Below are 56,101 nucleotides of genomic sequence, written 5' to 3' on the forward strand. Positions count from 1 at the left end.
ATGCGCTTCGTGGCGCAGGCCGAGAAGCTGGGCTCCGTGCCCGCGGAGGCGACCGTCGATGCCGAGGTGGCCATTGGGGGCCTGCCCGAAGGCGGCTTCGGACTGGCGGTGAAGCTGGTCGCGAAGATGCCGGGACTGGAGCGCGACACGGCCGAGGCGATCCTCAAGCGCGCCCATGAGGTCTGCCCCTATTCCAACGCCACCCGCGGCAATATCGAGGTCGCGCTGGAGCTGGCCTGAGGCTCCGCGGAGCAACCGCAAGGCCCCGCGCACAGCCGCGGGGCTTTCGCATGTCAACCCAGCGGCAAAAGTGCCGCCGGATCGTCTCAGTCGATCCTCGGTCCCGGCGCGTCGCGCAGCCGTCCCATCACGTGCGAGTCGATCAATACGCCGTCGCGCAGGGCATCGCCGCGCCGGGTGCCCTCGATCTCGAAGCCGTGCCGCTGGTAAAGATGGATCGCCGCGCGGTTGTCTGTGTTCACGTCAAGCTCCAGCCGCCGCAGGCCGAGCCAGTTGTCGGCAATGTCGAGAAGGCTCTTCAGGATCGCCGTGCCGTAGCCGCGCCCCACGTGAACGTCATGCACGATGAGGAAAATCTCGCCGACGTGAGAGCGCCGCCGCTGGCCCGGCATGAGCCCACCCTCGGCGACAATTTTCTGCACGCCGCTCCCGTCCTCGATCAGCCCGACGAGGAAATGGTTCGCGCCGCTGGCGGCGAGCCGCCGCTCGACCCTGCTCTGCGTGTCATGGGGCATCCGGAGGGTGCCGTGCCGGACCCCCGGAAGGTTGCCCATCTCGGCAAGCGCACCGGCGTCGCGGGGTTCGGCGGCGCGGATGATGAGGGTCGGGATCTCGGTCATTCAGGCATCCTCTTACAGCGGCCGCAGGCGGCGCACCCGCTCAGCTGTGCTCTTCCTCCGCCGTCGCCGCCAGGGCGCGGTTGTACGCCTTCAGCGCATCGACGTGGAAGAGCGCGCCCTGCAGCACCGGCGCGTCGTCAGGACCGCTGCGGGTCACCACCGGCAGGTAGGCCACGCCCGACTTGTCGAAGAGCGGCAGCGCCGCCTCCAGTGTCGCCTGCGCGTTGAGGTAGAGCCCCTGCTCGATCATCCGCAGGCAAGCCTCCTCGTCCGCCGCGCCTTCGTCGGAGGGCTTGCGCATCACCCCCTGCACCCGGAACATCGCCAGCAGATAGGCCTGCGGACCGGCGGCCAACTGGACGTTGCGCCTGGCCAGCTGCGACAGGAAGAAGCTGCGATCGACGAGCCGCGAGGCCACCGCCGTGGACATCGACACCGAGACCATCACCGCCAGCCCCGTCTGCCAGTCGCCGGTCAGTTCGAAGACGATCAGCGTGGTCGAGATCGGCGCACCCAGCACCGCCGCCGCCACCGCCCCCATCCCCGCGAGCGCGTAGAGCGTGAAGACCGAGCTCTGCTCGGGGAAGAGACCGGTGGCGATATGGCCGAAGGTGAGCCCTGTGAGCGCGCCCACCATCAGCGAGGGCGAGAACACCCCGCCGCCCATGCGCCCGGCCATGGTGATCGACACCGCCGCCACCTTCACCGCGGCGAAGAGGAAGGCCTGGCTCAGTGTCAGCTGCCCCGAGAGCGCCCGCGAAGTCGTCTCATAGCCCACGCCGATGATGTGCGGGAAGGCGATGGCGATGGCACCGAGCAGCAGCCCCGCCACCGCCGGGCGCAGCCAATGCGGCAGGCCAAGGCGGGTCTGGATCGCCGTCCCCACGCTGTCGGACCAGAACAGCGCCTTGATCATCAGCACCGCCACCAGGCCGCAGACGAGCCCCATGAGGAAGAAGGCGGGCAACTCGAGGTAGAACTCCACCGTGGTCGTGCCCGGCAGCACGAATTCGGTAACGTCGCCAAAGTAGATCCGGTTGATCACCGTGCCCGCGGCGCTGGCCACCACGATCGGCGCGAAGGCATGGAAGGCAAAATGCCGGAGCACCACCTCGAGCCCGAAGAGCGCCCCGGCGATGGGCGCATTGAAGCTGGCAGAGACGGCAGCGGCCACAGCGCAGCCGAGCAGGTCGCGCCCGGTGATGCCGTCGACGCGCAGCAGGTTCGACACCGAAGAGGCGATCATCGCGGCGATATGCACCACCGGCCCCTCGCGCCCCGTCGAGCCGCCGGTCGAAAGGGTGATCCACGAGCAGAGCGCCGAGGCGATGCCCGCCTTCTTCTCGACCCGCCCGTCGTTGAGTGCCGCGCCCTCGATCACGTCCGAAACGCTGCGCACCCGCCCGTCGGGGGTGAACTTCTGCAAGATGAGCCCGACCGTCGCCCCGCCCGCCACAGGGATCAGCAGCACGTAGACCCAGGGCAGCGTCTCGGCGAAGCTGGCCAGAAGGTTCACATCCTCGGTGCCGTAGACAAAGGCCTGCAGACGGTGGATGGCCAGCCGGAACACCAGCGCGGCAAAGCCCGCGGCGGCCCCGACCAGCAAAGCGATCACCCAGAAGGTGACCTGCCCCGGCCCCTTGTGGCGCAGCGTGTCCCATCCTCGGCCGCAAAGCGCGCGCGTCTCGCGCCACTGATCGGATAACTGGTACGGCATTCCTCGGTCCCATGGCTTTCGCAGGGCGCGCAGCGCGGCTAAGGTCGCCCCGATTTTCCACGGAGGTTTCCTATGCCCGTCGCCGCAGCCCTGGAGGCTCTCGATGCCTTCCTAGGCGAACGATTCACCCGCTCCAAGTCCGAACTGGAGCAGCATGGCCGTTCCGAGTCCTATTTCCCGCTGACCCCGCCCGATGGCGTCGCCTACCCCGAAACCGCCGAGCAGGTGCAGCGCATCGTGCAGATCTGCGCCGAGCACGGCTGCCCGGTCATCGGCTGGGGCGCGGGCAGCTCGCTCGAAGGTCACGGCCAGGCGGTGAAGGGCGGCGTCGTGGTCGATTTCACCCGCATGAACAAAGTGCTGGAGATTCGTCCCGCCGACATGGACGTGACCATCCAGCCCGGCGTCACGCGCGAGGCGCTGAACGAGGAGCTGCGCGCCACCGGCCTGTTCTTCCCGGTCGATCCCGGCGCCAACGCAACGCTTGGCGGCATGGCGATGACCCGCGCCTCGGGCACCACCACGGTGCGCTACGGCTCGATGCGGGACAACGTGCTGGGGCTGAAGGTCGTGCTCGCCGACGGGCGCACCATCGAGACCGGCACCCGCGCCCGCAAGTCGGCGGCGGGCTATGACCTCACCGCGCTCTTTGTCGGCTCGGAGGGCACGCTCGGCCTCGTGACCGAGCTGACGCTGCGCCTGCACGGCATCCCCGAGGCGGTTTCGGCCGGCATCTGCGCCTTCCCCGACATGGGCAGCGCGGTCACCGCGGTGATGGAGACGATCCAGATGGGGATTCCGATGGCCCGGATCGAATTCGTCGACGCCGCCACCGCCCGTGCCTTCTCGGCCTATTCGGGCATGGAGATGGCCGAGAGCCCGCACCTGCTGGTCGAGTTCAACGGCTCACCAGAGAGCGTGACCCAGGACGCCGAGCGCTTTGCCGAGATCGTCGCCGACAATGGCGGCAGCCCGTTCGAATGGTCGGCCCGCGAGGAGGAGCGCCGGGCGCTCTGGGCCCTGCGCCACAACGGCTATTACGCCATCCTCGCCTCGCGCAAGGGCGCGAGGGCGGTCGTCACCGACATCTGCGTGCCGATCTCGCGCCTCGCGCAGGCGGTCGAGGAGACGCAGGCCGACATCGCCGCAAGCAGCATCCCCGGCCCGATCCTCGGCCACGTCGGCGACGGCAACTTCCACGCCATCCTGCTGGTCGATCCCGAAAGACCAGAGGATCTGACCGAGGCGAAGCGCCTGTCGCACCGCATGGCCGAGCGCGCGTTGCGGCTCGGCGGCACCTGCACCGGCGAGCACGGCGTGGGCCACGGCAAGCTGGCCCACATGGAGCAGGAGCACGGCGAGGGCTGGCAGGTGATGGGCGAGATCAAGCGCGCGCTCGATCCGCAGAATATCATGAACCCCGGCAAGCTGGTGCCGCAGGGCTGAGATGCGACAGGCCGGGGGGTCACCGCCCCGGCCTCAGTGCACCCGGTGAGCGCGGGATCGAGTATCTGGGGAAAGATGAAAGCCCGGCCTGCGCCTTTCATCCTTCCCCGAATACTCCCGCCCGCGGCGGTTCCTCAGCCGCGCCAGAAGCGCAGGGTGAAGAGCACGAAGACCGCCATGATCTCGAGCCGGCCGACCAGCATGGCGAAGGACAGCATCCATTTCGCGGTGTCGTTGAGCGTCGCGAAGTTGCCCGCCGGGCCGATGATCTCGCCCAGCCCCGGCCCGACGTTCGCCAGCGCCGTCGCCGCGCCCGAGAGCGAGGTGACGAAATCGAGCCCGGTGAAGCCGAGCGCCAGCGAAAGCACCCCGAGCGAGACCACGAAGAAGACGAAGTAGGCCATCACCGAGTTCAGCACCTCGTCGGCGACCGGGCGGCCGTCGAAGCGCGGAGTGAACACGCCATGCGGCGCGCGGATTCGCTTCAGCTGCACGCGGATCGAGGCGAAGAGCAGCTGGTAGCGGAAGATCTTCACCGAGCAGGCCGTGGAGCCGGCGCAGCCGCCGATCAGCCCGATGAGGAAGAACAGGGTGACCAGGAACGAGCCCCATCCCATGTAGTCCACAGAGGCGTAACCGGTGCCCGAAATGATCGAGCTGATGTTGAACAGCGACTCGCGGATGGCCTGCTCGGGATGGTGCGGAAAGAGCGCGAGCAGCGTGACGCTCATCACCGCCACCAGCGCGAGGATGGTGCCGAAGAAGGCGCGCACCTGGCTGTCGCGCCACAGCGCGGTGTGATGGCCGTTCAGCATCTGCACGTAGCGCACGAAGGGCAGCGCGGCGGCGATCATGAAGAAGGCGGCGACATATTCCGCCGGCCCCTGGAAACCGCCGAAGGAGGAATCGTAATTGGCGAAGCCGCCGGTCGAGAGCGTGGTCAGCGCGTGCACCGTCGCATCGAAGGCATCCATGCCGCAGACCATGTAGGCGGCGGCGCAGGCCAGCGTCATGCCGACGTAGATGGTCGAGATCGACGAGGCGATCTCGGTGGCACGGGGCAGGATCTTGCCCATGGTCTCGAAGGCCTCGGAGCGGAAGATCTGCATCCCCCCCACCCTCAGCTCGGGCAGGAACACCATGGCGACGACGATGATCCCGATGCCGCCCAGCCATTGCAGGATGCCGCGCCAGAGGAGGATGCCCTTGGGCAGCCCGTCGAGCCCGGTGAAGACCGTCGAGCCGGTGGTGGTGATCCCTGACATGGCCTCGAAGAAGGCATCGACGATGCGCGCCTCGGTCGCCCCCAGCATGAAGGGGATGCCGCCGAACAGGGGCAACACCACCCAGGCCCCGACGGTCAGCAGGAAGGTCTGCTGCAACGTCAGTCCCTGCCGCCCGGCATTGGCGCAGGCAAGGCTCACCAATCCGCCGCAAAGCGTGGTGATCAGGGCACTTTCGAGAAAAACCGGCCATTGACCCCGGCCCTCGGCGATGTCCACGAGAAACGGAACCAGCATGCAGCCGCCGAGCGTGGTGACGAGAAGGCCAAGAACGTAGGCGACAGGGCGGACATCGAACATGGCAGAGCCATCGCCCGCCGCTGCCTGCCTGTCAAGCGCCGCGCGGCGGCAGCCTTTCAGTCCCCCAGGAGGTCGCGGAAGACATGCGGCAGAATCTGCTCGCGCGTCAGCCCCATCTCGGCGAGCCGTTCGTCACTCTGGCTTTCCAGCACGAGGATCTCGTACATCCGCTCGCGCCGGAGCGCATAGGCGTTGAGGCCCTGGCCGACGCCCGCGAAATAGGCATCGATCCTGGCGCGGAGTGAACCGCGACCCAGGCCGATGATGACATTTTCGGCGTAGCTGCTCGTGGCCATGCGACGACCTCCGTTGGCTTGCCTGCCCCGCTTCCCGAGGATGCACGAGAGCGTTCCGCAAATCATGAAGAGCGCCGCGAAAATTTCCGCAGTGCAGCAAAATGCCGCCGGAGTGACCGGCGGCATACGGGCAATGCCGAAGATTGCAGCAGCGCCCGGCGGGCGCCGTCCGCCTCAGCCGCGGTGGATCAGGCTGGGGAAGAGCGTCGGGTCGAGGCTGGTCTGCGCAAAGGTCGGCCCCTGCGTCAGCAGCGCCACGGCGTCATGCGAGTGCAGGCTTTCCTGGTGGCTGCAGAGCACGCGGAAGTCGCCGATCCGCGCGTCGCCGGCCATCGCCTCGGCGAAGAGCCGCGCGGCATCTTCAACGAAGATCGGGTTGGCCGCGTTGAGCTCGGCAAAGGCCTGCTCGTCCTCGCGCTTGACCATGACCTGCGTCTCGGTCGGCACCGCCGAGCGGCAGAGCCCGACAAGGTCCTCGAACCACAGGCAGTCGTCGCCGTCGTCCTGAAGCACCACGGACACGCGCGCCACCGAGCGCTGCGAGTGCGGCGTGGCGAGCTGGCCGCGGAACTGCCGGGCGTGCTCGGACAGCTCCAGCGAGCAGGGGCAGGTCGAGCTGTAGACGTAGTCGAGATGGGCGATGCGCTGACGCACCCCGTTCTGCTCGACCAGCTCCAGCGCAAGATCGTAGTACTGGTAGCCCGACAGGCCCGAGCGCAGGCTTTCCACCTGCATCGGGAAGGAAAAGCGCATCTGGATGCGCGCGTCGAAGCTTTCGAGGTCGGACTTGTAGTCGTCGAGCGCCGCCTCGACCACGCCGAAGCTGAAGCTCTTCTGGGCATGGGTGTAGAAGCTGCGCATGATGCGCGACATGTTGATGCCCTTCTTGTCGGCCTCGAGGCTGACCGTGCCGGTCACCGAGGTCTCGAGCGACAGGGACTGGCCATCCTTCAGCCGGTAGCTGAGCGGCAGACGGAAGTTCGAAATGCCGACGTGCTGGATGCGCACGTTCTCGCCACGGATGAGCGAGGCCGGACCGTTCTGCAGGTCCGGGAGCGAGGTCTTGTAAGCCTCGTCGACGATGAAGCCCTTGGGATACTGACGCGAGAAGATCGGATAATCCTGCCCCGCGCCGAGAAGCTTCAGAAGTGCGGGGTCGAGATCGGTAATTTCACTGTCGTCGGCTGCCTCGGTCCATTTGCGCAATACGGCAAGGGCCGCCTCTGCGTCATCACGGCTTGGGTTACGGTCAACTACCGGCGAATACACATTCATGTCCTGCCCTCCGAGGCGGGGGTTCGTTCCAACGTACTTAGGATGTTTTACCGAAAAAACCACCATTTACGACCCTTATACGGGCACACCTATTCGTATGGATCATCTATTGCGGGCAAAAATGTGGCCGGGCAATTGTTAATTGTCCCGGCCGCCCAAGTTTTACGCAACGTCAAGAGCTTGTTGAATATCTGCAACAAGATCGCCGGTGTCCTCGATGCCGACCGAAAGCCGGATCAAGCCGTCGCCGATGCCAAGCCCTTGACGTTGTTCAGGAGACAGTCGTTGGTGGGTTGTCGTCGCCGGGTGGGTCGCGATGGATTTCGCGTCGCCGAGGTTGTTCGAGATCAGGATGATCTTGAGCGCGTTGCAGAAGCGGAAGGCTGCCTCTTTTCCGCCTTGAATCTCGAAGGCGACCATCGTGCCCCCTGCCCCGAGCTGCCGTTCCGCCAGCGCGTTCTGCGCATGCGACGCGAGCCCCGGATAGCTGACGCGGATCACCTTCGGGTGGCCGGTAACCGCCTTGGCGATCGCCTCGGCCGAGGCGGTCTGGGCGCGCACGCGCAGGTCGATGGTCTCGAGGCCCTTGAGCATGACCCAGGCGGTGAACGGGCTCATCGAGCCGCCGGTGTGCTTCATGTAGGGCTCGATCACGCCGCGGATGATCTCGCGGCTGCCAAGGATCACGCCGCCCAGCGTCCGGCCCTGGCCGTCGATGTGCTTGGTCGCGGAATAGACCACCACGTCGGCGCCCTGCTCGATGGCGCGGCTGTAGACCGGGGTCGAGAAGACGTTGTCGACGACGACCTTGGCACCCTTGGCATGGGCGAGCTTGGCCACGGCCTCGATATCCACAAGTTCCAGGGTCGGGTTCGACATGCTCTCGAAGAACACCAGTTCGGCACCCGGCTCCAGCGCCGCTTCCCATTGCGCCAGATCGGCACCATCGACGAAGACCACCTCGACACCGAAGCGGCTCAGGATGGTCTCGAGCACGTAGAGGCAGGAGCCGAACAGCGCGCGCGCCGCGACGACACGGTCACCGGCCTTCAGCATGGCGGTCAGCGCGCCCGAGACGGCGGCCATGCCGGAGGCGGTGGCAAAGGCATCCTCGGCACCTTCCAGAAGCGCAATGCGTTCCTCGAACATGGCGACGGTGGGGTTCCCGTAGCGGGCGTAGATGAACTCGTCCGCCTCGGTCTTGATGAAGCGCGCCTCGGCCTGCTCGGCGGAATCATAGGCAAACCCCTGAGTGAGGAAGATCGCCTCGCTCAGCTCGCCCCACTGGCTGCGCTTGGTCCCGCCGTGAACCAGTTCGGTCCGCGATGCCTTCTTGAAATCTGCCATGATCTTCCACCTTTCTGTGCCCGGCCAATCCCTGTGCGCCGGAAATGAAAAAGCCCCGTCCGCGGTCAAGCGAAAGAGGCTCCTTCGTCCGACCTTTTAGCGGAATGTTTTACGTGGCCCGCAATCCGTCAACAAATCGCCACGGCGCGGAAATACGCCTCTGATGCCTTCCGGTCAAGCGCGACGACGCGCGGGTGCGCCGATGCCCGGACGCCGCCTTGGCACCGATGTGCCATGGGCATGCTTGTCTTTCCCCGCGCTCCCCGCTCATCATGCGCGGGCCACGGCACATTCGAAGCAGACACGGAACCGACATGGAAAGCGCGCTCTTTCAGGCCTCCATCTACCTTGCCGCCGCGGTCATCGCGGTGCCCATCGCAACGCGGCTGGGGCTTGGCTCGGTGCTGGGCTACCTGCTCGCCGGGATCATCATCGGGCCGGGGCTGCATCTGGTGTCGCATACCGACGACCTGCGCCATTTCGCCGAGTTCGGCGTGGTGATGATGCTGTTCATCATCGGGCTGGAACTGGAGCCGCGGGCGCTGTGGGACATGCGGCACCGGCTGATCGGGCTAGGCGGCCTGCAAGTGCTGCTGACCATGGCGGCGATCACCATCGTGGTCATCGGGCTCGGCACCGCCTGGGCCACCGCCGTGGCCGCGGGCATGGTCTTTGCCCTTTCCTCCACCGCCATCGTGCTGCAGACCCTTTCGGAAAAAGGGCTGATGCAGACGCCCGGCGGACGGTCCGCCTTTTCGGTGCTGCTGACGCAGGACATCGCGGTAATCCCGATGTTGATCCTGCTGCCGCTGCTCGGCGCGCCGATGATCGCGATGATCCGCACCGACGGCGCGATCGAGCGCCCCGTGCACGCGGTCAGCGAGCACGGGATGTCGCTCGTCGCGGGGCTGCCGGGCTGGGCGGTGGCGCTGGTCACGCTGGGGGCGGTGGCGCTGATCATCGTGGCAGGCATCTACGGCGCGCGCCCGCTCTTCCGCTTCATCAACGCCTCGCGCCTGCCCGAGATGTTCACCGCCGTGGCCCTGCTGATCGTCGTCGGCATCGCGTTTCTGATGGGGCTCGTCGGCCTGTCTCCGGCGCTGGGGACCTTCCTTGCCGGCGTGGTGCTGGCCAACTCGGAGTTCCGCCACCAGCTCGAAAGCGACATCGAGCCGTTCAAAGGGCTGCTTCTGGGGCTGTTCTTCATCACCGTCGGCGCAGGGCTCAATTTCGGGGACTTCCTGCGCGAACCGTTCCTGCTGCTCGGCATCACGCTGGGGCTGATCCTCGTCAAGGGCGCGATCCTCTACCTGCTGGGTGGCCTCTTCGACCTGCACGGGCGCGACCGGATGCTGTTCACCCTCTCGCTGGCGCAGGCAGGCGAGTTCGGCTTCGTGCTGATCTCCTTCGCGCTCCAGCAGAACGTGATGACCGAGGCGTTCGGCCAGCGGCTCTTGATGGTGGTGGCGCTGTCGATGCTGATCACCCCGGCGCTCTTCATCCTGTACGACAAGCTCTCGGCGAAACTCGACGACACCGCCGAGGCGCGCCCCGATGATAAGATCGACCGCGAAGGGCCGATCATCCTCGCCGGGATCGGACGCTTCGGACAGATCGTCAACCGGCTGGTGCAAAGCTCGGGTTTCAAGACCGTGGTGATCGACCACGACATGCAGACCATCGAGCTGATGCGCAAGTTCGGGGTGAAGGGCTTCTTCGGCGATCCCACCCGCCCCGAACTGCTGCATGCCGCGGGCATCTCAAAGGCCAAGGTGCTGGTCGCCGCGCTCGACGATCCCAAGGCCACCACCAAGCTCGTGCGCTTCGCCAAGCGCATCCGGCCCGAAATCTTCGTCATCGCCCGCGCGCGCGACCGCACCCATGTCTACGAGCTGTATCAGGCCGGGGCCGACAAGATCGTGCGTGAACTCTTCGACAGCTCGCTGCGCGCCGGACGCTACGTGCTCGAGGAAGTCGGGCTCACCGAATACGAGGCCGCCATCGCCGAAGAGACCTTCTACCACCACGACCGCGAAACCATGCGCGAACTGGCGACGCTCTGGGACCCCACCGTTCCGCCAGCGCAGAACCCTGCCTATGTGAAGCGCGCCCGAGAGCTGGAGAAGGACCTGGAAACGGCGCTGTTCAGCGCCCTTGAAGCGCAGCGCGACGACGTTGCCTGAAAGTATTCCACGGCATACAGATTTCGCAAATTTCCTCGTGTTTGCAGCAATGTAGCCCAAAAAAGAGGCAACTGATCCGCGCCTGCCGGAACCTCGCGGGAATGTCATTGGCCGCGACCATTTCGCGCATGCTGCGGGTGCAGCATTGAGCTAATCGGACCGCGCCGGAGGTGGACCAAGACCGAGCGCATGCGGCGCTGGCCACGTCCCGCCCTCCGGCCGACAGACGCGAATAGCCTCGACCATGCCCCAAACCTCCAAGCCTCCCCAGATCGTCATTGTCGGCGCCGGCACTGCCGGGCTGAACCTCGCCACCCGCCTCAGCCGCCGCCTCGGCCATGCCGGCAAGGCCGAGATCACCCTTGTCGACGAGAACCTCTCGCACATGTGGAAACCCTCGCTGCACGAGTTCGCCGCCGGCACCAAGGGGTTCGATGAAGAAATCAGCCTGCTCGAGCATTCGCACCGCAACGAGTACAACTTCCGCCTCGGCCGCTTCACCGGCATCGACCGCGAGAAGCGTCTGGTTCAATTGCAGGCGGTGAACGATCCCGCCAACCGTCCGCTCGCGCCGAAGCGGTCGCTGCCCTACGACATCCTGGTGCTGGCGATCGGCAGCCGCTCGAATGATTTCGGCACCCCCGGAGTCGCCGAGAACTGCATGATGCTCGACACGCCAGCGCAGGCCAAGCGACTCCAGGCCGAGCTGCTGAACCTCTTCCTGCGCTTCCAGACCGGCGCTCTGGGGGCAGCGGAGAAGCTTGAGCTGACAATCATCGGCGCCGGGGCTACCGGGGTCGAGCTGGCCGCCGAGCTGCGCGAGGCCGCCGGGCAGTTCGCCCGCAACGGCATCCACAAGGTGCGGAACGCCGATGCGGTGACCATCCGCCTGATCGAGGCCGCGCCGCGCGTCCTGAGCGCCCTGCCCGAGACCATCTCTGCCAAGGTCGCCCGCCACCTGCGTGAGCTGCATATCGACGTGATGACCGGCGCCAAGGTGGCGCGCATCGACCCCGGTTCCGTGACCTTGAGCGACGGCACGACGCTCAGTTCGAACCTGACGGTCTGGGCCGCCGGGGTGCGCGCGCCCGAGGTCATCGGCCAGCTCGACGGGTTCGAGACCGGCAGCCTCGGCCGGCTCAAGGTGCGCCCCTCCCTGCAGACCCTCGACGACGATCACATCTACGCGCTTGGCGACTGCGCCGATTGCCTCTGGCCCGCCAAGCAGACCTCGCTGCCGCCGCGCGCGCAGGTCGCCACGCAGCAGGCCGAGTTCATGGAGCGGCAGATCGTGGCGCAGGTCGCGGGAAAGCCGCTCAGGGAGTTCTCCTACGCCGACCACGGCTCGCTGGTGGCGATCAGCAACGAGGGCGCGGTGGGCTCGCTGATGGGCAAGGCGATCGGCACCATCACCATCGAGGGCTGGCTGGCACGGCGCGCCTACCGCTCGCTGCACTTCCTGCACCGCAAGTCGGTGCTCGGCCCGTGGCGCGCCACGTTGAGCGCCCTGCTCGGCGGTGCCTCGCGTCGCATCCGGCCCAAGCTGAAGCTGCACTGAAGCGCAGCCACGCACCGTCTGCGTCACGAAAAAGGGCTGCCCCACGGGCAGCCCTTTTGAATTCTTCGGGAGGTACGCGCGATCAGGCGGCGCGCAGGCCGAGCACTTCGTCCACCTGGCGGGCAGCGGCCACTTCATCACCACCGCTCACGGCGGCCACTTCACGGGTCAGGCGCTCGAGCGCGGCTTCGTAGAGCTGACGCTCGGAATAGCTTTGCTCGCGCTGGTCGTCGGCACGATGCAGGTCGCGCACCACTTCGGCGATGGCGATCAGGTCACCGGAATTGATCTTCTGTTCGTATTCCTGGGCACGGCGCGACCACATGGCGCGCTTGACCTTGGCCTTGCCCTTGAGGGTCTTCATTGCCTGGCTCACCACGTCCGGCGAGGACAGCGAGCGCATGCCGATCTCGGTCGCCTTGTGGGTCGGGACCCGAAGCGTCATCTTGTCCTTCTCGAAGGAGATCACGAAAAGCTCCAGCTTGAGGCCGGCGATTTCCTGCTCTTCGATCGACATGATCTGACCCACGCCATGGGCCGGGTAGACCACGTAGTCATTCGGGCGGAATTCGTTCTTCTTGGTCTTGGTCATCCAACAGCGTCCTTAGCAGAGAAACCTTGTGCACACGCGACAGAAAGACGCACGGGATGCGGAGCATTCCGTTCGCCTGGTTTTACGCGACTAGCTTAACCTCCGGGGTGCAGACCGGCCCGGTCATGTGTGCATGGTTTCAACATGAGTGGCGCAGAACATAGCACAAAATGAACGTCTTTCCTAGGAGCGCTCGGGCCGGAAAGATGTTTTTCTAAACCAATATGTTACGGGGTAAAACACGTCCCCGTGTACGGGTTTCGGCGCGGCGGCCACGAATCGCGCCGCGCGCCGAAGGGAATTTGCGTCTCTCAGTCGCCTTCGCCGGGCGCTTCCGAGAAGTACTTGGTGAGCTTGTCCGCCTCGCCGTCGCGCTCTTCGGCGCCGGGCATCGGATCTTTCTTGGTGATGATCACCGGCCAGAGCTCCGCATACTTGCGGTTGAACTCGACCCATTTCTCCATGTCCGGCTCGGTATCGGGGCGGATCGCGTCAGCCGGGCACTCCGGTTCGCAAACGCCGCAGTCGATGCATTCGTCGGGATGGATGACCAGCGTGTTCTCGCCCTCGTAGAAACAGTCCACCGGGCAGACTTCCACGCAGTCGGTGTATTTGCAGGCGATACAATTTTCGGTGACGACGTAGGTCATTGCGGTCTCTCACAGGCTGATGCCCGCCTAGCTAGACCAGCAAACAGGATCATTCAAGCGTCCGGCCGCGATCAAGATCGAGTTTCCTGCGGTCGCGCTTGGTCGGACGAGAATTGCCTTCGAGACGCTGCACCGGCGGAACATCGTCCCCGGATCCGGGCTGCGGAGGATCAAGGTCCTCGTAGAGCTGCTGCGCCTCGGGCGCCGGGCCGCGGCGCTCACCGAGCGCCACGACCTTGATCACACGCACCTGGCGCGCCTGGCTGAAGGTCAGCACGTCGCCCGGCCCCACGTTGAAGGCCGGTTTCGACACGTTCAAACCGTTGACCCGCAGACCCGCAGAGACCGCCTTGGCCGACAGGCCCCGCGTCTTGAAGAAGCGGGCCTGCCAGAGCCATTTGTCGATGCGGATCTTCTGGAGCGGATCAGCCAAGCGAGATGAGCCTCAGGACTTGCCCTTGAAGCCCATCAGTGCCGCGGCGAAGGGATTGTCCGGATCGATCCGGTCCTTCTTCTCGGGGCGGGATTCGAAGGTCTTCGGACCTTTCGGAGCACCGCCCTTGCCGCCGCCTTTCGGGCCGCCCTTGCCGCGCGGTTTGCCACCTGCCTTCGGGCCACCCTTGCCGCCGCGCGCCTGTCGACCGCCGTCACGGCCCCCTTCGCGTCCGCCGTCACGGCCGCCCTCGCGGGCCCCGTCACGCGCGCCGTCGCGGCCACCCTGACGGCCCCCGCGTGCGCCGCGGTTGCCACCCCAGGTGAAGGTATAGAACACTTCGATCTCGGGGCCTGCCAGCGCCGCATCGGGTGCCTCGCCCGGCAGCAGCTCGGTTTCCGAGGCTTCGGGAATGGTGTCGTCGATCTCCACCGCCTCGGGCGTCTCGGCGATCGGGGCCACGCCCTCGTCGTCGATCTGCTCGGAACCGGCCACCAGATCGGCGGCCTCGGGCGCGGCCGCCGGATCGGCCATTGCGGCGGGGGTCGCCTCTTCTTCCTGAGCGGCGTCGAAGACCGGCTGGTCCTCGCCGGGGATGCCCGTGGGTTCGGAGGTCTCGGTCACCACCTTGTCGGCGGCGCGCACCTTGCTGCGCTCGCCCTTCTCTGCCCGGTAGCCGAGGCCCTGCATCAGGTCCGAGAACTGCTCGAGCGTCATGCCGGTGATCGACAGCATGTCGGCCTTGGCCTCGAAGCCGCCGCGGCTGTCTTCGCTGCGCAGCATGTCCGCGAGGCGCTCGAGCATGTCGATGCGGATCGCGCGCTCGCCGGCCGGGCGGTAGCCCGACAGCGTGTAATGCGCCATCGGCACTTCGCGGATGTTCGGCACGGTCACCAGCCCCGGCGGCGGCGCCTCGGGGAAGGTGTCGAGACCATTGGCCAGCGACCACAGCACCAACCGCAGCCGAGTCGGCGCGGGCTTGAGCAGCAGCGGCATGAAGATCGTGTACTGGCCGAAGCGCACGCCGTGCTTGCGCAGTGCGGCGCGCGAGTCCTGGTCGAGTTGCTTCACCTCGTCGGCAACCTGGCCGCGCGGGATGACGCCCATCGATTCGATCAGGCGGAAGGCGAAGCCACGGGCCAGACCGGTCAGCGTCTCGTCGTTCTGCATGTTGAGCAGCGGCTCGAAGAGCGCGGCAATCTTGCGGTCGATGAAGTGTTGCAGGCGGCGTTCGACCTTCTGCGCCACATCGGGACCTGCCTCGTCATCGACGAAGACCGCAACGCGCGGCTTGAGCGCGTCGTCGCCCTTGACCAGCTTGCCCACAGCCTGGTCGCCCCACATGAGGCCACCCTGCTCGGTGAAGTCGATCTCGGTATCGGGCGCGTTGTAGAAGCGATCCGCCCGCAGGTGGAAATGCGGCGCAAGCGCCTGCAGCGACGCCGTCTTCAGCGTCTTAGCTTCCTGTCCCGTTGCGCCGGCATCCTGCCGGAAGCGGAACCCTTCGAGCCGACCAACGAATTCGCCTTCGACGGTCACTTCTCCGTTCTCGTTCACTTCGGCCAAGAGGGCCTCCTTCTGCTTCAACCGCCGCATGAGCACTGATGTGCGCCGGTCAACAAATCTTTGCGTGAGACGCGCGTGCAGCGCGTCGGACAGGGCATCTTCTACCGCGCGGGTTGCCTCGCGCCAATGGCTTTCGTCATCGACCCAACCTTTGCGTTGCGCCACGTAAGTCCAAGTGCGGATAAATGCCAGACGTTTCGACAACGCGTCGATGTCGCCATCGGTTCGATCGATACGTTTCACCTGCCGCGCCATGAAATCGCGCGGGATTTCGCCGCGCTCGTGCAAGTGCTGGTAGATCACCTGCAACAGCGCCGCGTGTTCATTATGGCTGATCCCGCGGAAATCGGGAATACGGCAAACGTCCCAGAGCAGCTTGACAGAGGCCGGATCCGAGGCGCGCGCGCGGACCTCCGCCTGCGAATTGAGCGATTTGAGCGACATCAGGTCGTCCGCCTCGCGCGCTCTGACCAGGTTGGGATCGTCGGGCGCGCGCTCAAGCGAGTCGATCAGCGCCTCGGGCGAGCCGAAATTCAGCTGCGGATTGCGCCAGTTGAGCTTTTTCAGCGGGGTGAAGCTGTGACTGGTGATCGCCTCGACCCATTCGTCGGGGATCTGCCCGGCCTCGCCGGTGGTGCCGAAGGTACCGTCGCGCATCCCCCGCCCCGCGCGCCCGGCGATCTGCGCCAGTTCGTTCGGCTGCAACTCGCGCATCCGCCGCCCGTCGAACTTGGTCAGCGAAGAGAACGCAACGTGGTCGACATCGAGGTTGAGTCCCATGCCGATGGCGTCCGTGGCGACCAGGTAGTCGACATCGCCGTTCTGGTAGAGCTCCACCTGCGCGTTGCGCGTGCGCGGCGAAAGCGCGCCCATCACCACAGCCGCGCCGCCCTTGGTGCGGCGGATCAGCTCGGCGATGGCATAAACATTGTCCACCGAGAAACCGACAATGGCGCTGCGCGGCGGCATCCGGCTGATCTTCTTCGAACCGGTGTACATCAGCTGGCTCATCCGGTCGCGCCGCATGAATTCGACACCCTTGACCAGCTGCGAGATCGGCCCGCGCATGGTGTCCGAGCCAAGGAACAACGTCTCGTGCAGGCCGCGCATCCGCAGCAGCCGGTCGGTGAAGACATGGCCGCGCTCGGGGTCGGCGCAAAGCTGGATCTCGTCGATCGCCACGAAATCGCAGCCCATGCCTTCGGGCATCGCCTCGACGGTGCAGATCCAGTACTGCGCGCGGGGCGGCACGATGCGCTCCTCGCCGGTGACCAGCGCCGCCACCGAGGGGCCGCGGGCCGCCACGACCTTGTCGTAGACCTCGCGCGCCAGAAGCCGCAGCGGCAGGCCGATCATGCCGGTCCTGTGCGCCAGCATCCGTTCGATGGCGTAATGGGTCTTGCCTGTGTTGGTCGGGCCGAGGACGGCCGCGATCCTAGCGCGTTGGGCCATGGGAGGGGGCCTTGTCTTTCCTCTTCCGGTCTTGTGGTCCCGATGCGGTCAGCCCGCCCGGTGCCCGTGCCGGTGCCTCAAAGCGAAACGCCGTTCACCCGCGTCTCGAGCCGTTCAATGGCCTCGGTGACATCGCTGTCGAAGGGCCGAAGCTCAACTACCCGCGAATAGGCACGGTAGGCAAGATCAAGATCGCCCAGTTCCTCGTGGATCGCCCCGACGCCCTGCAAAGCGCCGAAATGGTTCGGATTGAGCGCCAGCGTATGCTCAAGCGCATCCATCGCCGGGCCGAGCGCATCCGACGCATAATAAGCCAGCGCCAGCGCGCTCCAGCCTTCGGCGAACGCGGGCGCATGGTCGGTGAGCGCAGTGAAGTGTTCGAGCGCGGTTTGCACATCGTTGACCTCGAGCGCGTCGCGACCGCGCTTGAGCAGCAGGTCCATCGCCGGCGAACCGGATTTCGACCATTCGTTGAAAAGGTCGCGCTCCGCCCGGTCGGCGATTTCGGGGCTGGTCGCCCCGGCCAGTTCGGCCAGAAGCTCCTCTGCCCGGTCCGCGTACGCCGCGCCGGGTAGGGAAAACGTGACTAGGGCCAGTGCCGCAACCGTTCTAGATTTGAATTCGCGGATGAGGATGCTCATAGAGGGAAGTGTAACCCACCGCTGGCGCTTTGCCAGCACAGGAATTCGTGAGGAGTGCCCGGCACATGAGCGAAACGGTCAAGGCGGCGGTCGCCGCGCTGAACAAGAAGCTGGACGGCAAGGGATTCGCCGGCGTCGCGAAGTTCGTCATCGAGGGCAAGGGCAGCCTCGTCGTCGATGAGAACGGCGCGCGCATCGGCGATGACGAAGCCGACGTGACGCTGACCGCCGATACCGAGACTTTCCGCGCCATCATCGAGGGCGAAAAGAACCCGACCACGGCCTTCATGACCGGCAGGCTCAAGGTCGATGGCGACATGGGCGCGGCAATGCGGCTCGCCGGAACCCTGGCCTGATGCTGGATGCCGCCCCCTTCCATGCCGAGCTGGCCGATGGTCCCGAGGGGGCATGCGCCTATTGGCTCCGCGCCGAGGACGGGCTGCGTCTGCGCCTTGCGCATTTCCCCGGCCCCGACGCCGCCGAGGGCACCGTGTTGCTTTTTCCCGGCCGAACCGAATACGTCGAGAAATATGGCCATGTCGCCCGCGATTTCGCGGCGCGCGGCTTTCACGTTCTGACCATCGACTGGCGCGGCCAGGGTTTGGCCGACCGGCTGCTCGAGGATGTGCAGACCGGCCATGTGCACCTCTTTGCCGACTACCAAAAGGATGTGGCAGCGATGCTGGGCGCGGTGGACGCCCTTGGCCTGCCCCGCCCGCTGCACCTGCTGGCGCATTCCATGGGCGGCGCGATCGGCCTGCGTGCGCTGACCCGCGGCCTGCCGGTGGCCGCCGCCGGATTCACCGCGCCGATGTGGGGCATCCGCATGGCCGGCCCCATGCGCCCCGCCGCCTGGGCGCTGAGCTGGTCCGGCGCACGCATGGGCATGGGGCATTTCTACGCCCCGTCGACCGGACCGGGCAGCTACCTCTCGCGCACCGCCTTCGAGGGCAACGTGCTGACCACCGACCGCGCGTCCTGGGACTACATGCTGCGGCAGGTCACCGAGGCGCCGGAACTGCAGCTCGGCGGCCCGTCGCTGCGCTGGCTGCACGAGGCGCTGGCCGAATGCCTGTCGCTGTCGCGCCAGCCTTCCCCCGAGGTGCCGTGCCTGACCTATCTCGGCAGCAACGAGCGGGTGGTCGACGCCGCCCGCATCCGCGCCCGCATGGGCCGCTGGCCCGGCGCTCGGCTCGAGATCATCCAGGCCGGCGAACACGAGGTGCTGATGGAGGACCTGGTGACCCGCGGCCGCATCGTCTCGCAATTGGTGGCGCATTTCCGCCAGGCCGCCGAGGCCGCGCGGACGCAGGCGCGCGCCTGATCGGCCCGCGCCGCCCGTCTGGCCAGATGCGCGGCGCGCCCTATCCTTCCGCGAATGGCGGATCCGGTCCTCAGCTTCACCGAGCGCGGCATCTACTGCCCCGCGGCGGATATCTACATCGACCCCTGGCGCCCGGTGCCGCGGGCGCTGATCACCCACGCCCATTCCGACCACGCCCGGCCCGGCCACGGCAGCTACCTCGCCACCCCGCTCACCGCCGCGATGATCCGCCACCGGCTGGGAGTCGAGGTGCAGGAGTTGCCCTTCGGCAGGCCGCTGAAGATCGGCTCTGCCACGGTCAGCTTCCACCCCGCCGGGCATGTTCCCGGCTCGGCGCAGGTGCGCGTCGAAGTCGGTGGCGAGGTCTGGGTGGTCTCGGGCGACTACAAGCTTGAACCCGACGGGCTGAGCGAGCCCTTCGAGCCGGTGCGCTGCCACGCCTTCATCACCGAATGCACCTTCGGCCTGCCGGTCTTCCGCTGGCAACCGCAGGCCGAGGTGGCCGCCGAGATCAACGCATGGTGGCGAGCCAACCGCGACGCCGGGCGGGCCTCGCTGCTCGGGGCCTACAGCCTCGGCAAGGCGCAGCGGCTGATCTCGATGCTCGACCCCGAGATCGGCCCGATCCTGACCCACGGCGCGGTGGAGGGCAGCAATGCCGTCCTGCGCGCGGCGGGCGCTTTCCACCGCGAGACAATCCCCGTCACGTCCGACTTCGACCGCAAGGCGCATCCAGCCCCCATGGTGATCGCGCCGCCCTCGGCCTTCGGCACCTCCTGGGCACGGAAGTTCGGCCCCGCCGAGACCGGTTTCGCCTCGGGCTGGATGCGCCTGCGCGGTGTGCGGCGGCGGCGCGGGGTGCAGCGCGGCTTCGTCATCTCGGACCATGCCGACTGGCCCGCGCTGCTGCGCGCGATCAAGGAGACTGGCGCTGAAAACATATATCCGACACATGGTTACGTTGACATCTTCGCGCAATACCTGCGCGGTGAAGGCTATGGGGCGACTCCCGTGCCCACCGAGTTCGGCGGCGACGAAGAGACGGTCGAGCAAAGTGGAGACGCCGCATGAAGGACTTCGCGCGCCTCTTTACCAAGCTTGACCAAACCACCAGAACTTCAGAGAAAATCGCCGCTCTCGTCGAGTTCTTCGAGGCGGCGCCCGAGGCAGACCGACTCTGGGCGGTGGCGCTGTTCTCGGGCCGCCGCCCAAAACGCGCGGTGACCACGACGCTGCTGCGCGAGTGGGCCGCCGAGCGCGCGAATATCCCGCTCTGGCTGTTCGAGGAGAGCTACCCGATCGTCGGCGATCTGGCCGAGACCATCGCGCTGATCCTGCCGCCGTCCAGCGCCCCCGAGGAGCGCGATCTGGCAGCGTGGATCAGCGTGGTGAAGGGGCTTGGCGAGATGGACGCCGAGGCGCGCAAGGCGGCGGTGCTCGAGACATGGGACCGGCTCGACGCGACCGAGCGGTTCCTGTTCAACAAGCTGATCACCGGCGGCTTCCGCATCGGCATCAGCCGCAAGCTGATGACCCGCGCGCTGGCGCAGGCGACCGGGGTGGACGAGGCGGCGATGGCGCTGCGACTGATGGGCAGCTGGCAGCCCGAGGATACGAGCTGGGCGCAGCTCACCGCCGAGGAGGACGCCCGCGAGGATGAGAGCCGGCCCTACCCCTTCTGTCTCGCCTCGCCGCTCGAGACCGGGGCGGAAAGCCTCGATGATCCCGCCGACTGGCTGGCGGAATGGAAATGGGACGGCATCCGGGGCCAGCTGATCCTGCGCGGCGGGGTGCACCACCTCTGGTCGCGCGGCGAGGAACTGATCACCGACCGCTTCCCCGAGTTCGCCCGCACGCCGGACTTCCTGCCGCCGGGCACGGTGCTCGACGGCGAGATCCTCGCGTGGAAAGACGGCGCGCCGCTGCCCTTCGCGCAATTGCAACCGCGGATCGGGCGCAAGACCGTGCCGAAGAAGCTGCTGGCCGAGGCGCCGGTGCGGATGCTGGCCTACGACCTGCTGGAACACGGCGGCGAGGATATCCGCGCCCTGCCCCTGTCGGCGCGCCGCGCCCGACTGGACGCGCTGCTTGCCGGCCTGCCCGAGGATGCCGCCGTGATGCCCTCGCCGCTGCTGACCGAGGCGGATTGGCCGGCCCTCGCCGCACGCCGCGAGAGCGCCCGCGAACACCGCTCCGAGGGGCTGATGCTGAAGCACCGCGACTCGGCCTACCGCGATGGCCGCAAGCGCGGCGACTGGTGGAAGTGGAAGCTCGACCCGCTCAGCGTCGATGCGGTGATGATCTACGCCCAGCAGGGCCACGGGCGGCGCGCCAACCTCTTCACCGATTTCACCTTCGCGGTAAAGGATGGCAACGGGCTCGTGCCCTTCACCAAGGCCTACTCCGGCCTCACCGACGCCGAGTTCGACGAGATCACCCGCTGGGTGAAGCGCAACACCCAGCAGCGCTTCGGCCCGGTGCGGCAGGTGAGCCCCGAGCTGGTCTTCGAGATCGCCTTCGAGGGGATACAGGCCAGCCCGCGCCACAAATCCGGCATCGCGCTGCGCTTCCCGCGCATGGCGCGCTGGCGGCGCGACAAGCCGGTGGACGAGATCGACACGCTCGACGGACTGAAATCGCTGCTCGCGGCCTATGGATGAGACAACCCCACCACAGACCGCGCCGCGCGCTTTCCCGCCGGAATGCCCTGCCGCGCCCCCTTGACGGGGCCGGGTTCAAAAGAAAGAAACATCCGATCATTATAGGGCTGATTTGCAGGCATCTGCGAGACACCCCCAACGACCCGCCCGGAACAGGGGCCGCAGGCCTCGGCGACCGAACAGACACCCAACGAAAGACACCCGGTTGGAGACAAGAATGAAGTTCCGCTTCCCCATCGTGATCATCGACGAAGATTTCCGCTCCGAGAACAGCTCGGGCCTTGGCATCCGCGCGCTCGCCGAAGCGATCGAATCCGAGGGCTTCGAGGTGCTGGGCGTCACCAGCTATGGCGACCTGTCGCAATTCGCGCAGCAGCAGTCCCGCGCCAGCGCCTTTGTGCTGTCGATCGACGACGAGGAATTCTCGCCGGGTCCCGAGCTCGACCCCGCCGTGCTGAACCTGCGCAACTTCATCGAGGAACTGCGTTGGAAAAACGAAGACGTGCCGATCTACATCTACGGCGAGACCAAGACCTCGCGGCACCTGCCCAATGACATCCTGCGCGAGCTGCACGGCTTCATCCACATGTTCGAGGACACGCCGGAGTTCGTCGCCAAGCACATCATCCGCGAGGCCAAGAGCTATCTCGAAGGCATCCAGCCGCCGTTCTTCAAGGCGCTGCTCGATTATGCCGAGGACGGCTCCTATTCGTGGCACTGCCCCGGGCATTCGGGCGGCGTCGCCTTCCTGAAGTCGCCGATCGGCCAGATGTACCACCAGTTCTACGGCGAGAACATGCTGCGCGCCGACGTCTGCAACGCGGTCGAGGAACTGGGCCAGCTGCTCGACCACAACGGTGCCATCGGCGAGTCCGAGCGCAACGCCGCGCGCATCTTCAACGCCGACCACTGCTTCTTCGTGACCAACGGCACCTCGACCTCGAACAAGATGGTCTGGCACCACAGCGTGGCGCCCGGTGACGTGGTCGTGGTGGACCGTAATTGCCACAAGTCGATCCTGCATTCGATCATCATGACCGGGGCGATCCCGGTGTTCCTCAAGCCGACGCGCAACCACTGGGGAATCATCGGCCCGATCCAGCGCAGCGAGTTCGAGATCGAGAGCATCAAGGCGAAGATCCGCGCCAACCCGCTGCTGAAGGACGTCGATGCCGACACCGTGCAGCCGCGCATCCTGACGCTGACGCAATCGACCTACGACGGGGTTCTCTACAACACCGAAGAGATCAAGGGGCTGCTCGACGGCTACGTCGAGAACCTGCATTTCGACGAGGCCTGGCTGCCGCACGCCGCCTTCCACCCGTTCTACGGCACCTATCATGCCATGGGCCGCAAGCGCGGGCGCACCCGCAAGTCGCTGACCTATGCGACGCAATCGGTGCACAAGCTGCTGGCGGGCATCTCGCAGGCGAGCCACGTGCTGGTGCAGGACAGCGAGGAGACCAAGCTGGACCGGCACCTGTTCAACGAGGCCTACCTGATGCACACCTCGACCAGCCCGCAGTACAGCATCATCGCCTCCTGCGACGTGGCGGCGGCGATGATGGAGCCTCCGGGCGGCACCGCGCTCGTCGAGGAGAGCATCGTCGAGGCGCTGGAATTCCGCCGCGCCATGCGCAAGGTCGACGAGGAATACGGCGCGGATGACTGGTGGTTCCAGGTCTGGGGCCCCGAGGACTTCGACCACAACAGCGACGGCATGGGCCGGACCCGCGACTGGGTGCTGAAGAAGACCGATGCCGAGGGCGTCGAGAGCAGCGGCACCGACAGCTGGCACGGCTTCGGCGACATGGCGCCGGGCTTCAACATGCTCGACCCGATCAAGGCGACGATCATCACGCCGGGGCTCAACCTCGACGGCCGCTTCGAGGACTGGGGCATCCCCGCGTCGATCGTCACCAAGTATCTCGCCGAGCACGGCGTCGTGGTGGAAAAGACCGGGCTCTACAGCTTCTTCATCATGTTCACCATCGGCATCACCAAGGGCCGCTGGAACACGCTGCTGACCGCGCTGCAGCAGTTCAAGGACGACTATGCCAAGAACCAGCCGATGTGGCGCTCGATGCCGGAGTTCTGCGCCAAGCACCGCCGCTACGAGCGCATGGGGCTGAAGGACCTGTGCCAGCATGTGCACGCGCAATACGCCAAGTACGACGTGGCGCGGCTCTCGACGGAGATCTACCTCAGCGACCTCACCCCGGCGATGAACCCGGGCGAGGCGTTCTCGCATATCGCACGCCGCACCACGCAGCGCGTGCCGATCGACAGCCTTGAAGGGCGGATCACCACCTCGCTGGTCACCCCCTACCCGCCGGGCATCCCGCTGCTGATCCCGGGCGAGGTGTTCAACAAGCGCATCGTCGACTACCTGCGCTTCAACCGCGAGTTCGCGCGGCAGTGCCCCGGCTTCGAGACCGACATCCACGGGCTGGTGCGGGTAGAGATGCCCGACGGCTCTGTGGAGTATTTCGCCGACTGCGTGGCGGAGTGAGGAATGGCGCGCGGTGCTGAGGGGCGCTGCCCCTCGGCGCTGCGCGCCTCACCCCGGGATATTTCGACCTAGAAGAAAGGGCATTCGCCCTTGAACCTGCGGGGGCCGCGATCTTAGCTGTCCCCCAAGAAAAAAGAACATGGAGACACGCGATGACCGTTCGGCCCGATTTTGATGCCCGCCTATTCGACGCGCATGCCACCGCCGGGGGCAAGAACTTGGGGGACCTGCCGGAATGGGATCTGAGCGATCTCTACCCGGCGCCCGACGCGCCCGAGGTCAAGCGTGACCTCGACTGGCTCGAGGAGGCCTGCGCGCGCTTCGCCGGGGATTACGAGGGCAAGCTCGGCACGCTCGACGCCGCCGGCTTCCTCGAGATGATCCGTCGCCACGAGAAGATCGAGGCTGTGGGCGGACGCATCATGTCCTACGCCGGGCTGCGCTACTACCAGCTGACCATCGACGCCGAGCGCGCCAAGTTCCTGTCGGACTGCCAGGAGAAGATCACCAATTACACCACGCCGCTGGTGTTCTTCACGCTCGAGCTGAACCGGCTCGAGGATGATGTGCTGGATGGTCTCTTCGCCGCCGATCCCGAGCTCGGGCGCTACAAGCCCGCCTTCGACCGCATCCGCGCGATGAAGCCGCACCAGCTGTCGGACGAGATGGAGCATTTCCTGCACGACATGGGCGTGGTCGGCGACGCCTGGGAGCGCCTGTTTGACGAGACCATCGCCGGGCTCACCTTCGAGGTGGACGGCGAGGAGATGAGCATCGAGAGCACGCTCAACCTGCTGACCGAGCAGGACCGCGCCAAGCGCGAGGCCGCGGCGCACGAGCTGGCGCGGGTCTTCGGCGAGAACATCAAAACCTTTGCCCGGGTGCACAACACCCAGGCCAAGGAAAAGGAAGTGATGGACCGCTGGCGCAAGATGCCCTCGGCACAGCACGCGCGGCACCTGTCGAACGACGTCGAGCCCGAGGTGGTCGAGGCGCTGCGCAATGCCGTGGTCGCCGCCTACCCGCGGCTGTCGCACCGCTACTACGAGCTGAAGCGCAAGTGGCTGGGGCTCGATCGCATGCAGGTCTGGGACCGCAACGCGCCGCTGCCGATGGAGAGCGACCGCATCGTCGGCTGGGACGAGGCCGAGGCCGTGGTGATGGACGCCTACGCGGGCTTCGATCCGCGCATGGCCGAGATCGCCGAGCCCTTCTTCAAGAAGGGCTGGATCGACGCCGCCGCCAAGCCCGGCAAGGCGCCCGGCGCCTTTGCCCATCCCACCGTCACCGACGCCCACCCCTACGTGCTGCTCAACTACCTCGGCAAGCCGCGCGACGTGATGACCCTGGCGCATGAGCTGGGCCACGGCGTGCACCAGGTGCTGGCGGCGGGCCAGGGCGAGATGCTCGCCTCGACGCCGCTGACCCTGGCCGAGACCGCCTCGGTCTTCGGCGAGATGCTGACCTTCCGCGCCATGCTGGCCAAGGCGAAGGACCAGAAGGAGCGCAAGGTCATGCTCGCCGGCAAGGTCGAGGACATGATCAACACCGTGGTGCGGCAGATTGCCTTCTACGACTTCGAGTGCAAGCTGCACGAAGCGCGGCGCGGCGGTGAGCTGACCCCCGAGGACATCAACGTTCTGTGGATGTCGGTGCAGGCGCAGAGCCTTGGCGAGGCCTTCGACTTCATGCCGGGCTACGAGACCTTCTGGGCCTACATTCCACACTTCGTGCACTCGCCCTTCTACGTCTACGCCTATGCCTTTGGCGACGGGCTGGTGAACGCGCTCTACGCCGAATACGAGGCGAACCCCGAGGGCTTCCAGGACAAGTATTTCGAGATGCTGAAGGCGGGCGGCTCGAAGCACCACAAGGCATTGCTGGCGCCCTTCGGGCTCGACGCCACGGACCCGAAGTTCTGGGACAAGGGCCTGTCGATGATCGAGGGGTTCATCGACGAGCTCGAGGCGATGGAAGACTGATTTCCCGGCGGGGCGGGCACCGCGGTGCCCGCCCCGCCCCCCTGTTCCGAGGTCATTTTCAAGATATCATTGCCGAGGCCCCAGAAGGATCCGCCTCATGTCCCCGCCCGAGAAACAGCCCGTACAGCCGCGCGTGAAGCGCACGATCAAGGCGCGCATGCAGCGCTTTCTCGTGCACGTGCGGAGGCGCGTGCCGCCGGGGCTGCGGCTGGTGCTGGGGCTCTTGCTGATCTGCGGAGGGATCCTCGGCTTCCTGCCGATCCTCGGCTTCTGGATGATCCCGCTCGGATTTGCCGTGGCGATGCTGGACGTGATGCCGCTCTACCGACGCGGGCTTGCACGCGGGCGCGCGCTGCGCGGGCGCGACCTGGCCGACAAGGATGACGGGAACGACCCTACTTGAGCTGGCTGTCCTTCGAGCCGCGCCGGTTGATGCCGCCGCGCGCCTGATAGGCACCGTCGCGCTCCTGTTGGCAGTCGATGCAGAGCTTCACGCCGGGGATTGCCACGCGGCGCTTCTCGGGGATCGGCTCCTCGCATTCGGCGCAATGGGTCGCGCTCTCGCCCGACGGGCGCCTGCGCGCCTGCATGCGCGACAGCTCGTCCTTGATGCTGTCCTCGATCTGCTCCTGTACCGCTCCGTCGCGGCTCCAGCCTCCGGCCATGGCGTCACCTCCTGAACGGCAAAGATAGGCGGCCCGCCGCCGGGCTCCAAGAGGTTTCGGAAAATCTGCGCTGGTGCAGATCCGATCCGCATCGGGGAGCGTATTCGTTTCATTGACTTCACGTCATCGAGACTATTTGTGAGCCCAAAGGAGTCGCCCCATGCGTATCGCCCCCCTGCTCGCCGTGATGGCCACCATCGCCCTGCCCGCCTCCATCGCCCTCGCCTCCGAGACCACGGTCTTCGAGTCGATCGACGGCGGGACGCTGGACCTGGAAAGTTGGCGCGGCGGCCCGGTGCTGGTGGTGAACACCGCCTCGCGCTGCGGTTTCGCCCCGCAGTTCGACGGGCTGCAGGACCTCTACGACCGCTACCGCGACCGCGGGCTGGTGGTGCTGGCCGTGCCCTCGAACGATTTCAAGCAGGAGCTGGGCAGCGAGGCCGAGATCAAGGACTACTGCGAGCTCAACTTCGATCTCGACATGCCGATGACCACGATCACCCATGTGACCGGCGGCGAGGCGCATCCCTTCTTCCGGGATCTGGCCGAACGCGAGGGCTATGCGCCCTCGTGGAATTTCAACAAGGTGCTGATCGGACCCGAGGGCGAATTCGTCGCGGGCTGGGGCAGCACGACGCTGCCCCTGTCGGACCCGATCACCTCGGAAATCGAGCCGCTGCTCAATTAACCTTCGACGCCCTCGGCATCGGCGGTGAGCAGCGCGTAGATCTCGTCTTTCAGGGCGGCGCGTTTCTTGCGCAGGTCGGCCTCGGCAAGCCCTTCCATCGGGGTCAGCCCGCTTTCGGCGCCGTAGACCTCGCGGTTCACCTCGTAGTAGCGCTCGGCGAGCGTGGCGAAATGACCGCCCTGCTGCTTCAGCGCCGAGATGCGGTCGGCGAATTGCGGGAATTCCTCGGCCAGAGAGTGCGGAACATGGGACATGGGCCTCGTGCCTCCTTTGATTGTCTTGTCCCTGTCTTCGCATGGCCGCCGCGACCGCACTTTGATGCGGATCAACCTGCCCTCAGGTCATCCGCGGCGTCGCAACGCCGCCCTACTGCCGCGCCTTGCGCCACCCGGCGTTGCGGGCCTCGGCCTCTGAGCAGAACCAGCGTTCGCCGCTGCTCTCGTCGATCCGGGTCGGCGCGTAATGCTGCTGTCCGGGCATGTGGTAGATGCGCGCGCCCTTGGCCGAGATATTGCCCTTGATCACGCAGCCCTTCGGCGCTTCCGCCAGCGCGGCCGCATTGGCCGTGGCGCGGCTCTCGGCGCGGTAGTCCGCCGGCCGCTGCACCTGCGTACCATGCACCCCGACACCACGCACCGCGGCGCGCTTCTCGTCGAGGTCGTAGTCCAGAGAGTACTCTCGGTAGGCAAAGGCCAGCCCGTCCGAGACCAGCGTACGGCCCACGTCCTGCCCGTCCACCGCGCAGCGCGCCACGGCGCGGCCGTAGCGGTCGGTGTCGAGCCGTTCGCAGCGGGCGCGGCGGCCCTCGTAGCGGGCGCGGACCTCGGAGGTGACCCAGGCGCCGCAGGCCCAATTGGGCTGGCTTCCGCCGCCGCAGGTCTGGTCCTTCTCCGGCGCATCGACACCGAAGAGACGCACGCGTACGTCGCCGACGTCGAACGTGTCGCCGTCGATCACCCGGACTTTGCCCGAAAAGGCCGCCTGCGCTGCCTGCGCAGGTCCGGCGCCGAGGGCGGCTACGAGTGACGTTAGGGAAACGATGGTGAATATAACGCTTACGAAGCGTGAACAAATCCTGATCATCAGGCCAATCTCGGCCTGTCTCGCGGAAGGTGCAAGATCGCTCGGTTAATCTTCGTTAAGGCGTGCGCTGCGCGCCACGGCCCGCGCCGTCAGGCGTCGAAGGTGCCCAGCAACCGGTTCTGCGGCAGGCGCGAGACCTCCATGCCCTCGGCGGTACGGCGCAGCTGGTAGCCGTAGCCTTTCATGCGAAACCGCCATTCGGTTTCGGACAGGGATTTCTGCCGCTCGGCGAGCAACAACGCCCGCAGGTCTTCGAAAGTTTCGGTCTTCTGGATGTTGGCATACATGGTCACATACCCGGCACTACTGTTTCACTAGGGGAAACTTTCCTGCTCGAATGCGGCCGAAATGCGATGAGCTCGGGGATTCTTCGCGGCCGGGAAACACACTGTTCTTGGTTGCGCCCTGCCGAAGGCGCCCCATGCGTTGCCCGTTCAGAACTTGGTCTCCGGTCCCGAGGGCGTGACCCGGCGCTTGAGCATGGCCTCGCGCAGGGTGATGAAGAGCACCGAGCCGATGATCACCAGTCCGCCCGCCACCACGTAGGGATCGACCGGCTCGGCGAAGAACAGCGCGCCGATGATGATCGACCAGACCAGCTGCAGGAAGGTGACCGGCTGGGTCACCGTGACCGGCGCGCGCGCGAAAGCCAGCACCATTGCGTAATGTCCGCCGGTGGCAAAGGTCGCGGTCGCCATCAGAATCGCAAGATCGCTCCAGCTCGGCCACACCCAGACCGCCAGCGCGAAGGGAAAGAGCCCCAGCGTCACCGAGATCGACAGCAGCGCCAGCGCGATGGCCGGCGAAAGCTCGTCGGTGATGATCTTGGCAATGAGATAGGAGATGGCGAACATCATCGAGGTGGCGAGCATGGCGAAATGGCCCGGATCGAGCTCGCGGAATCCCGGCCTCAGGATCAGCAACGCGCCGCCAAGGGCCGCCACGATCGCAAGGATGCGGCGGACCGCCAGCCGCTCGCCCAGCACGAAGACCGCCATCACCGTCACGTAGATCGGCGTCAGGTAGTTCATCGCCGTGACCTCGGCGAGCGGGATGCGCGACATGGCGAAGAACCAGCAGATCACGCCCAGCGTCTGGGCGCCGCCGCGCAGGGCCGAGAGCCGCCACTGGCGCCGCGTCATGCGCAGCCCGGTCAGCGCCTTCCACATGGGAATGAGATAGACGAGGCCGAGCAGGTAACGCAGGAATGCCGATTCCGCCGCTGGAACACGCCCGTGCAACAGCTTGACGGTCACCGTGACACCGACGAAGCACAGCCCCGATACGATCATGAAAAGAATGCCCCGCACCGGGTTCGCCTGTGTGCTGGGGATCGCGCTGCTTGTGCTCGTGGAGGTCATGGCACTTTGGTAGCGCGCTGCGCGCCGGGCGCAAGCCCTGCCCTTATCCCAGCAGCAGTTTCGCCGCGATGAGCAACATTGTCAGGCCAATCACCAGGTCGAGCACGCGCCAGGCCCTGGGCCGCGCAAAAACGGGGGCCAGCAGCCGCGCGCCGTATCCGAGCGCGAAAAAGAAGACCACCGAGGCCGTTGCAGCACCGAGGCCGAAAGCCAGCCGGCTGTCGTATTGCCCCGAGACCGCGCCCAGCAACATGACCGTGTCGAGATAGACATGCGGGTTGAGCCAGGTCAGCGCCAGGCAGGTGAGCAGCGCGCGGCGCAGCGAGCCATTGCCGGGCGCAGTCTCGGCGTGCAGCGCTTCGCCGCCGCGCCAGGCCGCAAGCAGGGTGCGTCCGCCGTAGCAGACGAGGAAGGCCGCGCCGAGCCAGCGCATGACGGTCACCAGCCAGGGAAGCTCCGCCGCCAGCAGGCCGAAGCCGGTCACCCCGGCGGCGATCAGCACCGCATCCGAAAGCGCGCAGACCAGAACCACCGGCAGAACGTGATCGCGCCGCAGCCCCTGCCGCAACACAAAGGCGTTCTGCGCCCCGATCGCCACGATCAGCGAAAGCCCTAGGGCAAATCCCGCCACTGCTGCCTGCATGTCCCGGTCTCCTGACACTTGTTCCGGAGGCGGGCTACCATGCAGGTCGCGAGATAGGCTAGTTAAACAATCTCACTCTGATTAAGATATGCTAATGCACTACGACCCCTCGCAACTGGCCGCGCTCGAAGCGGTTATACGTCTCGGCAGCTTCGAGGCAGCGGCCCGGCAACTGTCGGTGACGCCCTCGGCGATCTCGCAGAGGATCAAGGCCCTGGAAGACCGGGCCGGCGCGGCACTGGTGATCCGCGCGGCCCCCTGCACCGCAACGCCCGCAGGCGCACGGCTGTCGCGCCATGCCTCCGAGGTGGCACTGCTCGAGGCGGCGCTGGCGCGCGACCTCGGGCAGGACGTGGCGCAGGCCGCTCCGCAGGCGCGGCTGCGGCTTGCGCTGAACGCCGACAGCCTCGGCACCTGGTTCCTGCCCGCGCTGGTAGGGCTGGACCTGCTCTTCGACATCGTGGTGGACGATCAGGCCTTCTCGGCAGACTGGCTGAGGCGCGGCGAGGTCTCGGCGGCGATCTGCGACCACGCCCGCCCGGTGCAGGGCTGCGACGCGGCGGTGCTGGGGCGGATGCGCTACATCGCCACCTGCGCGCCGGACTTCCGCGCCCGCCACTTCGCCGAAGGCGTGACGGCAGAGACGCTCGCCCGAGCGCCCCTGCTGCAATTCGACGGCAAGGATGCGTTGCAGCACCATTGGCTGAAGCGGGTGACCGGCAGGGCGTTGCTGCCGCCGACGCATCGCCTGCCCTCGACGCAGGGGTTCGTCGAAGCCGCGCGGCTGGGGATCGGCTGGGGGCTGAACCCGGAGTTTCTTGCCGCGCCCCTGCTCGCCTCGGGCGAGCTGGTGGCGATCCGGCCGGACGAGCCCGAAGACATCACGCTGACCTGGCAAGTCAACCGGCTGGTCGCCCCGGCGCTCGCGCCGCTCACCCGCGCCGTGCGGGCGCAGGCCCGCCGCGCGCTGCTTCCCTGCTGATCCCGCACCGGGCGTTGCGCAGGCCCAGGGCGATCCCGCCGCGACGCCGGGGCAGTGTCAGCCGATGCTGCGCGCCAGCACCCGGCTGAGCGTGGTATAGGGCAGCCCGCTCTGCGCGGCCCATGTGTTGAACGCCGCCTGCACCGCGGCCAGTGCCCGGCGCGAGCTCGGCGGCTTGTCGATCACCCCTTCTGCGATCAGCCTCCCGACCACATCGCGGCCCAGAACGTAGCCGTCCTTGCCCACGGCGCGCAGCATGTAGGCCCCGGTGTTGCCCCCCAGCCGCGAGCCGCTGCGCTTGAGCCAGTCGAGCAGCCCGTCGAACTCGGCCACCGGCCAGTCGGCGATCTTGCGGGCAAAGCTGCCCGCTTCGGCGGCAACCTCGGTGATGAGAACCGCGTTGTCACGGATCGCTGCCAGCTTCGGTCCCGAGCGGATCACCCGCGTGTCCGAGAGCAGCGCGTCGAAGGCATCGCCCTCGATCATCGCCACCCGCGCCGGCTCGAAGCCATGCAACGCCTCCTCGATGCCGGGCCACTTGGCGTCAACGACGCTCCAGCTGATGCCGGTCTGGAAGATGCCGCGCGCCATGGCCGCGAGAAACCGGGCGTCGGGCTGGGCGGCGATCTGCTCGGGGCCGAGCGGCGCGGGGATGTTGGCCAGCGCGGCCTCGCGGCCGCCGTGGCGTTCGGCGGCGATGGCAAGGATCTCTTCGAATGTGCGCATGTCCCGTCCCTCCGTGGCTCGGCGCAGCGTGACGCAAACGGCGCGGCTTGGAAAGCGCGGGCGGCAGTTGAGCTTGCCGGGGCGACGTGCTTTCTTGCGGGCCTGGAAGATCGAAGCCGGGGACAGGACATGCCTTCGAAGGCCGTGCCGAAGAACAGGTCGGAACTCATCTGCGCGGCGCTGCGCTCGGCGATCCTCGAACGCGCGCTGCTGCCGGGGATGAAGCTGCCCGAGGATTCGCTCGGCGAACGTTTCGGAGCGAGCCGCACGATCATCCGGCAGGCGCTCGAACGGCTTGCCGCCGAAGGCTTGGTCGAGCTGCGCCACAACCGCGGCGCGGCGGTGGCCTCTCCCAGCCTCGAGGAGGCGCGCGACCTCTTCGAGCTGCGCACCCAGATCGAGGATCTGGTGATCGCCCGGCTCGCCGCCGGGCTGACCGAGGAACAGGCCACGCGGCTCGAGGCGCATATCACCCGCGAGGAAGAGGCCCGCGACGGCCCCGAGCCGCAGTCGATCCGGCTGGCGACCGAGTTCCACATCCTGCTGGGCGAGCTGACCGGCAGCCCGGTGCTGATGCGCTACGTGAACGAGCTGAGCTACCGCTGCGCGCTGACCCTGTCGCAATACGCCCGCCCCCACTCCACCGCCTGCGGCATCCAGGAGCACCGCGACATTCTCGCGGCGCTCCGGCAGGGGGATGTGGCCCAGGCAAAACGCATCGCCCGCAGCCACCTCGAGTCCGTCTCCTCCCGCGCGCAGTTCCAGGAGGGCGCCAAGAGCGCCTTTTCCTATCTCGACGCGCTCGAACCCTACGCCATGGACGTGCGCGAAAAGGGCTGAGGCCTCACGCCTCGATGCCCCGCGCGGTCAGGATGCGCTCGGCGCTGTCGTTCCAGACGTCCATCTTCACGATCTTGCCGCCCTTCACCACGAAGCGGTCGACGTAGCGATTGCCCTCGAAGGGCGTGCCGTCGGGCCATTCGCCATAGAGATAGCCCGTGGAATAGACCACCGTCCCCTCGGCCCCCTGCGCCACGTCGAACTGGCGCATGTCCTTCTTCACCCAGGCGTAGCGCATGGCATTGAAGCCCGAAGGGCCGGAGGGGTGATGGTAGACCCGCCCGCCGGTGAAGGTGATCACCACGCCCTCGGCCATGTAGGTGGCGGCGCGCTCGGGGTCGGGCACCATCGAGGCTTCGAGGTAGTCGTGCACGATCTGCGCCTCGGGCGGCAGCGCGGCGTAATCGAGCCCAAGGGCATCGGTCGTTTCAGTGGTCATCAGGGATCCTTTCGGTCGGTTGCTGATTCGACTTTGGCATATCGCGGGCCCGATGAAACCCGCGCGCGATAATTTCATACAAAAATTGCATGCAATCTGCCCGAAGCTTGTGCAGTCCGAAGCGGGATGTCGATTTTTCGGGGAATTTCCGTCCCGCATCTTTGACAGAAGACCGCCCCTGCCCGGCCTTATGAGGACACCAACAGGACCCTCATTGCTGGAGAGAGACAGAAAATGCCCATCCAACCGACCTTCACCCGCCGCGCGCTCATGGCCGGTGCCGCCGCGCTGTCGCTGCTCGCCGCGGCACCCGCCAGCGCCGCAGAGCCGATCAAGCTCGGCCTCGTTGCAGCGCTGAGCGGGCAGTCCGCCAAGTCCGGCGAGGCGATCACCCGCGGCATCGAGCTGGCGCTCGACAAGATCAACGGCGCGGGCGGCGTGCTTGGCCGTCCGCTCGAGCTGGTCAGCCGCGACGACGAGAGCAACCCCGGCAAGGGCCTCGTCGCCGCGCGCGAGCTGGTGCAGCGCGAAGAGGTCGCGGCGCTGATCGGCGGGCTCGACACGCCGGTGTCGATGGCCATCGTGCCCTACATGAACGAGGCCAAGGTGCCCTTCGTCGGGCCCTGGGCGGCGGGTACGCCGATCACCATGAACGGCGCCGAGGAGAACTACGTGTTCCGCGTCTCTGCGGTGGACGAATACGTCGACGAGGCGATCACCGAGTATCTGATCAGCAAGTACGGCGCGAAGAAACCGGGGATGATCCTGATCAACAACCCCTGGGGCGAGTCCAACGAGGCTGGTCTGACCAAGGCGCTGTCCAAGCGCGGCATGGAGCACGCTGGCATCGAGAAGTTCGAGAGCAACGACGTCGACGTGGTGCCGCAGCTCACCCGCCTCAAGGAAGCCGGGGCCGACAGCCTCTTCCTCGTCGCCAACGTCGCGCCCAGCGCGCAGGTGGTCAAATCGCTCGACCGCATGGGCTGGGACGTGCCGATCGCCTCGCACTGGGGTCCGGCCGGCGGACGCTTCACCGAGCTGGCGGGGGCCAGCGGCGAAAAGGTCCACTTCATCCAGACATTCCTCTTCACCGATGCGGCGCATCCGCTCTTTGCCGCGCTGCAGGAGAAGTACCCCGAGATCGAGACCCTCGCCGACGTGACCCCGGCCACCGGCATCGCCAACGCCTATGACGCGACGCTGCTGCTGGCCGCGGCAATCGAGAAGGCCGGCTCGACCGAGGGCCCGGCGATCCGCGAGGCGATGTACCAGATCAGCGGCGTCGAAGGGGTCATCAAGACCTACGACATGCCCTTCACCCCCGACAACCAGGATGCGCTCGGGCCGGAGGATTACGTCTTCTCGCAATTCGTCGAGGGCGAGATCGTCCCGCTGATGGATTGACCCCTGCCGGTGCCGCCCAGCGCGGGTGGCACCCCTGCACGATCCTCCCGGCCCCACCGGCCGGGAGCCCCATTTCGGAGCACTGAATGACACTTCTCTTCGCCGCCCTCCTCACCGGGCTCGGACTTGGCGCCATGTACGGGCTGATCGCGCTCGGCTTCCAGATCACCCACTCGGTCTGCAGCCGCGTGAACTTCGCCCAAGGATCCATGGTGATGCTGGGCGCGGTGCTCGGCTACGTGCTGACCCAGCGCGCGGGCCTTCCGGTGATCCTCGCCTATCCGCTCGCCCTGCTCGGCTGCGCCGCGATGGGCGTCATCGTGGAGTTCTGCCTGATCCGCCCCTTTGCCATCCGCGGCAACGACGGCTGGCTGATGGCGACGGTTGCGGGCGGCATCCTGCTGGACAATGCGGTGCTCTTCACCTTCGGCAACGAGCCGCGCAGCCTGCCCTCGCCGCTGGTCGAGACGAGCTGGCAGATCCTCGGCACGGGGGTCTATCCGCAGCAGGTGCTGATCCCGCTGGTGGCGATCGCCGTGGCCTTCGCGCTTCAGATGCTCTTTCGCCGCACCCGGCAGGGCCGCGCCTTGCTGGCGGTGGTACAGAACCCCGAGGCCGCGCGTCTCATGGGCATCAACACCACGGTGATGATCTCGGGCTCATTTGCCCTGTCGTCGATGCTGGCGGGGGCGGCAGGCCTGCTGATCGCGCCGCTTTTCTCGGTGCATTCGGACATGGGCACGCTCTTCGGCATCAAGGCCTTTGCCGTCGCGATCCTCGGCGGCATGACCTCGGCCTGGGGGGTGATGATCGCGGGCTTTCTCTACGGGCTGGTCGAGGCGCTGGTGACCACATTCCTCGGGTCCTCCTACACCTACATCGTCGTCTTCGGCCTGCTGATCGCAGTGCTGGCGATCAAGCCGAGCGGCCTTTTCGGCGCCGCCAAGCTGCGGAAGGTGTGAGCCCATGCGCCTGACGGACACCCGCCTTCTCGATCTCGCCATCCTTGCGCTCACCGCAGCCGCACTGGCGGGGCTGGGCCTCGTGGGCGGCTACACGCAATTCGTCTTCGGCCTCGTGGCCATCTGGACCATCCTCTGCACCGGGCTGAACGTGCTCTTCGGCCTGACCGGGCTGGTCTCGCTGGGACAGGTCGGCTTCTTCGCCATCGGCGCCTATGCCCATGCCATCCTGATGCAGGCCGGCCTGAGCTTCTGGCTCGCCCTCCCCCTCGGCACGCTGCTCGCCGCGGCCGTGGGCTGCCTGCTGGCGGTGCCTGCCGTGCGCATGGCCGGGCCCTTCCTTGCCATGGTGACCATTGCCTTCGCTTTCATCGTCGAACATCTCGCCATCGAGTGGCGCGGCCTGACCGGCGGGCAGAACGGGCTGATGGGGTTCGACGCGCCCTCCCTCCTCGGCATGACCTTCGGCGAGCGCGAGCTGGTCATGCTCGCCATCGTGCTGGCCGGGCTTCTGCTGTTCGGCTACCGCAGGCTCACGGCAAGCGGTTGGGGCATGGCCATGGCGGCGCTGCGCGATCAGGAGATCGCGGCCAGCTCTCTGGGGTTCAACCCCTTCCTCACCAAGCTCTCGGCCTTTGCCATCGCGGCGGGCGCGGCGGGGCTGGCGGGCGGGCTCTTCGCCTCGCTGATGCAGTTCATCGCGCCGAGCAACTTCACGCTCTCGCAGTCGATCCTCTTTCTCTTCGCCGTCATCCTCGGCGGCGCGGGCACCGTGCTCGGCCCGGTGGTCGGGGGAGCGATTGTCGTCTTCCTGCCCGAGGCGCTCTCGGGCATGGCCGAATACCGGCTGCTCGTCTTCGGCGCGCTGCTGATCGCGGTCATGCTCATTGCCCCGCGCGGGGTGGTCGGCACCATTGCCGCCTACCTGCCGCGCCGGGAACGCGGGGCGCGTGCCTGCGATCAGGAGACGGTCCTGCACTACATCTCCCCAGAGACGCCGCATCCCCTGACGGTCACCGATCTCGGCATCACCTTCGGCGGCGTGAAGGCCGTGGCTGGCGCGAGCTTCACTGCCGCCCCCGGAGAGGTGACCTCTGTCATCGGCCCCAATGGTGCGGGCAAGACCACGCTGCTCAACATGATCTCTGGCTTCTACACCCCCGGCAGCGGCCGCATCGAGACCGCCGGGACCGAGATCGCCGGCTGGCCGATGCACGCCACCTCGCGGCTCGGCGTCGCGCGGACCTTCCAGGCAACCCGGCTTTTCGGCTCGCTTGGAGCCGAGGCCAACGTGATCTCCGCCTTCCCCAAGGGTCGGTTCGGTGCGCCCTTCGCAACGCTGGCCAATGGGGACCGCCGCGCCTTGGCACTGGGACTGCTGGAGTTGGTCGGTTTCACCGGCAATCCCGCGACCCCAGCCGCCGACCTGCCCCACGTCGACCGGCGGCTGGTCGAGATCGCCCGCGCGCTGGCGCTGCGGCCGCATGTGCTGCTGCTCGACGAGCCGGCCGCCGGGCTGATGCATGCCGACAAGATGACCCTCGCGGCGCTGTTGCGGCGGATCGCCGACCTCGGCATCGCGGTGGTGCTGGTCGAGCACGACATGGACATGGTCATGGGCATCTCCGACCGCATCCTCGCGATGGACGCGGGCGTGCCCATCGCCTTCGATACCCCCGAGAGCATCCGCGCCAATCCGCAGGTCATCGCCGCCTATCTCGGCGAGGGCACGCTGAAGGCACCGCCGCGCACGCTCGCCTTCGAGCCCGGCGCGATGGACACGCTGATCACCCGCGACCTGCGCGCGGGCTACGGGGCGGCGGACGTGCTGCAGGGGCTGAACATCCGCGTGCGGCGCGGCGAACTGGTCGCGCTGCTCGGGGCCAACGGCGCGGGCAAGTCCACCTTCCTCAAGGTGCTGTCCGGGCTGCTCGCCCCCAGCAGCGGGCAGGTGCTGATGAACGATGCCTACGTGCAGGGGCTGGCGCCGCACCGGATGGTCGAGCACGGGCTTGCGCTGGTGCCCGAGGGGCGGCAGGTCTTTCCCGAGCTGACCGTGGCGCAGAACATCGAGCTGGGCGCCTACCGCCGCAAGGCGCGCCCCGCCCCCGAGGAGCTGGAGTCCATCCTGCGCCGCTTCCCGCGCCTGCGCGACCGGCTGGACACCCCCGCCGGGCTGCTCTCGGGCGGCGAGCAGCAGATGATGGCGATCGCACGCGGGCTCATGGCCTCGCCGAAGCTGCTGCTGCTCGACGAGCCGTCGCTGGGCCTTGCACCCGCGATGACCGAGGAGCTCTACCGCATCCTTGCCGAGCTGCGCGACGACGGGATCACCATCCTGCTGGTCGACCAGATGGCAACGCTGGCGCTGGCCGTGGCCGATCGGGGCTACGTGCTGGAACAGGGGCGCGTGGTGGCCGAGGGCAGCGCCGAGGAGCTGCGCCGTGACACGGCGCTGATCGAGGCCTATCTCGGCCAGGGGGAGGCCCGCGACGACGGGCCCACAGAAGACTGGCAGGCAGAAGCAGCACAATGACACTCGATCTCATCATCCGCGGGGCGCGGCTGTCGGACGGTGCCGCCCCGGTGGACATCGGCGTGGCGCAGGGGCGCATCGCGACGATTGCACCCGACATCGCCAGCGACGCCCAAACGCTCGATGCCGGGGGAGGCATGATCTTCCGCGGCTTCGGCGACAGCCACCTGCACCTCGACAAGGCCTGCATCCTCGAGCGGGCGGTAAACCGCACCGGCGACCTGAAGGGCGCGCTGGCCGCGGTGACTGCCGCCAAGAAGGGTTTCACCACCGAGGACATCTACGCCCGCGGCGCGCGGGTGCTGGAGCAGGCCATCGGACAGGGCACCACGCTTATCCGCACGCAGGTCGAGATCGACCCGGTGATCGGTCTGGCGGGCTTCGAAGCGGTCAAGCGACTGAAGGCCGACTATTCGTGGGCGCTCGACCTGCAGATCTGCGTCTTTCCGCAGGAGGGATTGCTGAACTACCCCGGCACCGAGCAACTGCTGCGCGCCGCGCTCGCAGGCGGCGCCGACCTGCTCGGCGGCTGCCCCTATACCGACACCGACCCCGAGGGGCATATCGCCCTGCTCTTCGCCATGGCGCGGGAGTTCGACGTGGACCTCGACTTCCACCTCGATTTCGACCTCGACACCAGCTGGCGGCACCTCGACGAGGTGGCGCGGCAGACCATCGCCCATCGCATGCAGGGGCGCGTGGCGATCGGCCATGTGACCAAGCTCTCGATGCTGCCCCCGGACGCGCTGGCGCAGAGCATCGCGCTGCTGAAGGACGCCGGGATCGCGCTGACCGTCCTGCCGGCGACGGACCTCTTCATCACCGGGCGAGGCCATGACCACGCGGTGCCGCGCGGTGTCGGCCCGGCGCATCGCTTCCACGCGGGCGGCGTCTGCTGCACCGTGGCGACAAACAACGTGCTGAACCCCTTCACCCCCTACGGCGACTGCTCGCTGCCCCGGATGGCGAACCTCTTTGCCAATGTGGCGCAGCTTGGCAGCCCCGAGGAGCTGACGGCCTGCTTCGCGATGGTCAGCAGCCATCCCTTCCGGCTGCTCGGGGTGTCCGACAGGATCGAGCCCGGCACCGCCGCCAATCTGGTGCTGCTGCCCTGTGACAGCCGCGCCGCCGCCGTGGCCGAGATCAGGCGGCCGGTCTGGGGGATGCGGGCCGGGAAGATGACCTTCGAGGCGCCCGCGCCGAGGGTTTTGCGACCCTGACAGGCGCGCACCGGTAGCGAGGCAAGCACCGGCCCGTGGGATCGCGCTCGCCCGGCGGCTTCGCCTTGAGTCCGGGCGGACTGGCACGACGCTCTCGCGGCGGGCTTGGTCCCGCCGCTTGACACCCCCTCCCGCGAGGGCCACAAGGCGGCACGACATATAACCCGCAACCGGGCGTTCCGTGGGCGCCAGACCGACGAGGAGACTAGGCCTATGAGCCAGATTTCCCTGACATTCCCCGATGGCAATGCGCGCGAGTTCGACAAGGGCGTGACCCCTGCCGACGTGGCCGCAGCCATTTCCAAGAGCCTTTCGAAAAAGGCCATCTCCGCCACCGTGAACGGCGCGCATTGGGACCTTCAGTGGCCCATCGAGGCCGACAGCACGATCGCGATCCACACCCTGCAGGACGAGGACCAGGCGCTCGAGCTGATCCGGCACGACCTCGCGCACGTGATGGCGCGCGCGGTGCAGGAGATCTGGCCCGACACCAAGGTCACCATCGGCCCGGTGACGGACAACGGCTGGTTCTACGACTTCGACCGCGCCGAACCCTTCACCCCCGAGGACCTCGGCCAGATCGAGGCGAAGATGAAGGACATCATCAACGCCCGCGACGAGGTGAAGACCGAGATCTGGGACCGCGAGCGTGCCCGAAAGTTCTACGAGGACAGCGGCGAGGGCTACAAGGTCGAGCTGGTGGACCGCATCCCCGCGGACGCGCCGATCCGCATGTACTGGCACGGCGAGTGGCAGGACCTCTGCCGCGGCCCGCACCTGCAGAACACCGGCCAACTGCCGTCGGACGCCTTCAAGCTGATGGGCGTCTCGGGTGCCTATTGGTTCGGCGACGTCTCGCGCCCGATGCTGCAGCGCATCACCGGCGTGGCCTTCCGCAACCGCGACGAGCTGAAGAAATACCTGAACTTCCTCGAGGAAGCGGCCAAGCGCGACCACCGCAAGCTCGGCCGCGAGATGGATCTGTTCCACCTCCAGCCGGAAGCACCGGGGCAGATCTTCTGGCACCCGAACGGCTGGAAGATCTACACCACGCTGCAGGACTACATGCGCCGCCGGCAGGAGCGGGACGGCTACGTCGAGGTGAACACGCCGCAGGTCGTCGATCGCAAGCTCTGGGAGAAGTCCGGTCACTGGGACAACTACCAGGAAAACATGTTCATCGTCGAAGTGGACGAGGAACACGCCCGCGAGAAGGCGATCAACGCGCTCAAGCCGATGAACTGCCCCTGCCACGTGCAGGTGTTCAACCAGGGCCTGAAGTCCTACCGCGACCTGCCGCTGCGCATGGCCGAATTCGGCTCGTGCAACCGCTATGAGCCCTCGGGCGCGCTGCACGGCATCATGCGGGTCCGCGGCTTCACCCAGGACGACGCGCATATCTTCTGCACCGACGAGCAGATCGAGACGGAAACCAAGAAGTTCATCGAGTTCCTCGCCTCGATCTATTCCGACCTCGGCTTCGAGAACTGGACGATCAAGCTCTCGACCCGCCCCGAGAAGCGCATCGGCTCGGACGAGAGCTGGGACCGTGTCGAGGCGGCGCTTGGCGACGCCTGCAAGGCCGCGGGCTACGAGTACGAGATCCAGGAAGGCGAAGGCGCCTTCTACGGTCCCAAGCTCGAGTTCACCCTGACCGACGCGATCGGCCGGGACTGGCAGTGCGGCACGCTGCAGGTGGACCCCAACCTGCCCGAGAGGCTGGACGCCAGCTTCATTGGCCAGGACGGCGAGAAACACCGCCCGGTCATGCTGCACCGCGCCGTGCTGGGATCGTTCGAGCGTTTCATCGGCATCCTGATCGAGGAACACGCCGGCAAGCTGCCGTTCTGGCTCGCGCCGCGTCAGGTGGTGGTCGCCTCGATCACTTCCGAGGCGGATGACTACGTGCTCGAAGTCGTCGCCGCGCTGAAGGCCGCAGGCGTGCGCGCCGAGGCCGACACGCGCAACGAGAAGATCAACTACAAGGTCCGCGAGCACTCGGTGGGCAAGGTTCCCGTCATCCTCGCAGTGGGTCACCGCGAGGTCGAGGAACGCACCGTCACCGTGCGCCGTCTCGGCGAGAAGCAGACGGCGGTCCAGAGCCTCGACGAGATCGTCGCGTCCCTGTCGCTGGACGCCACCGCACCCGACCTGCGCTGAGTTCTCTGGAAAGAAACGAGAAAGCCCCGGACCCAGGTCCGGGGCTTTCTGCTTTTCAGGGTCAGCGCAAAGCGCCGCCCGGAACTCAGCCCGCGACCGCCGCCTCCACGTCCTTGGTCCAGCCGAGGTACATCGTCTCGCCATCCAGGATCAGCGGCCGTTTCATCAGCGTCGGATGCGCCGCCAGCAGCTCGGGTGCCGGACGCGCGCGCTCGGTCCCGTCCAACTCGCGCCAGGTCGTCGAGCGCGTGTTCACCAGCTTGTCGCCGAACTGCGCCAGCGCCCTGTCCAGCACCTCGGCCGGCACGCCATCCGCACGCACGTCGCGAAACTCCGCTTCCGGGAGCGCTTTCAGCGCCTTCCGGCAGGTATCGCAGGTCTTGAGCCCGTATATCAGCATCCGCCATCTCCTTGATCTTTCCCGGCACCATTTATTGCCTAATGCCGCAACTGCGAAGTGTTTCTCTTGATTTTTGCAGACACCGTGCAACTCTTGAGCCGTGACCTTCGATGATCAGACCCGGAAAGCCGCGTTTTTCCCGCGTTTTGAAGCGGGATAGGCAATCCACCCCCTGAGAGGCGAAAGTGACGGGGCGCCCGTATTTCGGGTAGAAACAGGAAAGTTGGAAGGAGCACGGGAAACATGCCGAACGGCACCGTGAAATGGTTCAATACCACCAAAGGCTACGGCTTCATCGCGCCCGAAGAAGGGGGCAAGGACGTTTTCGTTCATATCTCGGCCGTCGAACGCTCGGGCCTCACCGGTCTCGCGGACAATCAAAAAGTGAGCTACGAGCTCAAGGAAGGCCGCGATGGACGCATGATGGCGTCCGACCTCAAAACACTTTGAAAATAATCAGATAAATTGAACGACCCTACCCCGCATCGGGGTCGGGTCCCTGCGGGTCTGCGCCCGCGAACGCCACCCCGTCCGGGACCGGCGCGATCCGTCGTTCCGGCACGCCCCTCGATCACTGCGCCTGAAGACGCCGTGCCTCCTGTCCCGCGAGGCGGATCAGGTCGATCATGAACGGCTTTTCAAGATCCTCGCTGCGCGTCGCGGCATAGAGGTGTCGGGTGATCCCGGCCTCGGTCAGGGGGCGGGTGATGTAGTCGGAATTGTATTTCACTTCGCGCACGACCCAATCGGGCAAAACTGCAACGCCGCGATTCGAGGCAACCAAAAGCAGAATCACCGCGGTGAGCTCGACTTGGCGAATCGACGCCGGTTCGACTTTTGCCGGGGTCAGCAATTGCGAGAATATATCGAGCCGCGCCCGATCCACCGGGTAGGTGATCAGCGTCTCGCCCCGAAAGTCCTGCGCGTCGATCCACGGCTTCGCGGCCAGCGGATGCGAGGCCGAGGCGACGAAGACCGGGTGATACTCGAAGAGCGGAGTGAAGGTGACGCCGGGCAGGTCCTCGGGATCGGAAGAGATCACCACGTCCACCTCTTCCTTCACCAGCGCCGGCAGCGCGTCGAAGGCGAGGCCCGGGCGGATGTCGACGTCGACCTCGCCCCAGCTCTTGCGGAAGCCCTCGAGCACCGGGAAAAGCCATTCGAAACAGGCGTGACACTCGATGGCGATGTGCAGCCGCCCGACCGAGCCCTTGCGCAGACCGTCGAACTCGGCCATCGCCGCCTCGACCTGCGGCAGCACCTGATCGGCGAGCCGCAGCAGCCGCAGCCCCGCCGCCGACAGCTTCATCGGCTTCGAGCGGCGCACGAACAGCTCGACCCCCGCCTGATCCTCCAGACCCTTGATCTGGTGAGACAGCGCGGATTGAGTTATGTTCAGCTGATCGGCGGCGCGTGCAAGTCCCCCGGCCTCGTGGATGGCCTTGATCGTGCGCAGATGACGAAACTCGATGTGCATCCCAGTGTTCGCCTCATGTTGTTCTTGAGAAGTATGAGTTTGTCTCACAAAGGCTCATGTGTCACAAGGACCGAAATCCAAACTCGGAGTCCCGGCCAATGACGCGCCCCGACATCTCTTTCGAATTCTTCCCGCCCCGCAACATCGAGGCGACCTTCCGGCTGTGGGACACGGTGCAGGCGCTCTCGCCGCTCGGTCCGCGCTTCGTGTCGGTCACCTATGGCGCGGGCGGCACCACGCGCGAGCTGACCCGTGACGTCGTCGCCACCCTGCACAAGAACTCCGGCCTCAAGGTCGCGGCGCATCTGACTTGCGTCGATGCGACCCGCGAGGAGACGCTGGCCATCGCGCGGCAATTCAAGGACGCCGGCGTGAACGACATCGTCGCGCTGCGCGGCGATCCGCCCAAGGGCGCCAGCGGCTTTACCCCCCACCCCGAGGGCTTCAACTCGTCGATCGAGCTGATCGAGGCCCTGCGCGAGGCGGGCGATTTCACCATCCGCGTCGGCGCCTATCCCGACAAGCACCCCGAGGCACCCTCGGCCACCGCCGACGTCGAGTACCTCAAGCGCAAGTTCGACGCCGGTGCGTCGGAGGCACTGACCCAGTTCTTCTTCGAGGCCGAGAGCTTCTTCCGCTTCCGCGATGCGTGCGAGAAGGCCGGTATCGACAAGCCGATCGTGCCGGGCATCCTGCCGATCGAGAACTGGAAAGGCGCGCGCCGCTTCGCCGAGGCCACCGGCACCAAGATCCCGGCCTGGGTGATCGAGGCCTTCGAGAAGGCCGAGCGTGATGACCGGCACGACCTACTGGCAACCGCCATGTGCACCGAGCTGTGCAACGAGCTGCTGGAGGGCGGCGTCGACAAGCTGCACTTCTACACGCTCAACCGCCCTGAACTGACCCGCGACGTGTGCCACGCGCTCGGCGTCACGCCCGAGGGCAAGCTCGAAAACGTGGCCTGACGGACGGGCGCAACCACGCGCCCGCTTCGGTCACAACATGCACCTATGCGCGCCGGTCCGATGTTGCGGGCCGGCGCGTTTCTTTCTTCCCGCTCTGACGCACCCGCGCGGCCGCGCTGCCTCTTTTCCACCCGATCCCCGCATCTTAGCCATTTCTTCGCCCCGCCGCTGTTCCCTTCGCGAACCCCATCGGCTTAACTGACCAAGGGCCAGAGAAGGAACAGGACGTGCGGCTGGCGGTATTCACCGATCTCGACGGATCGCTGCTCGATCATGGCAGCTACTCCCTTGCCGCGGCGGAACCTGCGCTGACTGCGCTGAAAGAGCGGCACATCCCGCTCATCCTCGCCTCATCGAAAACCGCCGCCGAAATCGCGCCGCTGCATAGCGAGCTTGGACTGGGGGGCTGGCCGGCGATCGTCGAGAATGGCGCCGACCGGATCACCCCAGGCGCGCTCCCCGAGGCCGCGCCCCAGTACCGGAAGCTGCGCGCCGCGCTGGCAGGGCTGCCAGAACTTTCAAGAAACTTCAAAGGCTTCGGCGACATGGACGCAGCCGAGGTCGCCCGCATCACCGGGCTGCCTCCCCAGTCCGCCACCCTCGCCCGCCAGCGCCGCTTCACCGAGCCGGGCCTCTGGTCGGGCAGCGAGGCCGAGTTGGATGCCTTCCTCGCCGCGCTCTCGGTCAAGGGCATCGAGGCGCGCAAGGGCGGGCGGTTCCTCACCCTGTCGTTCGGCGGCACAAAGGCGCAGCAGATGGCGGGGATCCTGGCTGACCTTGGCTGCGACACCTCCATTGCCCTTGGCGACGCGCCCAATGACATCGAGATGATCGAGGCCGCCACCCACGGCGTGATCATCCGCAACGATCACGGCACCGGCATCCCGCCCTTGCCCGGCGAGCAGACGGGGCGCATCCGCCGCACCGCCCTGCCCGGCCCCGAAGGCTGGAACGTTGCCATCCTCGATCTACTTGCAGACCTCGGGCTCTAGGAGACCACCGCCATGGCCGACTTCCAGCAAAACGGCAATATCGCCCAGTTTCACAACCTGCGCGCGCGTCCCATAGAAGAGCTCATCTACGAGCTCGAGACCTATGCCCAGAGCCGCAAGATCTCACTGATCCTGCCCTCGCTCTACTCCGAGCTCGAGGGCGACGCCCTGCCCAACATCCTGAAGGAACTGAGCAAGGTCACCTATCTTCATCGCATCGTCATCGGCCTCGACCGTGCGGACGCGGCGCAGTACCGCCGGGCCCGCGCTTTTTTCTCCGTCCTGCCGCAGCAGCACACGGTGATCTGGAACGACGGCCCGCGCATGCAGGCGATCATGGGCCGTCTCGAGGCGCTTGGCCTCGCCCCGCAGGAACAGGGCAAGGGGAAGAACGTCTGGGGCTGCATGGGCTATCTCATCTCCTGTGCCGACAGCGCGGTGATGGCGATCCACGACTGCGACATCGTCACCTATACGCGCGAGCTGCTCGACCGGTTGGTCTACCCGGTGGCCAACCCCACCTTCTCCTACCAACTGTCGAAGGGCTACTATCCGCGCGTCGGCGGCGGCAAGCTGAACGGCCGCGTCACCCGCCTGCTCGTCTCGCCGCTGCTGATCGCGCTGAAGCGCACCATCGGCGACCGCGACTACATCGATTACCTGCGCGCCTTCCGCTACCCGCTCTCGGGCGAGATGGCGCTGCGCACCGGCCTCTTGCCCGATCTGCGCATCCCCTCGGACTGGGGGCTGGAAATCGGCGTGCTCTCCGAAGCCTGGCGCAACCTCGGCCCGCGCCAGGTCTGCCAGGTCGAGATCGCCGACGTCTACGACCACAAGCATCAGGACCTTTCCCCCGAGGACGCCAGCCAGGGCCTCTCGCGCATGTCGGTGGACATCTGCAAGGCGATCTTCCGCAAGCTCGCCGCCGACGGCACGGTGTTCACGCCGCATGTCTTCCGCACGCTCAAGGCGACCTACTACCGCTCTGCGCTCGACCTCCTCGAGGCCTATTCTGCCGATGCCAAGATGAACGGCCTGTCGATCGACCGCCACGCCGAGGAGCGCAGCATCGAGATGTTCGGCGAGAACATCGTGCGCGCCGGGCAGCTCTTCATCGAGAACCCGCAGGAGACACCCTTCATCCCGACGTGGAACCGGGTGCATTCCGCCGATCCCACGCTGCTGGCCGATTTCCGGGCCGCCGTGGCGGCGGATGACGCCGAGTTCGGCTGAACTCCGCCGAGAACGCCGCAAACCTCACGTCACCGTGACACCTGAACCCTTGCGACGTCGCGTCCGTCATCGCGGCGTCGCATTGACCCTGCCTATCTCTCGTCCGAGTAACTGTTTCTTGAGCCCTGCCCGTGCCGGTCCTCCCCGATCCGGTGCCTCCCCGCGGGGCGCTTCAAATCTAAAGGAGGAGAAGAATGGGTCTCATAGGCATCATTCTGTCGCTGGGCTTGCTGATGTACCTGGCCTACCGCGGCATCAACGTGCTGATCCTGGCACCGCTGCTGGCGATGCTCGCCGTGCTGTTCTCGGGCGGCCTGCCGGTCATGGCCACCTATACGCAGGTCTTCATGAAGTCGCTCGGCGGCTACGTGATCACCTACTTCCCGCTGTTCCTGCTCGGCGCGATCTTCGGCAAGGTCATGGCCGACGGCGGCGCCGCGCGCACCATCGCCGAGAAGATCGTGGCATGGGTCGGCGGCGACCGGGCGATCCTCGCCGTGGTGCTCGCCTGCGGCGTGCTCACCTACGGCGGCGTGTCGCTCTTCGTGGTGGCCTTTGCCATCTATCCGATCGCCAACGCGCTGTTCCGCCGCGCCGATGTCCCCAAGCGCCTGCTGCCCGCGGCAATCGCGCTCGGCTCGTTCACCTTCACCATGACCGCCTTCCCCGGCACCCCGGCGATCCAGAACGCGATCCCGATCCCGTTCTTCGGCACCAACGTCTTCGCCGCACCGCTGCTCGGCACGCTGGCCGGCGTGATGATGCTCGCCGGCGGCACGCTCTGGCTGAGCCGCCGTGCCAAGGCGGCGCAGGGCCGCGGCGAGGGCTACGGCGTGCATGAGCGCACCGCCGCCGACAGCTCGCTGCCCGAGGATGCCGACATGCCGAGCTTCCTGACCGCCATCGTTCCGGTCATCGCGGTGATCGCGCTCAACGCGCTGCTCACCTACGTCGTCTTCCCCAACATGAGCGCCGACTACCTCGCCGACCCGCAGTACGGGGAAACCGAGCTGTCGCGCGTGGCCGGCATCTGGGCCATCATCATCTCGCTGGTCGTGTCGATCGTGCTGGCGGTTGCGCTGAACTGGCGCCGCTTCGCCGACGTCAAGGAGACGGTGAACAAGGGCACGATGGGCTCGCTGCTGCCGATCTTCAACACCGCCTCCGAGGTCGGCTACGGCGCGGTGATCGCCTCGCTGCCCGCCTTCGGCCTGATCCGCGATGCGGTGCTGGGGCTCTTCCCGAACAACCCGCTGGCCTCGCTGGCAGTGGCGGTGAACGTGCTCGCGGGCATCACCGGCTCGGCCTCGGGCGGGATGTCGATCGCGCTGAAGGCGCTCGGCGAGCAATTCGCCACCATGGGCGCCGAGCAGGGCATCAGCATGGAGCTGATGCACCGGGTGACGGCTCTCTCCTCGGGCGGCTTCGACGCGCTGCCGCACAACGGCGCGGTGATCACCCTGCTGGCAATCACCGGCATGACCCACAAGAAGAGCTACTCGGACATCTTCGTGGTGGCCGTGGCGATCCCGGTCCTCGCGACGATCACGGTCATCATGCTCGGCTCGCTCGGGCTCTGAGCTTCCCGATCCTGATACCGCGAAGGGGCGCCCACGGGCGCCCCTTTGTCGTTGCCGATCACCCCCCTGCCGCCTTGCGCCGCTTGCGCCGCCCGTAGGTCGCGACGCGCCACAGGTAGAGCCCGACGATCCCCGCCACCACGACGGTCGACACCGGGTCGAGCCAGCCCGCCACCAGCCCGTATTGCGCCTGCAACAGGTAGCCCGCCATCGCCAGCAGCGTGGTCCAGCTCACCGTGCCCACCGCCGAAAAGGCCAGGAAGCTTGCCATCGGCATGCGCGCGACCCCGGCGGGCACCGAGATGAAGGTGCGCACCGTCGGGATCATCCGCCCGATCAGCACCGCGCTGCCGCCGTGGCGGGTGAACCAGTCGTTCGAACGGTCGAGATCCTCGGGCAGGATGGTCAGCCAGCGCCCGTGCCGCGCCGCCAGCCGCTTCAAGCGCCGCGTCCCGAGCCGGCGTCCGATCCAATACCAGAACACGGCCCCCGCCAGAGAGCCGAGCGAGCCGGCAAGCACGACCCAGAAAAGGTGCTCGCGCCCCGCCGCGGCGTTGAAGCCGCCAAGCGGCATGATCAGTTCCGAGGGGATCGGCGGAAAGACGTTCTCGAGGAACATCAGCAGGCCGATGCCGAAGGCCCCCACCGCATCGATAAACCCCGAGATCCAGTCGAACATGCCGCCCTCCGCACAACCTTCGGAACCACAACGCCTCAGGCCGCCGCGCGGTTCACCCGCACCGCGGCGTTTCGGGCTTTCTTCTAGGCAGAAATATCCCGGGGGAGTCCGCCGCAGGCGGACGGGGGCAGAGCCCCCGCTGCCCGCCCCGGCCGCGTGCCCCGTTCATCCCTTGTTCGAGATCCAGCGGCATTGGTAGGGCGCCAGGGTCACCGGACCGGCCGCGATGGTTTCGCCCGACAACAGGTCGACCCAATGCTCGTCGGCGATGAGGTTCAGCCCCTCCTGCGGGATCACCACCTCTTCGCCCGAGCAGTTGTGCAGCGCGAAGATCGACTGCGCCCGGTCGAGAGACTGCCGCCAGAGCCCGAACACCCGCTCGTCGAGGTTCAGCGTGAACTGCGTGGCATTGGGGTGGAACCCGGACTGCGCCGCGCGCAGCTTGAGCCGTTCCGAGAGCATCTCCAGCACCTGCGCCTGCACCGTTTCGGGGTCCTCCAGCAGCGCGTTGAGCCGTGCGTAGTCCCAGCGGTGACGGTTGATCGCCCGGTTCATGCCGCGCCGCTGCACCGCCTCGAGGTCATTGGGCGTGCCCAGCATCGAATGGATGTAGAAGGCCGGGATGCCCTCGAGCGACATGACGATGGTCTGCGAGCAGAGGAAGCGCTCCAGCTGCCGGCCGTCCTCGCCCTCGTAGGTGCGGGCCATGGCGGCGAAGAAGGCGCAATTGAGCTCGTAGACGCTCTCGCCGCCGCCGGGCAGGGAGCGCATCGAGGCCAGCCCGCCGAGCTCCTTGGCCGTGTCGATCACCCGCGCCACCTCCGCGGGCGGCAGCAGCCCCTCGGCGGGGCGCATACCGATACCGTCGTGGCTGGCGGTGAAGTTGAGATAGGCGCAGCCCAGCGGCGCGGGCGGCATGGCCCGCTGCCAGTCGTTGAGGTATTTCGCCGTCCCCGCCATCATCGCGTGCAGCACCAGCGGCGGCAGCGGGAAGTTGTAGACCATATGCGCCTCGTTGCGGTTGCCGAAATACGAGAGGTTCTCGGCCTTCGGCACGTTGGTCTCGGTCAGCAGGATGATGCTCTCGGTGGCGTAATCCGCGAGCAGCCGCAGCAGGCGGATCACCGCGTGGGTCTGCGGCAGGTGGATGCAGTTGGTGCCGATTTCCTTCCACAGGAAGGCCACCGCATCGAGCCGGATGATCCGCACGCCCATGTCGACGTGCAGGCGGATGATGCGCAGGATCTCGAGCAGCACCTCGGGGTTGCGGAAGTCGAGGTCGATCTGGTCATGGCTGAAGGTGCACCAGACGTGGCGCGTGCCCATGGCCGTCTCGACCTCCTGCAGCAGCGGCGTGGTGCGCGGGCGGACCACCATCGACACATCGTCCGAAGGCTCGGCCTCGAAGAAGAACCCGTCGTAGGGTTTCTGCCCCTGCCGGTAGGCGTTGAACCACACGCCTTGCGAGGAGACGTGGTTGAGCACCAGATCCGACATCAGGTGGAATTCGTCGCCGATGCGGGTGATGTCGACCCAGTCGCCGAGCTGCGGGTTCACCTTGCGGTAGTCGGTCACCGCGAAACCATCGTCCGAGGTGAAGGGGAAGAACGGCAGGATGTGCACCCCGTTCACCACGCCCTTCATGTGCCGCAGCAGGAAGTCGTTCATCAGATCGAGCGGCTTGTGGCTGCCATCGATCAGGCTGTCGCCGTAGGTGATCAGCACCGCGTCTTTCTGCGACCACAGGTTGTTGCCCGGCTTGCGCGGCTGCCGCCGGCGGCCCTTGTGGGCCGGGTCCTCGGGCCAGAAGGCGTCGATGACCTGGCTGGCGAGAATATCGGCATTGAGATCGGGGTAGATGAAGTGCAGCAGTTCGGAGAGGCGGGCGCTGAAGGAGGTCTCGGTCATGAAAACGGGTCTCGACGGGTCCGGGTTTGCGAGGGCCGGAAGGCCGGGGACGGTGCGGAATTCCGGGCACTTACCCTTGGGGTAAGCAATGAGTCCCGCTTTCACAAGCGTTTACTCGGCAAGGCCGCGCCGTTGCGGACCTCTCAGGCGCCGGGCGATCTGAGATTGGGCGCAGGTTTCCGAAAGCGGCCCTGTCGCATCTCGTTGGAAACATGTCGCGCCAGCGCGGCGCGGCGGGGCGTTCTTGCCGCAGGATAGCCACGCAATCGGCTTGACCTAGCGCCCCGCAGGCGGCAGCGAATTGCTACCGGATACATTCGAGAAAAGAAGCGCCCCCTGTCATGAGCTCCTCCTACGCCCTCACCGTGCAATGTCCCTCCACCCGCGGCATCGTCGCCGCCGTCGCCGGCTTCCTGGCCGAGCAGGGTTGCAACATCACCGACAGCGCCCAGTTCGACGATCTCGGCACCGGCGGCTTCTTCATGCGGGTGAGCTTCCGCAGCGAGACCGGCACCGAACTCGCCGCGCTCGAGGCGGCCTTCGCCGAGATTGCAGAGCGTTTCGGCATGGAGTTCGCTTTCCACGACGAAGCCACCAAGATGAAGGTGGTGATCATGGTCAGCCGCTTCGGCCATTGCCTGAACGACCTGCTCTACCGCTGCCGCATCGGCGCGCTGCCGATCGAGATCGTCGCGGTGATCTCCAACCACATGGATTACCAGAAGGTGGTGGTGAACGCCGACATCCCGTTCCACTGCATCAAGGTCACCAAGGAGAACAAGCCGCAGGCCGAGGCGGCGATCATGCAGGTGGTCGAGGACTCCGGCGCCGATCTGATCGTGCTGGCCCGCTACATGCAGATCCTCAGCGACGAGATGTGCCGCAAGATGTCGGGGCGGATCATCAACATCCACCACAGCTTCCTGCCCTCGTTCAAGGGTGCCAACCCCTATAAGCAGGCCTTCCAGCGCGGCGTGAAGCTGATCGGGGCGACCTCGCACTACGTCACCGCCGACCTCGACGAGGGTCCGATCATCGAGCAGGACATCGTGCGTGTCACCCACGCACAATCGCCCGAGGATTACGTCTCGCTCGGCCGCGACGTCGAGGCGCAGGTTCTGGCCCGCGCGATCCACGCCCATGCCCACCGCCGGGTGTTCCTCAATGGCGACAAGACCGTGGTCTTCCCCGCCTCGCCGGGCTCCTACAGCTCCGAGCGCATGGGCTGAGCCGCTCCCCCCGAACAACGCCAGCCGCCGGAGGCCGATCTCCGGCGGTCCCGGCAGCGATGGGGCCCGCTTGGGGCAGGCACCGAGGCCGCGCGCTTGTCAGCCGGTCGGGACCACGAGGTCGCGCACCTTCGCCATCAGCACCTCGAGATCGAAGGGCTTCTGCACCACCTCGATCTCGGACGCGGGCGGCACACGCCCCAGCGTCGCGCCCTCGTCGTATCCGGTGACGAAGACCACCTTTAGGCCGGGACGCGCAGCACGCGCCGCCTCGGCCAGCTGCCGGCCGTTCATCCCTCGCGGCAATCCGACGTCGGTCAGCAGCACGTCAACCTCTCCCGCCTCTGCCAGCACCTGCAACGCCTCGGCGGCGGTGCCCGCTTCCAACACCCTGTAGCCACGATCGCGCAGCGCATCCGCGACCACCATCCTGACAAGGATCTCATCCTCGACCACGAGAACGGTCCTGCCCGCATCGGTGTGAGGCGTCGCCTCGACGCTTGCCGTTTCGGTCCGGCTCTCCTCGGCGGGCAAACGACTGCGCGGCAGGTAGAGCGTGACGGTGGTGCCCTTTCCGGGTTCGGAGCGGATGTTCGCCGCGCCTCCGGACTGCTGGGCAAACCCATAGACCATCGACAGGCCGAGCCCGGTGCCCTCGCCCATCGGCTTGGTGGTGAAGAAGGGCTCGAAGGCCCGGTCGATCTGCTCGCGGCTCATGCCGCTCCCGGTGTCCGCGACGCTGACCTGCAGGTAATCGCCGCTGGCGATCCCGAGCGTGCGCGCCCGGGCGCCGGTGACGACGTCGTTTTCGACGCGGATGCCCAGGTGCCCGCCCTCGGGCATGGCATCGCGCGCATTGATGCACAGGTTCAGCAGTGCGTTCTCGAGCTGGCTCTGATCGACGAGCGAGAGCCAGGCGCCCGCCTCTGCCGTCGTGTGCAGCTCGATATGCGGGCCAACCGTGCGCTGCACCAATTCCACCATGCCCTCGCAAAGGTGCCCCACATCGGTCGGTTTCGGCGCGAGGGTCTGCTTGCGGGCAAAGGCCATGAGCCGTTGCGTGAGATTGGCCGCGCGGGTGCTGGCGCTCTTCGCCGCCGCAAGATAGCGCCCGATCTCATCGATGCGCCGCTCCGCGAGCCGCGCCTGCGCCATCTCGACCGCGCCAGAGACCGCTGCCAGCAAATTGTTGAAATCATGCGCCAACCCGCCCGTCAGCTGTCCCACCGCTTCCATCTTCTGCGCGTGGCGCAGCTCTTCTTCCTTGGCCATCAGCTCGGCGGTTTGCTCGGTCACTCGCCGCTCCAGCGTCTCGTTGAGCCGGAAGAGCTCGGCCGTGACGCGATCACGCTCGGCCTCGATCTCGCGCCGACCGCTGACGTCCATCAGCACGCCCGAGAAGGTGGTCGGCTTGCCCTGCGCGTTCAGCTCGACCTTTCCGCTTGCCTCGATCCAATGGTATTTGCGGTCCTCGCGCAAAACGCGAAACTGCTGGAAATAGGCGCCACCCTCGCGCAGCGCCGCCTCGATGTCGGCGGTCAGACGGGTCGTGTCCTCGGGGTGGACGTTCTGGATGATGTCGCTGAGCTTGAGATCGCCAAGCTCGCTGCCCGCGCCAAGCCCCATCGCCGTGGAGAGACCCTCATCGACCGTGAAGGCATCCTGGGGGACATCCCAGACCCAGGTTCCGACGATCGCACCGGCCTCGAGCGCAAGGCTCACGCGCTGTTCGTTCTCGCGCGAGATCTTCTCGCTGGCGCGGATCTCCGCCTCCGCCTGCTTGCGCCCGGTGATGTCGCGGAAGAGCACGGCGACCTGCCCCAGGCTCGCGGGATCGAGCCGCCGGGCCGAGACCTCGATGAAGCGCCCCGCTTCCGCGAAATTCCGCTCGAAACGGATCGGCACCCCGGTTTCCAGCACCGCGCCGTAGATCTTCACCCATTCGCGCCCATCCTCCGGCGCCACGTCAAAGACCGTCTTTCCGACAATGCCCTTGATGCCGGTGTGCCGCTCATATCCGGAATTTGCCTCGATATGGCGGTAATCCGACAGCGGCCCGTCGGGCCCATCGATGAATTGGATGATGCAGAAGCCGTCGTCGATGATTTCGAAGAGCGCCTGCCGACCAGCCTCGCGCGGGTCGTCGCAGCTGTCCGGCGCTCTGCCTTTCGACATCTCTGCCGGCTTTCGATTTCCAAAGAACGGCAAGCGCATTACAGAGTCCAACCCGTCGAGAAGGCATATCTTTCGCCATATAGAGGGGCCCCTTCATTTGCAAAGTGCCCGACCCTCCAAGCGTGGCCCGAAAGACACGAAAATCCGCCTCCCCAAGCGGCACCGCGGCGGACCGGCGAAACGCCGCGGCAGGGCTGCTCTCGCGCACCGGGGGCCGGTCGATGCAGGCGGTCAGGATTCTGAGGGGGAAATGGGGCGTGCTCTAGGGGGATAGCGAGCACGCCCCGAGGGGACTAAGCGTGCGGCGGTGGAATTTGGGACAACCCGCACGCTTCGTGCTGGTAAACAATCAAATAAAAATTGAATTCAGCCAGACGACAATCACGGCACCCGCGGAGATTCGCAAGCGAAAACTTCCCTCGGGTCACACACCCGTCAGAGCCGCCCCGACCGCGGTTGCGAGCTTGCGCCTTGGCAGCCCTGACGCGCCGCCCTGCGAGGTGATGGGACGGGTGCTTGGAAAATGTTCTGCCTCCGGGCTGCCCGGGCGCACGGCGCAGCGCAGCGATCCCCCGATGCGCACCCGCCGCGGGCGGCACAGATGGAACCGGCGTAGACCCGGGAATGCCTAAAACTTGCGCGCGACCCGCGCATTACCCGGCGGAATTCATGTCAAATTGGTGAAAATCCGTCGCCCCCCGTTGTAGCTCTGCGCAGGCGGAATAGATAGCGAGCGTCCCGCGGCCTCACTCCTCCTCCCGAGGCTGCCGGACGCGCCAAGACGGGCCGCAAGTCGGCCGGTTTAGCCAACGGGTCGGCCTGCTCCTCCTCCTCCCTGCGGGTCGACCCAATCTTTCCGAAGCCAGCCTCGGTGCTCCCTTCGGCATGGCCGGGCCGGAACGCGAAACACCCGCCCGGCGTGGTGCCGGACGGGTGATGTGGCTGTGCCGCGCGGCGGGCTTCAGACCACCGGCAGATCGTCCACGAAGACATACTCCAGGAAGTCGATCCGCAGCGGCTCGCCGCCGTTCGGCGTGCCCGAGAGCTCCAGCAGGTCCCCTGCATTGAGCGCGATCGCTGTGAGCTCGCGTTCGGCGTAGGACGTGCTGTCGACGATGGCCGAACCGGCATCCGCATCCCAGACGAAGCTGTCGATGATCTCGCCGTTCACCAGCACCTGCAACTGCGCCTGCCCGTCGGATTCATCGTAGTAGCCCAGCTTGAGATTGTAGATGCCATCCGCCGCGGCGAAGCCGAAGCCTGCCACATGCGCCCCCGAGCCGGTCGCCTTGATCAGCTGGTCGTTCGAGGCGTGGCCGTTGTCCGCCACGACGAAGCCGTCCAGGGACATGACCTCCGCCTCGACCCGCACCGGAGCGACGCTCGGCGGCGGGCTGTCGGGCACCGCGACGTTGAAGCTGGTGAGCGCCGCGTTGCCCGCCACCGCGTTGCCGCTGGTGTCGGCGGGCTGTCGGGCACCGCGACGTTGAAGCTGGTGAGCGCCGCGTTGCCCGCCACCGCGTTGCCGCTGGTGTCGAGGACCTCGCTGCCCGCCAGCGACACCGTGTAGGTGCCGTTGTCCGCCACGTCCCAGCTGCCGCCCGGTGCCGCCACCGTGTAGGTGGCGCTGCGCGGCGTGCCGTCGCTGGCGAGGTTCAGGCTCACCCCGGTCACCGC

Annotated in this window: 51 protein-coding genes and 1 riboswitch (2 of these 52 only partly in view); of the genes, 25 read left to right on the top strand and 26 right to left on the bottom strand. The window is 66.8% G+C overall.

Features of this window, described 5'->3' with window-relative positions; all coding sequences use genetic code 11:
- A protein-coding gene (locus tag IQ782_RS16280; RefSeq protein ID WP_194135717.1) for an organic hydroperoxide resistance protein crosses the window boundary here: on the top strand, positions 1-240 show its 3' portion. The gene continues 189 nt to the left of window position 1, outside the view; 240 of the gene's 429 nt are visible here — the last part of the coding sequence; its start codon lies beyond the left edge, outside the window; the stop codon is at positions 238-240.
- 86 nt (positions 241-326) lie between these two features.
- On the opposite strand, the gene IQ782_RS16285 is transcribed toward IQ782_RS16280, so the two are convergent.
- Positions 327-860: a GNAT family N-acetyltransferase gene (locus tag IQ782_RS16285; protein ID WP_194135718.1), complete on the bottom strand. Its 534-nt coding sequence runs from the start codon at positions 858-860 to the stop codon at positions 327-329.
- Between the two features lie 40 nt (positions 861-900).
- Positions 901-2,577, bottom strand: a complete 1,677-nt coding sequence (locus IQ782_RS16290) for a chloride channel protein (protein ID WP_194135719.1) — start codon at positions 2,575-2,577, stop codon at positions 901-903.
- Between the two features lie 72 nt (positions 2,578-2,649).
- Between IQ782_RS16290 and IQ782_RS16295 the strand changes: the two genes are divergently transcribed.
- On the top strand, positions 2,650-4,023 hold the full coding sequence (locus IQ782_RS16295) for an FAD-binding oxidoreductase (protein WP_194135720.1): 1,374 nt from the start codon (positions 2,650-2,652) through the stop codon (positions 4,021-4,023).
- 134 nt (positions 4,024-4,157) lie between these two features.
- On the opposite strand, the gene IQ782_RS16300 is transcribed toward IQ782_RS16295, so the two are convergent.
- The 4 genes from IQ782_RS16300 to metZ all read right to left on the bottom strand — a co-directional run bounded on the left by IQ782_RS16300 (position 4,158) and on the right by metZ (position 8,524).
- Positions 4,158-5,606, bottom strand: coding sequence for a TrkH family potassium uptake protein (locus tag IQ782_RS16300; RefSeq protein WP_194135721.1), 1,449 nt, complete (start codon positions 5,604-5,606; stop codon positions 4,158-4,160).
- A 56-nt stretch (positions 5,607-5,662) separates the two neighbouring features.
- Positions 5,663-5,902 (bottom strand): hypothetical protein, encoded by a 240-nt coding sequence (locus IQ782_RS16305; protein WP_194135722.1) that lies wholly within the window; start codon positions 5,900-5,902, stop codon positions 5,663-5,665.
- A 174-nt stretch (positions 5,903-6,076) separates the two neighbouring features.
- Positions 6,077-7,177 carry a GTP cyclohydrolase FolE2 gene (gene folE2, locus IQ782_RS16310; RefSeq protein ID WP_194135723.1) on the bottom strand — a complete coding sequence of 367 codons (1,101 nt, stop codon included), beginning with the start codon at positions 7,175-7,177 and terminating at the stop codon, positions 6,077-6,079.
- A gap of 162 nt (positions 7,178-7,339) precedes the next feature.
- Complete coding sequence (gene metZ, locus IQ782_RS16315) at positions 7,340-8,524, bottom strand: O-succinylhomoserine sulfhydrylase (protein WP_194135724.1); 1,185 nt, start codon at positions 8,522-8,524, stop codon at positions 7,340-7,342.
- A gap of 76 nt (positions 8,525-8,600) precedes the next feature.
- Positions 8,601-8,677: riboswitch (SAM riboswitch) on the bottom strand.
- Between the two features lie 161 nt (positions 8,678-8,838).
- Between metZ and IQ782_RS16320 the strand changes: the two genes are divergently transcribed.
- The gene (locus IQ782_RS16320; protein ID WP_194135725.1) at positions 8,839-10,707 is read left to right on the top strand and encodes a monovalent cation:proton antiporter-2 (CPA2) family protein; all 1,869 of its coding nucleotides are present in this window, start codon (positions 8,839-8,841) and stop codon (positions 10,705-10,707) included.
- A 244-nt stretch (positions 10,708-10,951) separates the two neighbouring features.
- On the top strand, positions 10,952-12,265 hold the full coding sequence (locus IQ782_RS16325; protein ID WP_194135726.1) for an NAD(P)/FAD-dependent oxidoreductase: 1,314 nt from the start codon (positions 10,952-10,954) through the stop codon (positions 12,263-12,265).
- Between the two features lie 82 nt (positions 12,266-12,347).
- Here the strand turns inward: IQ782_RS16325 and IQ782_RS16330 are convergent, their stop codons facing one another.
- The 5 genes from IQ782_RS16330 to IQ782_RS16350 all read right to left on the bottom strand — a co-directional run bounded on the left by IQ782_RS16330 (position 12,348) and on the right by IQ782_RS16350 (position 17,599).
- Positions 12,348-12,857, bottom strand: coding sequence for a CarD family transcriptional regulator (locus IQ782_RS16330; protein WP_066105780.1), 510 nt, complete (start codon positions 12,855-12,857; stop codon positions 12,348-12,350).
- Positions 12,858-13,168: 311 nt separating this feature from the next.
- A complete protein-coding gene (fdxA, locus tag IQ782_RS16335) occupies positions 13,169-13,507 on the bottom strand; it encodes a ferredoxin FdxA (RefSeq protein ID WP_194135727.1) in 339 nt (112 codons plus the stop codon).
- A 49-nt stretch (positions 13,508-13,556) separates the two neighbouring features.
- Complete coding sequence (locus IQ782_RS16340) at positions 13,557-13,940, bottom strand: RNA-binding S4 domain-containing protein (RefSeq protein ID WP_194135728.1); 384 nt, start codon at positions 13,938-13,940, stop codon at positions 13,557-13,559.
- Positions 13,941-13,952: 12 nt separating this feature from the next.
- Entirely contained in the window at positions 13,953-16,958 is a 3,006-nt protein-coding gene (locus IQ782_RS16345) for a helicase-related protein (RefSeq protein WP_194135729.1), read from the bottom strand.
- A 77-nt stretch (positions 16,959-17,035) separates the two neighbouring features.
- Complete coding sequence (locus IQ782_RS16350; protein WP_194135730.1) at positions 17,036-17,599, bottom strand: hypothetical protein; 564 nt, start codon at positions 17,597-17,599, stop codon at positions 17,036-17,038.
- A gap of 65 nt (positions 17,600-17,664) precedes the next feature.
- Between IQ782_RS16350 and IQ782_RS16355 the strand changes: the two genes are divergently transcribed.
- From IQ782_RS16355 to IQ782_RS16385, 7 genes are all read left to right on the top strand, one after another.
- The gene (locus tag IQ782_RS16355; protein WP_194135731.1) at positions 17,665-17,955 is read left to right on the top strand and encodes an SCP2 sterol-binding domain-containing protein; all 291 of its coding nucleotides are present in this window, start codon (positions 17,665-17,667) and stop codon (positions 17,953-17,955) included.
- Positions 17,955-18,923 (top strand): alpha/beta fold hydrolase, encoded by a 969-nt coding sequence (locus IQ782_RS16360; RefSeq protein ID WP_194135732.1) that lies wholly within the window; start codon positions 17,955-17,957, stop codon positions 18,921-18,923. The genes IQ782_RS16355 and IQ782_RS16360 overlap by 1 nt, the downstream gene beginning before the upstream one ends.
- A gap of 54 nt (positions 18,924-18,977) precedes the next feature.
- Entirely contained in the window at positions 18,978-19,994 is a 1,017-nt protein-coding gene (locus IQ782_RS16365; RefSeq protein ID WP_194135733.1) for a ligase-associated DNA damage response exonuclease, read from the top strand.
- Positions 19,991-21,583, top strand: coding sequence for an ATP-dependent DNA ligase (locus IQ782_RS16370; RefSeq protein WP_194135734.1), 1,593 nt, complete (start codon positions 19,991-19,993; stop codon positions 21,581-21,583). Before IQ782_RS16365 ends, IQ782_RS16370 begins: the two co-directional genes overlap by 4 nt.
- A 217-nt stretch (positions 21,584-21,800) precedes the next feature.
- Positions 21,801-24,095, top strand: a complete 2,295-nt coding sequence (locus IQ782_RS16375) for an arginine/lysine/ornithine decarboxylase (RefSeq protein ID WP_194135735.1) — start codon at positions 21,801-21,803, stop codon at positions 24,093-24,095.
- 152 nt (positions 24,096-24,247) lie between these two features.
- Positions 24,248-26,077 (top strand): M3 family oligoendopeptidase, encoded by a 1,830-nt coding sequence (locus IQ782_RS16380; RefSeq protein ID WP_194135736.1) that lies wholly within the window; start codon positions 24,248-24,250, stop codon positions 26,075-26,077.
- Positions 26,078-26,174: 97 nt separating this feature from the next.
- Entirely contained in the window at positions 26,175-26,480 is a 306-nt protein-coding gene (locus IQ782_RS16385; protein WP_240989342.1) for a hypothetical protein, read from the top strand.
- On the opposite strand, the gene IQ782_RS16390 is transcribed toward IQ782_RS16385, so the two are convergent.
- Positions 26,473-26,742 (bottom strand): DksA/TraR family C4-type zinc finger protein, encoded by a 270-nt coding sequence (locus IQ782_RS16390; protein ID WP_194135737.1) that lies wholly within the window; start codon positions 26,740-26,742, stop codon positions 26,473-26,475. The two genes, IQ782_RS16385 and IQ782_RS16390, sit on opposite strands and share 8 nt — an antisense overlap.
- 160 nt (positions 26,743-26,902) lie before the next feature.
- Here IQ782_RS16390 and IQ782_RS16395 point away from each other — a divergent pair, with 160 nt between their 5' ends.
- The gene (locus tag IQ782_RS16395; RefSeq protein WP_194135738.1) at positions 26,903-27,430 is read left to right on the top strand and encodes a glutathione peroxidase; all 528 of its coding nucleotides are present in this window, start codon (positions 26,903-26,905) and stop codon (positions 27,428-27,430) included.
- On the opposite strand, the gene IQ782_RS16400 is transcribed toward IQ782_RS16395, so the two are convergent.
- From IQ782_RS16400 to IQ782_RS16420, 5 genes are all read right to left on the bottom strand, one after another.
- The gene (locus IQ782_RS16400) at positions 27,427-27,684 is read right to left on the bottom strand and encodes an HP1242/YdcH family protein (RefSeq protein ID WP_194135739.1); all 258 of its coding nucleotides are present in this window, start codon (positions 27,682-27,684) and stop codon (positions 27,427-27,429) included. The genes IQ782_RS16395 and IQ782_RS16400 overlap by 4 nt on opposite strands.
- 112 nt (positions 27,685-27,796) lie before the next feature.
- The gene (locus tag IQ782_RS16405) at positions 27,797-28,513 is read right to left on the bottom strand and encodes a thermonuclease family protein (RefSeq protein ID WP_194135740.1); all 717 of its coding nucleotides are present in this window, start codon (positions 28,511-28,513) and stop codon (positions 27,797-27,799) included.
- Between the two features lie 89 nt (positions 28,514-28,602).
- Complete coding sequence (locus IQ782_RS16410) at positions 28,603-28,800, bottom strand: hypothetical protein (RefSeq protein ID WP_194135741.1); 198 nt, start codon at positions 28,798-28,800, stop codon at positions 28,603-28,605.
- Between the two features lie 147 nt (positions 28,801-28,947).
- Positions 28,948-29,874, bottom strand: coding sequence for a DMT family transporter (locus tag IQ782_RS16415; protein ID WP_240989343.1), 927 nt, complete (start codon positions 29,872-29,874; stop codon positions 28,948-28,950).
- A gap of 43 nt (positions 29,875-29,917) precedes the next feature.
- The gene (locus IQ782_RS16420) at positions 29,918-30,517 is read right to left on the bottom strand and encodes a LysE/ArgO family amino acid transporter (RefSeq protein ID WP_194135742.1); all 600 of its coding nucleotides are present in this window, start codon (positions 30,515-30,517) and stop codon (positions 29,918-29,920) included.
- A 94-nt stretch (positions 30,518-30,611) separates the two neighbouring features.
- On the opposite strand from IQ782_RS16420, the gene IQ782_RS16425 reads away from it, so the two are divergent.
- Positions 30,612-31,499 carry a LysR family transcriptional regulator ArgP gene (locus IQ782_RS16425; RefSeq protein WP_194135743.1) on the top strand — a complete coding sequence of 296 codons (888 nt, stop codon included), beginning with the start codon at positions 30,612-30,614 and terminating at the stop codon, positions 31,497-31,499.
- 57 nt (positions 31,500-31,556) lie between these two features.
- Here IQ782_RS16425 and IQ782_RS16430 read toward each other — a convergent pair whose 3' ends face one another.
- Positions 31,557-32,225, bottom strand: coding sequence for a DNA-3-methyladenine glycosylase I (locus IQ782_RS16430; RefSeq protein ID WP_194135744.1), 669 nt, complete (start codon positions 32,223-32,225; stop codon positions 31,557-31,559).
- A gap of 129 nt (positions 32,226-32,354) precedes the next feature.
- Between IQ782_RS16430 and IQ782_RS16435 the strand changes: the two genes are divergently transcribed.
- The gene (locus IQ782_RS16435; RefSeq protein ID WP_194135745.1) at positions 32,355-33,065 is read left to right on the top strand and encodes a GntR family transcriptional regulator; all 711 of its coding nucleotides are present in this window, start codon (positions 32,355-32,357) and stop codon (positions 33,063-33,065) included.
- A gap of 4 nt (positions 33,066-33,069) precedes the next feature.
- Here the strand turns inward: IQ782_RS16435 and IQ782_RS16440 are convergent, their stop codons facing one another.
- Positions 33,070-33,504, bottom strand: a complete 435-nt coding sequence (locus tag IQ782_RS16440) for a nuclear transport factor 2 family protein (protein WP_194135746.1) — start codon at positions 33,502-33,504, stop codon at positions 33,070-33,072.
- A gap of 234 nt (positions 33,505-33,738) precedes the next feature.
- Here IQ782_RS16440 and IQ782_RS16445 point away from each other — a divergent pair, with 234 nt between their 5' ends.
- The 5 genes from IQ782_RS16445 to thrS all read left to right on the top strand — a co-directional run bounded on the left by IQ782_RS16445 (position 33,739) and on the right by thrS (position 41,786).
- The gene (locus IQ782_RS16445) at positions 33,739-34,908 is read left to right on the top strand and encodes an ABC transporter substrate-binding protein (RefSeq protein ID WP_194135747.1); all 1,170 of its coding nucleotides are present in this window, start codon (positions 33,739-33,741) and stop codon (positions 34,906-34,908) included.
- Positions 34,909-34,994: 86 nt separating this feature from the next.
- Complete coding sequence (locus IQ782_RS16450) at positions 34,995-35,870, top strand: branched-chain amino acid ABC transporter permease (protein ID WP_194135748.1); 876 nt, start codon at positions 34,995-34,997, stop codon at positions 35,868-35,870.
- 4 nt (positions 35,871-35,874) lie between these two features.
- A complete protein-coding gene (locus IQ782_RS16455; RefSeq protein WP_194135749.1) occupies positions 35,875-38,406 on the top strand; it encodes a branched-chain amino acid ABC transporter ATP-binding protein/permease in 2,532 nt (843 codons plus the stop codon).
- Positions 38,403-39,626 carry an amidohydrolase family protein gene (locus tag IQ782_RS16460; RefSeq protein WP_194135750.1) on the top strand — a complete coding sequence of 408 codons (1,224 nt, stop codon included), beginning with the start codon at positions 38,403-38,405 and terminating at the stop codon, positions 39,624-39,626. The genes IQ782_RS16455 and IQ782_RS16460 overlap by 4 nt, the downstream gene beginning before the upstream one ends.
- A gap of 213 nt (positions 39,627-39,839) precedes the next feature.
- Positions 39,840-41,786 (top strand): threonine--tRNA ligase, encoded by a 1,947-nt coding sequence (thrS, locus tag IQ782_RS16465; protein WP_194135751.1) that lies wholly within the window; start codon positions 39,840-39,842, stop codon positions 41,784-41,786.
- An 85-nt stretch (positions 41,787-41,871) separates the two neighbouring features.
- Here the strand turns inward: thrS and IQ782_RS16470 are convergent, their stop codons facing one another.
- The gene (locus tag IQ782_RS16470; protein WP_194135752.1) at positions 41,872-42,186 is read right to left on the bottom strand and encodes an ArsC/Spx/MgsR family protein; all 315 of its coding nucleotides are present in this window, start codon (positions 42,184-42,186) and stop codon (positions 41,872-41,874) included.
- Between the two features lie 243 nt (positions 42,187-42,429).
- On the opposite strand from IQ782_RS16470, the gene IQ782_RS16475 reads away from it, so the two are divergent.
- Positions 42,430-42,636 carry a cold-shock protein gene (locus tag IQ782_RS16475; RefSeq protein WP_194135753.1) on the top strand — a complete coding sequence of 69 codons (207 nt, stop codon included), beginning with the start codon at positions 42,430-42,432 and terminating at the stop codon, positions 42,634-42,636.
- A 121-nt stretch (positions 42,637-42,757) separates the two neighbouring features.
- On the opposite strand, the gene IQ782_RS16480 is transcribed toward IQ782_RS16475, so the two are convergent.
- Positions 42,758-43,663, bottom strand: coding sequence for a LysR family transcriptional regulator (locus tag IQ782_RS16480; RefSeq protein WP_194135754.1), 906 nt, complete (start codon positions 43,661-43,663; stop codon positions 42,758-42,760).
- Between the two features lie 98 nt (positions 43,664-43,761).
- Here IQ782_RS16480 and metF point away from each other — a divergent pair, with 98 nt between their 5' ends.
- From metF to IQ782_RS16500, 4 genes are all read left to right on the top strand, one after another.
- The gene (metF, locus tag IQ782_RS16485) at positions 43,762-44,628 is read left to right on the top strand and encodes a methylenetetrahydrofolate reductase [NAD(P)H] (protein ID WP_194135755.1); all 867 of its coding nucleotides are present in this window, start codon (positions 43,762-43,764) and stop codon (positions 44,626-44,628) included.
- Between the two features lie 227 nt (positions 44,629-44,855).
- Entirely contained in the window at positions 44,856-45,620 is a 765-nt protein-coding gene (locus IQ782_RS16490; protein WP_194135756.1) for an HAD hydrolase family protein, read from the top strand.
- Positions 45,621-45,632: 12 nt separating this feature from the next.
- Positions 45,633-46,853, top strand: a complete 1,221-nt coding sequence (locus IQ782_RS16495) for a glycosyltransferase family protein (RefSeq protein ID WP_194135757.1) — start codon at positions 45,633-45,635, stop codon at positions 46,851-46,853.
- Positions 46,854-47,047: 194 nt separating this feature from the next.
- Positions 47,048-48,433, top strand: a complete 1,386-nt coding sequence (locus IQ782_RS16500) for a GntP family permease (RefSeq protein ID WP_194135758.1) — start codon at positions 47,048-47,050, stop codon at positions 48,431-48,433.
- Positions 48,434-48,491: 58 nt separating this feature from the next.
- On the opposite strand, the gene IQ782_RS16505 is transcribed toward IQ782_RS16500, so the two are convergent.
- Complete coding sequence (locus IQ782_RS16505; RefSeq protein WP_194135759.1) at positions 48,492-49,112, bottom strand: DedA family protein; 621 nt, start codon at positions 49,110-49,112, stop codon at positions 48,492-48,494.
- A gap of 165 nt (positions 49,113-49,277) precedes the next feature.
- The gene (locus tag IQ782_RS16510; protein ID WP_194135760.1) at positions 49,278-51,020 is read right to left on the bottom strand and encodes a sugar phosphorylase; all 1,743 of its coding nucleotides are present in this window, start codon (positions 51,018-51,020) and stop codon (positions 49,278-49,280) included.
- 341 nt (positions 51,021-51,361) lie between these two features.
- Here IQ782_RS16510 and purU point away from each other — a divergent pair, with 341 nt between their 5' ends.
- On the top strand, positions 51,362-52,249 hold the full coding sequence (gene purU, locus IQ782_RS16515; protein ID WP_194135761.1) for a formyltetrahydrofolate deformylase: 888 nt from the start codon (positions 51,362-51,364) through the stop codon (positions 52,247-52,249).
- A gap of 99 nt (positions 52,250-52,348) precedes the next feature.
- Here purU and IQ782_RS16520 read toward each other — a convergent pair whose 3' ends face one another.
- The 3 genes from IQ782_RS16520 to IQ782_RS16530 all read right to left on the bottom strand — a co-directional run.
- Positions 52,349-54,424: an ATP-binding protein gene (locus IQ782_RS16520; RefSeq protein ID WP_194135762.1), complete on the bottom strand. Its 2,076-nt coding sequence runs from the start codon at positions 54,422-54,424 to the stop codon at positions 52,349-52,351.
- 961 nt (positions 54,425-55,385) lie between these two features.
- Positions 55,386-55,775, bottom strand: coding sequence for a hypothetical protein (locus IQ782_RS16525; RefSeq protein WP_194135763.1), 390 nt, complete (start codon positions 55,773-55,775; stop codon positions 55,386-55,388).
- Positions 55,718-56,101, bottom strand: partial view of a carbohydrate-binding protein gene (locus IQ782_RS16530; protein WP_194135764.1) — the final stretch only. Its footprint extends 11,730 nt past the window's final position; the window shows 384 of its 12,114 coding nt (coding positions 11,731-12,114); the start codon falls outside the window, past its right edge; its stop codon occupies positions 55,718-55,720. Before IQ782_RS16530 ends, IQ782_RS16525 begins: the two co-directional genes overlap by 58 nt.

It is taken from the genome of Salipiger mangrovisoli (genome assembly GCF_015223355.1).
GTDB classification, from domain to species: Bacteria; Pseudomonadota; Alphaproteobacteria; order Rhodobacterales; family Rhodobacteraceae; genus Salipiger; species Salipiger mangrovisoli.

Bases quoted from the DNA above. Each gene is read 5' to 3' on its own strand.
- IQ782_RS16385 (WP_240989342.1), top strand. From the start codon at position 26,175: ATGTCCCCGCCCGAGAAACAGCCCGTACAGCCGCGCGTGAAGCGCACG.
- IQ782_RS16370 (WP_194135734.1), top strand. From the start codon at position 19,991: ATGAAGGACTTCGCGCGCCTCTTTACCAAGCTTGACCAAACCACCAGA.
- IQ782_RS16520 (WP_194135762.1), bottom strand. From the start codon at position 54,424: ATGTCGAAAGGCAGAGCGCCGGACAGCTGCGACGACCCGCGCGAGGCT.
- folE2 (WP_194135723.1), bottom strand. From the start codon at position 7,177: ATGAATGTGTATTCGCCGGTAGTTGACCGTAACCCAAGCCGTGATGAC.
- IQ782_RS16505 (WP_194135759.1), bottom strand. From the start codon at position 49,112: ATGTTCGACTGGATCTCGGGGTTTATCGATGCGGTGGGGGCCTTCGGC.
- IQ782_RS16305 (WP_194135722.1), bottom strand. From the start codon at position 5,902: ATGGCCACGAGCAGCTACGCCGAAAATGTCATCATCGGCCTGGGTCGC.
- metZ (WP_194135724.1), bottom strand. From the start codon at position 8,524: ATGGCAGATTTCAAGAAGGCATCGCGGACCGAACTGGTTCACGGCGGG.
- IQ782_RS16420 (WP_194135742.1), bottom strand. From the start codon at position 30,517: ATGCAGGCAGCAGTGGCGGGATTTGCCCTAGGGCTTTCGCTGATCGTG.
- fdxA (WP_194135727.1), bottom strand. From the start codon at position 13,507: ATGACCTACGTCGTCACCGAAAATTGTATCGCCTGCAAATACACCGAC.
- thrS (WP_194135751.1), top strand. From the start codon at position 39,840: ATGAGCCAGATTTCCCTGACATTCCCCGATGGCAATGCGCGCGAGTTC.
- IQ782_RS16415 (WP_240989343.1), bottom strand. From the start codon at position 29,874: ATGACCTCCACGAGCACAAGCAGCGCGATCCCCAGCACACAGGCGAAC.
- IQ782_RS16525 (WP_194135763.1), bottom strand. From the start codon at position 55,775: ATGTCCCTGGACGGCTTCGTCGTGGCGGACAACGGCCACGCCTCGAAC.
- IQ782_RS16450 (WP_194135748.1), top strand. From the start codon at position 34,995: ATGACACTTCTCTTCGCCGCCCTCCTCACCGGGCTCGGACTTGGCGCC.
- IQ782_RS16495 (WP_194135757.1), top strand. From the start codon at position 45,633: ATGGCCGACTTCCAGCAAAACGGCAATATCGCCCAGTTTCACAACCTG.
- IQ782_RS16510 (WP_194135760.1), bottom strand. From the start codon at position 51,020: ATGACCGAGACCTCCTTCAGCGCCCGCCTCTCCGAACTGCTGCACTTC.
- IQ782_RS16445 (WP_194135747.1), top strand. From the start codon at position 33,739: ATGCCCATCCAACCGACCTTCACCCGCCGCGCGCTCATGGCCGGTGCC.
- IQ782_RS16480 (WP_194135754.1), bottom strand. From the start codon at position 43,663: ATGCACATCGAGTTTCGTCATCTGCGCACGATCAAGGCCATCCACGAG.
- IQ782_RS16285 (WP_194135718.1), bottom strand. From the start codon at position 860: ATGACCGAGATCCCGACCCTCATCATCCGCGCCGCCGAACCCCGCGAC.
- IQ782_RS16350 (WP_194135730.1), bottom strand. From the start codon at position 17,599: ATGAGCATCCTCATCCGCGAATTCAAATCTAGAACGGTTGCGGCACTG.
- IQ782_RS16295 (WP_194135720.1), top strand. From the start codon at position 2,650: ATGCCCGTCGCCGCAGCCCTGGAGGCTCTCGATGCCTTCCTAGGCGAA.
- IQ782_RS16425 (WP_194135743.1), top strand. From the start codon at position 30,612: ATGCACTACGACCCCTCGCAACTGGCCGCGCTCGAAGCGGTTATACGT.
- metF (WP_194135755.1), top strand. From the start codon at position 43,762: ATGACGCGCCCCGACATCTCTTTCGAATTCTTCCCGCCCCGCAACATC.
- IQ782_RS16380 (WP_194135736.1), top strand. From the start codon at position 24,248: ATGACCGTTCGGCCCGATTTTGATGCCCGCCTATTCGACGCGCATGCC.
- IQ782_RS16365 (WP_194135733.1), top strand. From the start codon at position 18,978: ATGGCGGATCCGGTCCTCAGCTTCACCGAGCGCGGCATCTACTGCCCC.
- IQ782_RS16400 (WP_194135739.1), bottom strand. From the start codon at position 27,684: ATGTCCCATGTTCCGCACTCTCTGGCCGAGGAATTCCCGCAATTCGCC.
- IQ782_RS16440 (WP_194135746.1), bottom strand. From the start codon at position 33,504: ATGACCACTGAAACGACCGATGCCCTTGGGCTCGATTACGCCGCGCTG.
- IQ782_RS16430 (WP_194135744.1), bottom strand. From the start codon at position 32,225: ATGCGCACATTCGAAGAGATCCTTGCCATCGCCGCCGAACGCCACGGC.
- IQ782_RS16435 (WP_194135745.1), top strand. From the start codon at position 32,355: ATGCCTTCGAAGGCCGTGCCGAAGAACAGGTCGGAACTCATCTGCGCG.
- purU (WP_194135761.1), top strand. From the start codon at position 51,362: ATGAGCTCCTCCTACGCCCTCACCGTGCAATGTCCCTCCACCCGCGGC.
- IQ782_RS16320 (WP_194135725.1), top strand. From the start codon at position 8,839: ATGGAAAGCGCGCTCTTTCAGGCCTCCATCTACCTTGCCGCCGCGGTC.
- IQ782_RS16470 (WP_194135752.1), bottom strand. From the start codon at position 42,186: ATGCTGATATACGGGCTCAAGACCTGCGATACCTGCCGGAAGGCGCTG.
- IQ782_RS16300 (WP_194135721.1), bottom strand. From the start codon at position 5,606: ATGTTCGATGTCCGCCCTGTCGCCTACGTTCTTGGCCTTCTCGTCACC.
- IQ782_RS16375 (WP_194135735.1), top strand. From the start codon at position 21,801: ATGAAGTTCCGCTTCCCCATCGTGATCATCGACGAAGATTTCCGCTCC.
- IQ782_RS16410 (WP_194135741.1), bottom strand. From the start codon at position 28,800: ATGTATGCCAACATCCAGAAGACCGAAACTTTCGAAGACCTGCGGGCG.
- IQ782_RS16500 (WP_194135758.1), top strand. From the start codon at position 47,048: ATGGGTCTCATAGGCATCATTCTGTCGCTGGGCTTGCTGATGTACCTG.
- IQ782_RS16455 (WP_194135749.1), top strand. From the start codon at position 35,875: ATGCGCCTGACGGACACCCGCCTTCTCGATCTCGCCATCCTTGCGCTC.
- IQ782_RS16330 (WP_066105780.1), bottom strand. From the start codon at position 12,857: ATGACCAAGACCAAGAAGAACGAATTCCGCCCGAATGACTACGTGGTC.
- IQ782_RS16360 (WP_194135732.1), top strand. From the start codon at position 17,955: ATGCTGGATGCCGCCCCCTTCCATGCCGAGCTGGCCGATGGTCCCGAG.
- IQ782_RS16345 (WP_194135729.1), bottom strand. From the start codon at position 16,958: ATGGCCCAACGCGCTAGGATCGCGGCCGTCCTCGGCCCGACCAACACA.
- IQ782_RS16290 (WP_194135719.1), bottom strand. From the start codon at position 2,577: ATGCCGTACCAGTTATCCGATCAGTGGCGCGAGACGCGCGCGCTTTGC.
- IQ782_RS16475 (WP_194135753.1), top strand. From the start codon at position 42,430: ATGCCGAACGGCACCGTGAAATGGTTCAATACCACCAAAGGCTACGGC.
- IQ782_RS16390 (WP_194135737.1), bottom strand. From the start codon at position 26,742: ATGGCCGGAGGCTGGAGCCGCGACGGAGCGGTACAGGAGCAGATCGAG.
- IQ782_RS16355 (WP_194135731.1), top strand. From the start codon at position 17,665: ATGAGCGAAACGGTCAAGGCGGCGGTCGCCGCGCTGAACAAGAAGCTG.
- IQ782_RS16325 (WP_194135726.1), top strand. From the start codon at position 10,952: ATGCCCCAAACCTCCAAGCCTCCCCAGATCGTCATTGTCGGCGCCGGC.
- IQ782_RS16395 (WP_194135738.1), top strand. From the start codon at position 26,903: ATGCGTATCGCCCCCCTGCTCGCCGTGATGGCCACCATCGCCCTGCCC.
- IQ782_RS16405 (WP_194135740.1), bottom strand. From the start codon at position 28,513: ATGATCAGGATTTGTTCACGCTTCGTAAGCGTTATATTCACCATCGTT.
- IQ782_RS16460 (WP_194135750.1), top strand. From the start codon at position 38,403: ATGACACTCGATCTCATCATCCGCGGGGCGCGGCTGTCGGACGGTGCC.